The following is a 56,878-nucleotide window of genomic DNA, read 5'->3' as shown; positions in this document are numbered from 1 at the left end:
AAATAGTACTGATGGCACATTGACAACGGCTGTAAAAGATACTTAACCCTTAAGTATCCAGCCAGACTTTAGTCCGATAACAACATAGGAGTGAAGTCCGGTTATCGTGTATTCGACAGTAGGCGACTCATGCGGCTCAGGGGGTAGCTTCAAGCGCCGGGAGCCTTAATGTGGACAATTCAACACTCCGCCGCACGGGACTTGTGTTTCCCCCGCACGAGCATGCCTGGCCGCTCCTGCATGGCCCTCCATTCCCATGACCAGCAGCGCCACCCCCTGGCGCGGTCATCGCAGGCGTAACCGCCCCTCCTTGACCACTGAGTAAGCGCCAGCCATTCAGCTGCGCTCAGCAGGTGGCATTCACCTAGTTAGCTTTCATTCAGGCTTCTGCGCTTATACCCGCAAGGGTGTTGAGCGGCGGTGAGCTATGGATGTGCGCAACCTCTATTGATGAGTTTTCAACAACCACGCAACGAGGAGAACAGCCGCCATGCTCTTATGGAAAAGCAAACTGTCCGCCGCTAGCGGTGAAAAACCCATTCCAGCGAGTAGCCGGAAACCCATGCCACCCCAAGGTTTACCCGAGGACGGCGCACGCCGCACCTTCCTCAAGTTATCCACCACGGCAATGGCGGCGCCGCTTCTGCTGCTGAGTGGGCGTGACAGTGCAGCCAAGAACGGTGGTGACAAGGGCTCGCAACCGGAGTCCTCAGGTAAGCAAGGCAACTCCAGCAGCCCGGCCACCACGCCGTGGCTGGATGTACTGCCGAGAAAGATAGTCGCGCTGAATAAGGTGGACGCGCTGTTTCCAGTTTCCGAATTGGAACCCAAGAGCCAAGATCCAGATCCGCTGAAACGCGAAGCCGGGCGTCCTCCGCACCAGCATTTCGAAATCCTGAACAGGCTGGGCGGAGCGGACCTGTATGAAATAAATGCCCAAGCGCTTCCTTGGCAATTCCATCACGACTACCCCAAAACCAAGCAGATCATCTGGACTTACCAAGGCATCGATCAGTCAGCAGACCCGAAGCCGACCTTCCCCACCACAATCCTCGCCCGCTACGGTCGACCGGCTATTTGCCGCTTCCACAGCCAACTGGCCGGCTCGACGGAGAAACTGGTTGAACAGGGCTTCGCCCGTCCGAGGGTTGGCAGCCCGGAGATCTCCACCCATCTACACAATCTGCACGCGTCCTCCGGATGCGATGGCTTCCCGGCCGACTTCTATAGCGCGGCAGAACTGCGCGATGCTTCGCAGATCACCCCCGGTGAATTCAAAGATCACCTCTATCACAACCTTTATGCGGGCTACTTGGAGAACCTGGAAAATCCCGGCCCGTTCACCGGCTATTCCGCTAATGGTCAGCCAATCGGCGATTATCGCGAGGGCTTGGGTACGCTGTGGTTTCACGACCACACTAAGGATTTCACCGCACCGAACACCTACCTCGGGTTGGCCGGCTTTTACCTGCTATTCGATGAATTCGACTCGGGCAACGAGCTCGATCCAAACCCTAAAGCCTTGCGCCTGCCCAGCGGCGCCTATGACTACCCACTGGCCTTTGGCGACAAGCGCTTCGACGCGAACGGCATGCTGTTCTGGAACCAATTCGATCCGGAAGGCGTGCTGGGCGACAAGGTCACGGTCAACGGCAAGATCGAACCGGTGTTGCCGGTGGATGCCCGCAAGTACCGTCTGCGCCTGCTCAACACCGGCCCCAGCCGGTTCTACGAATTCTATCTAGTAGATGCCGCAGGCAAGGAACAGCGCTTCGACTACATCGCCAACGACGGCAATTTGCTGCCCGAAACGCTGCGCGATCAGACCCGGGTGCACCTCGCTGTGGCCGAGCGCGCCGACATAGTGGTGGACTTTTCCCAGTACCCTATCGGCACCGAGCTCTACCTGGTCAACCGCCTGCGTCAGGACAGTACCCGCAAGGCCAAGGATGTGCGAGGGCCAGGCAGCCGAGTGCTGAAGATCATTGTCGATCGTTATCCAGATAAACAAGACCTCAGCCAGGTACCCAACCAGTTGCGCGAAATACGCGAGCTACCGACGGCGCAGGAGCTCGCCGGGCTACCGAAACGCCGCTGGGAGTTTGACCGCAAGAACGGCATGTGGACGATTAACGGCAAACTGTTCGACGCCGATGATGACAAGAGCAACGTGATACCGCTGGGTGCCGCCGAAGTCTGGGAACTGTCGGGCAAGGGTGGCTGGGACCACCCCATCCATATTCATCTGGAGGAGGGCCGCATGCTCAGCAAGAGCTCGGATGGCAGGCAGCTGCCCGTACCGCCTCACGAGCAAGGGCGCAAAGACATCTTCTTGCTCGAGGGGAGCATGACCATCCGGGTGCTCGTGCGCTTTCGCGACTTCACCGGCAAGTACGTCATGCACTGTCACAACGTGATCCACGAAGACCACGAGATGATGGTGCGCTTGAATATCGTAGATACACCCACTTGATCAGCAGAGGTGGATATCCCATGAACACACGCAGAGAACTAATGTTCGGCATGGGTACCCTGGGTACCGTCGCGCTGGGTCTGCACGCTTGGCCCAGCCTGGCCCAACCGCAATTGACGGACACCGGCACGACCCACGAGCAACGCATTCCCAATACACCGCTGTACACGCACGAGGGCAAGGCGGTCAGGTTCTACGACGATCTGGTGCGTGGCAAGGTAGTCACCATCAACATGATGTATGTCAGCTGTGCCGGCATCTGCCCGACCGCCACGGCCAACCTGAGGCAGGTGCAGAAGCTGTTAGGCGACCGTGTGGGCCGCGACGTGTTTATGTACTCGATCAGCCTGCAGCCGCTGCTGGATAGCCCGGAGATTCTCAAGGCCTACGCCGAGCTGCATGGCATTGGACCTGGCTGGCAGTTCCTCACCGGCGACCCCGCCGATATCGAGCAATTGCGCTATGCCCTTGGCTTCTACGATCCCGAGCCGCTGATCGACGCCAACGACAGCGAACACACAGGCATGGTGCGCATCGGCAGCGACGCGGACCAGCGTTGGACCATGTCGGCCGCCCTGGCCACGCCCCGACAGATCTGGCGGGTGATCAATCATGTGGACCGAACCCGCGTGAGTGCGGCGTAGCGAGGTAGCCTGGGTGACCATGGCTGGAAAACGCTTGGCGGTATTCCACCCTACGTGGAGTTTCGGGGGGCATTCGTGACCAGTATTCGAGCCAATATGCTCGATCCTCGAAAGCGGAAAACACCAGCAAGCTGAGAGCCCCAAGGGCGAAACTGACCCACCGATACAGGGCAGCCTCGAGTCGCCGGGGAGCGCCACCTTCAGCACAGCCAGGTGGCGCTCCTCCGTTGCCGAGGATTCCCAGTGCGGATCTACAGCCTTAGCTTGCCTGTTCGGCTCCAGGCCAGCCTGCCTGGTGCAAGGCCTTCAGCAGTGTGGCGGCGTCCAGCCCAGGCACCGTATGACCATTCACTTCGGTGGTGACGGCGGCCAACAGCGCGTTGACTATGGCTTCTTCCACTGCTTCGCTGGCGGCGAGGAACAAATCGCCGATATGGTCGTTGCTGACCATGCGCAGCCCGTCACAGGTGAAGGCGCCCTTGAGGCTGTAGTCCGCCGCCGGCATCTGGTTGCCGGTGGCGAAGGCGACGAAGATGTCGCCGCTGCAGTCCTCATTGCCGCCGCCGGTGCGGGCGATGCCGATGCTGGCGCGCTGGGCCAGGCGGGTGCACTGGTGCGGCAGCAGCGGCGCATCGGTGGCCAGGCAGACGACGATCGAGCCCATGCCCGGATGCGGCAGCTCGGCGCGGAGGAATGGCGAGGTGGCTTTTTCCAGATAGCGCCCCACCGGGTAACCATCCACGCGCAGCTCGCGGCGCGTGCCGTGGTTGGCCTGGACGATGGCGCCCACGGTCCAGCCGCCCTGCGCCGCACTCAGGCGCCGCGAGGCGGTGCCGATGCCGCCCTTGTACTCGTGACAGATCATGCCGCTGCCGCCGCCGACCGCGCCTTCGGCCACCGGACCGCCCTTGGCGCGGTCCAGGGCTTCGGCGACATGTTCAGGCCGCACGTGGAAGCCGTTGATGTCGTTGAGCAGGCCGTCGAAGGTTTCCAGCACCACCGGCATGTTCCAGTACAGGCGCCCGTCGGCGGGCTGGTTTTGGCGGTCCAGGGCGATCAGCGCATCGCGCACCACACCGAGGCTGTGGGTATTGGTGAAGGCGATCGGGCTGGTCAGCAGGCCGGCCTCGCGAATCCACTCCAGGCCGGTGGCGTCGCCATTGCCGTTGAGGATGTGCACGCCGGCGAAGCACGGCTGCTGGGTGGTGGAGCCCGCGCGCGGTTCGATCAGGGTGACCCCGGTGTTGATGTCGCGACCGCTGGCGCTACGCCCGCGCACGTCGCTATGGCCGACGCGCACGCCGGGCACATCGGTGATGGCGTTGAGGGGACCGGGTTGCAGTTGGCCGAACTGGATTTGCAGATCACGGGCACGTGGTTTCATGGTTTCTCTCATGGCTAGGTTACTTCAGGAAATATTCGGGGGGAGTCACTGACCGCTCTTCACCGTGCTCCAGACGCGAGTGCGGATGCGCTCGGTCTTCAAGGGCAGGGGCGCCAGGGTGAACAGCCTGGCCATGGTCTCTGCCGATGGATAAACGGCCGGGTTGTTGCGGGTGGTGGCGCTGACCAGGGCTGTGGCGCTGCGGTTGCCGTTGGGGTAGCGCAGGTAGTCGGTAATCGGCGCGACAACTTCCGGGCGCATCAGGTAGTCGATAAACGCCAGGCCCTGGGTCGGATGAGGCGCCTGTTTGAGCAGCACCAGGGTGTCGAACCACAATGGCGCACCTTCCTTCGGCAGGCTGTATTCGATGTGCACGCCGTTACCGGCCTGCTCGGCGCTGGCCTTGGCGTCCAACATGCCGCCGGCCCAGCCCACCGCCACGCAGATATCGCCGTTGGCCAGGTCGCTGATGAACTTGGACGAATTGAAGTAGGCGATATGCGGACGCAGCTTGAGCAGCAGCGCCTCGGCCTTGCGGTAGTCGTCGGGGTTGCGACTGTTGGGTGGCAAGCCCAGGTAGTGCAGGACGATGGGCAGTATCTCGGCAGGCGAGTCGAGCAGGGCTACGCCGCACTGGCTGAGCTTGGCCAGGTTCTCCTCCTTGAACAGCAGGTCCCAGGAATCCACCGGAGCCTGCTCGCCGAGGGCGGCGCGGACTTTGTCGACGTTGTAGCCGATACCGTTGGTGCCCCACATATAAGGCACGGCATAGCGGTTGCCCGGATCGTTACCGGCCAGTTTGGCCAGTAGGTCGGGGTCCAGGTGCTTGAGGTTCGACAGTTTGCTCGGGTCCAAAGGTTCGAGGACGCCGGCCTTGATCAGGGTCGGCAGGCTGAAGTTGCTGGCCACCACCACGTCGTAACCGCTACCGCCGGTGAGCAGCTTGTTCTCCAGGACTTCGGCGCTGTCGAAGGTGTCGTAGATCGGGGTGATGCCCTTCTCGCGCTTGAAGTCGGCCAGGGTGGTCGGGCCGATGTAGTCGTACCAGTTGTACACATGCACCCTGGGGCCCTCGTCGCTAGCGGCGGCGGCGACAGATAGCCAGGCTGACAGACAGACTCCCAGTCCGGTATTGAGATAGCTGCGATGACGACGCATGATGCGGCACTCCTGGCCTGTTACAGACCCGTTGATTCAGGAGACCTCAGGCTAGTACTGCGCCAGGGGCAGACCAATTCCCACCATGGGTTACCCAAAAGGGGGTAGAGCGTGGACGCCTTGCTGAAGGAGCTACCCGTGCACCAAGGGCTGGCGCGGCTGTTCGCCAGCCTGGGCCAGGACAGTTTCTGGCGCAGCCTGGTGGACTGCCTGCGTCTGCTGGTGCCGCTGGACAATGCCCTGGTGGCCCTGATGCAGGCGGGGCGGGTACCCAGCCTGTTGGCCGATTTCGAGTTCCGCGCCGTGACCGGTGAGGGTGAGGACCTGGCCGACTACTGCGCCGGTATGTACCTGCTCGACCCCTTCTATCAGGCCGCCTGCGCCGGTATCGCCGATGGCCTGCACAGCCTGGAGTCGGTGGCGCCGGACCAGTTCCAGCAGAGTGAGTACTACCTGAGCTATTTCCGCCCGGTGGTCGGCGGTGGCGAGCTGCAATTCCTGATCAACCATGCGGGGGCCGTGCTCGGCCTGTCCCTGGGGCGGCAGACGTCCTTCAGCCATGCCGAGTTCGGTCGGCTGCTGTGCGTGCGCGACTGGGTGTTGGCCGCCATGCGCCGCCACCTGCAACTCTGCGCGCTGGAGGTGCCCGCCGCCCAGCCCGCGGCTGGCGATTTCACCCTGATGCTGGAAGGACTGGGCGCGCGTCTGACCGAGCGCGAGGGCGAAACCGCGCAGCTGATTCTGCAGGGTTTCTCCAGCAAGGCGATCGCCCAGCGCCTGGGCATCTCCCCGGAAACGGTGAAGGTGCACCGGCGCAACCTCTATCACAAGCTCAACGTCAGCGGCCACGCCGAGCTGTTCGCCCTGTTGCTGCAGCCGCGGTGAACGGCCAGGTCGTTTGGGCGCGTCGAGCGACCCGCGACCCAGTGGCTGTGGGCAGCACACGGGCCACACCAAGCAGCGAATCGACACACTGCCATGAGGTTGTTGTTCTGCCTGGCGTCATGCAGCATTACGGCGAGACGTGATCTGTCCTCTGTACCGGAGCTGGAGAGTTTTTCGATGGAGATATCGACCCTGCTGCTTTACGTCGTCGCGGTCAGCGCGGTGATGATGGTCCCCGGCCCATCCATGCTGTTGGCGCTCAACAACGGCGCCACGCACGGCATGCGCGTGGCGGCGTTCGGCATGGCCGGTGCGGCCCTCTCGGACCTGATCCTGATTGGCGCGGTGGGCTGCGGCCTGGGGGCATTGCTACAGGCCTCCGAGCAGCTGTTCAGCCTGGTCAAGTGGCTGGGGGCGGGCTATCTGCTGTATCTGGCCTGGGCCCTCTGGCGGGCGCCGACGCAGGCATTGCAGCGCACGACCGGCGCAGCCACGGCCAGCGGTCGAGCCGCCTTCCTGCGCGCGCTGCTGGTCGGGCTGTCGAACCCCAAGGGCCTGCTGTTCTTCTCGGCGTTCCTGCCGCAGTTCATCCGCCCCGGCGAGCCGGTCGCCCAGCAATACCTGGTGCTGGCGCTGACCAGCGCGGCGATCGACTGCGTGATGATGGCCCTCTACGCCTTCGGCGGGCGCCACGCGATGCGCAGTTTTTCCGCCCGGGTGATGGCGTGGGTCAATCGCAGCTGCGCCGGCATGCTCGCGCTGCTGGCGCTGGGCCTGAGCCTGTACCGGCGCAGCGATCTGCGCTGAGCGATGGCGAACGGTCAGCCTTGCGCCTGGAGAAACAGCGAGAACAACTCCGACTGCGACTTGATCCCGAGTTTGCCGTACAGGTGCTTGCGGTGGACCTTCACGGTCTCGGCCGAGATCGCCAGGCGTCGGGCGATCTCCTTGCTCGAGTAGCCGCTGAGCATCAGCCGGCTGACTTCCAGCTCGCGGGCGGTGAGCGGCGCCTCCATCTGCTGCACTGTGGCTTCCAGCTGGCTCTGCCAACGCGGCGCAGGAAGCGCACGCTCTAGGGCTTCCCGTTCGAAGGCCATGCGCTGGCGCATCAGTCCGGCGACCCAGGGCTGCAGCAGGCCGAGCAGGGTGATCTGCTCGGGGCTGAACGGCACCTCGCTGCCCAGCGACAGGCACAGGGTGCGTTCGCCGTCGAGCTGCACGTTGATCTGCACTTCATCGGCGACCACGTTGAAGCGGAAATAACGCTGGTAGTAATTGGTCTGCTCGAAGCACTCCGGCGCCACGTCGCTCAGGCGCAACAACCCGCTCTGCGGCATTTCGCGGCTGGCGATGTAGAAGGGATCGAGCAGATACAGACCCTTGAGGTAATCCTGGAACAGCGGATCAGGCCCACCGTCCTCGCCAGGGCATTCGGCGAATACCCGGGGCCTGCCATCGCTGAACAGCAGCGCCACCCAGCTGTCCAGCTCCATGTACTGCCCGAGCAGACGCGTCAGCGCCGTCCAGAAAGTGGGCCGGTCCAGCGTTTCGATCAACTTGCCAAGCGCTTGATGCCAGGCCAGATCCTGCAATGTCAGGCTCATGCTGCTACCCCTATGGGGTTACCCCTTCGACGTAATTACTCGCGCCAGCGCCGCGGCCCATACTCTGCCTCACCCCTGGCGGGTGGCGGTCATTCTGACCGCTGTGAGCCTACTGACAAGTACAAGGAACACCCATGAAGCTTGAACTCGTGCAACTGGCCGGTCGCGATGGCGACACCACCTATAACCTCGAGCGCACCCTGCAGGCCATCGCCAGCTGTGCGCCCGACACCGACCTGCTGCTGTTCCCGGAAACCCAGTTGACCGGCTTCGCCGATGCCCGCCGGCTCGCCGAGGCGTTGCACGGGCCCAGCCTGCAGGCCGTCCAGCGCGCGGCGCGCGAGCGCGATGTCGCGGTGGTCGTCGGCCTGGTGGAAAACGACGCGGGAACCTTCTACAACACCTCGGTGTTGGTGACCCCCGAAGGCGTCGCCCTGAGCTACCGCAAGACCCACCTGTGGCCCTCGGAACGCGGCCTGGTCGAACCCGGCGACCGTTTCAGCACGGTGCTCTGGAAGGGTATCCGCGTTGGCCTGCTGATCTGTTACGACATCGAGTTTCCGGAAAGCGCCCGTGCCCTGGCCCAGCTCGGCGCCGAACTGATCCTGGTCAGCAACGGCAACATGGACCCCTATGGCCCCGTCCATCGCACCGCGATCATGGCGCGCGCGCAAGAAAACCAGGCGTTCGCGGTGATGGTCAATCGCGTCGGCCAGGGCGATGGCGACCTGATTTTTGCCGGCGGCAGTGCGGCGGTCGATCCGTTCGGCCGGCTGCTGTTCGAGGCCGGGCGCGAGGAGTGCCAACACGCCATCGAGCTGGATCTCGGCCTGCTGCAGGCCGCACGCCGCGACTACGACTACCTCGGCGACCGGCGCCTGCGCCTGCCCGGCACGCAGATCGAGCACGCCGACGGTCGCCGCGAGCTGCTGATCCCCTGATACCGCGTGAGGCGTTCCGCACGGAGACGCGCCTTCAGTCTGCTGATTGCGAGGCTACGCCGCCGCCAGTTCGTTTGTTGCTGCGCGCCAACGGGGAACGAGCCGCGCTCTGGCCACGACCAACCGGAGTCGACTCAACCCCTCGCGTCTTTCGGCTTGCACACCCTAGTGCAAACCTATAGCGGTGCGTTGGTAGCACTTCGCTACTGAATAAGCTAAACAGCCCCCTGCCCCTAGGGTCTGTTGCCGTTTCATTCGCGGCCGCGCCGTAGCTTGTTTTTGCGCGAGGCAAGGCACGAGGAGCGCGATTTGGTTGTTCCAAATGAGCGACGAGAAACGCCGCATCGCGCAAAAACAGGCCCGGCCCTTCGGGTGGCGCGGGAAATGGCCCCAGCTGTTGTTGCAGGACTTGGCAAGGGAATGACCATTACCTGCGTCCTGCGCCTAATCGGGGGCCATTTCTCGCGGCAACGCGGCTCGCAATGAAACGGCAACAGACCCTAGGAATGAGCCTCGATCGCTCGGGGCGCGGTGGACTAGCCCCGCTACCCTAGGTTTCCCAGGCCTATGCATCTGGCCGATCCCTGCCAGCGGGCGCCGGCCGCTTCGGGTTGGCTCCTGCCGTTCGTGACTGACGGCTCGCTCCCCACAACCGCCGGTGACGAGCGGCAGAAAGCGACCCTGGCTATGGACTTGCACCTATAGGAGTCTAGCTAAGCGAGACGGAGGATTTGCCTTTTGCTTTTCTGCCCGATGCGAGCGTTATCCGGCGCTGGGATTTGCTCAGCCAAGGGGATCAATCGGTAGCTCGATTACCGTTTTCCCTTGGCCGCGGCCTTCAGCCACCTGCCGAAAGGCTTCATTGACGTCGGCAAGACCGTAGTGGCGTTGATCCACATTGACCCGTAATAGTCCGGCATCGACCAAGGCCGCCGCTTCGCGCAGGATCATGCCGTGGTGCTCCCGTCCCTTGCCAGTGAGCAATGGCATCAGGGTGAAAACCCCGGAATAGCTCGCCCCACGGAACGACAGGGGCGCCAAGCTGTGCTGCCCCCAGCCCAGGCAGCTGAGCACATGCCCGGTGTAGACCTTCACGGCGTTGAACGAAGCATCCAGGGTGGCACCCCCCACGGTGTCATAGACGATGTCGAAGCCCTCGCCCCCGGTATAGCGGTTGAGGCAGTCCTCCACGCCCTGGGTCCGATAGTCGATCGGGGTCGCCCCCAACGCCCGAATCAAATCCCGGCTAGCCGCCGAACCTGTGGCATAAACGCCAGCCCCGCGAGCCTTGGCGATCTGCACAGCCACATGGCCGACGCCGCCAGCGCCGCCCTGGATCAGCACCTGTTGGCCGGCCCGAACGTTGGCGCGATCCACCAGACCCTCCCAGGCGGTAATGAACACCAGCGGCAATGCCGCCGCTTCACGCATGCTCAACGATCGAGGTTTCGCCGCGATCAGGCGCGCATCCACGACGATGTATTCGGCCAGAGCACCCTGGGCGCCGCCGATGCCTCCCGCCATGCCGAAGACCTCATCGCCAGGAGCGAAACCCGCTACGCCCGTGCCCAATTCAGCGACCGTACCGGCCAAGTCCATCCCCAGCACCGCCGGCAGTGGTTGCCGGGCATGAGCCCCCTGCCCCGCGGCGATCTTCGTATCAAGGGGATTGACGGCCGCGGCGTGGACCTTGACTAACACTTGTCCGGTGCTCGGAACGGGGCGGGCAATGGTGCGCACTGCAAGCGGAGCCTGGGCGCTTTCGACGATGGCGGCGAGCATGGTGTGATTCATGGTGGTAAACCTCCGGTCAGTGGATGGGTTCATCTTGCCGCTGCCGTGGTATTCCGATAAGAAAGTAAAAATGGATAATATTTATTCCATAGAGAGGACAAATAGCTCAATGGAGCTCTTCGAGAGCATGCGCATTTTCATGCGAGTGGTCGAACGCGGTTCGTTTTCGGCCGTCGCCAGGGAGTTGAACCTGGGCCAGCCAGCGGTGAGCAAGCAGATCCGTGCTTTGGAGCAGCATCTCGGCGGCGCGCTCTTCGCACGCAGCACTCGACATCTTGCCCTGACCGATCAGGGGCAGCGCTTCTATGCCGACTGCAGGAGCATTCTCGCCAGCCTGGAAGCAGCCACGCTCAGTTTCGCCAGCGGGCAGGAACAGATCGCCGGCCCCCTGCGCGTGGCGGCGCCGGTAAGCTACGGACGGTTGTGCATCGCGCCGTTGGTTGGTGCGTTTCTAGAACGTCATCCGCACGTTCAGCTGGACCTGAGACTGAGCGATCAGAATGAAGACCTGCTCAGGGAAAGCATTGATCTCGCCATTCGCATTGGCGTGGTCAAGAGCGAAGGCTTGGTGGCGGTGCCCCTCGGCACTAGCCAGCGCCGACTGTATGCCGCGCCAGCCTACCTGCGCCGCCATGGTACGCCTGGCAAACCCACTGACCTCGTGCACCACAACTGCCTTGGTTTCACCCTGCTGGAACACTACGATGTTTGGCGCTTGAACCGTGACGGCGAGGCACACAGCGTCAGCATCAAGGGCAACGTCACCAGCAATAGCAGCGAGGCCATCCGAGAAATGGTCCTCGCCGGTCTAGGGATTTCCCTTTCCCCCGAGTGGTTGTTCGCCGCCGATGTGGGTCACGGGGCGGTGACCACCCTCCTTGCCGAATATCAACCCGCCGCACTCCCGGTAAGCGCAGTGTTCAGCCAGGACCGGCGCCGCTCTGCGCGGACTCGGGCGTTCGTGGACTTTATTCGAGAGCGACTGTAGAGCAATCGAGCCAAGCTCGGCACAGGCGACCGTGGTCAAACGGGCGCTCGCGATACGTTCAGGCGCGGCCTACGCATCACCACGGGCTGAAGCGCCTGCACTCCAGACGCAAACAGCCACGCCATGCTGTTCACTTAAGCGAAGCGGCATGGCGATCCACTGGTTAGCGGGTCTTGACCATCTTCACCGCCCTGGGCCTCGATGGCCTGGAGCCTATGGCTATGAACAGCGTGCCGATACGGCCGCGCAACTCCTCCAACCGTCGTCGCGTATGCGCGGGCGATAGCGCTGCCGCCATGACGACCCGTTGACTGACTAATGAACTGACAAACGAACTGACAAACGAACTTGAAGCTTATCTGCAAGCTGTCCGCAGCTCGGCAACTGCGGCCTGACTGGCCTCCATGTGCTGACCCGCGAGCACAAGCTCGAACGGGGCGCAGCGCTGCACGCCGAAGACGCATTCAAGGGCAAGAACGCCGCCAACCATGTGGCCAACGTGCTGAACATGGGTCGGCCGACGGTGCACAAGCACCTCAAACAGATCAGGGCGAGGGTTGAGCGCGGGGCGGAGGCGGGAAGCGCATGCGGTCAGTGCTACGGCGAACCAATTGCATGGCAAAAGGCGCTCATCGCAGCGGCTCGCGCGTCGACTGCCTGCGGCGCCAGGCCGCCGGCGGTGAACCGAACTCGCGGCGAAAGGCCCGGCTGAACGCCGTATCAGTCTGGTAACCGACCTCCTCGGCGATGTGCGCCAACGGGGCATTGCTGCGCCGCAACAGACTGGCGGCAAGCAGCATGCGCCATTGCGTCAGGTACTGCATCGGCGAGCTCCCGACCAGCTGTTGGAAGCGCTCGGCCAGCACCGACCTCGAGGTGCCCGCCGTACGCGCCAGTTCCTCCAGGGTCCAGCCATGGGCGGGGCGCTTGTGCAGCGCGTTCAACGCCGCGCCGACGACCCGGTCGCCCACCCCCGCCAGCCAACCGGTACGCCCCTCGCCCTGCTCATTCATGTACAGGCGCAGGACCTCGATGAACAGCACCTCGGCCAGTTTCGCCAGCACGCCGGCGCCGCCGGGTCGCGGTGAGCGCGCCTCGGTCAGCGCGTAGCGCACCGAGGTTTCCAGCCAGATACCGGCGCTCGATCCGCGCACGTTGACCCTGACCAGCGCAGGCAATCCCGCCAGCAACATCCCCGCCAGGCGCGCATCGCACGCCAGGTAGCCACACACCAGGCGCGTGCTCGGGCCGCCACCGCCGTAGGACAGCTGGCGCGGTCGGCGCGACAGTACTGCATCCAGACGCGCGCCTGAGGCGGGTGCAAGCCCGGGTTGAGAGCTCATGCGATGCGCGTCGCCCTGCGGAAAAAGCACCACGTCGCCTGCCACCAGACGCAGCGGCGGCTCATTGTCGAGTTCGACGTAACACTCGCCATCGGTGATCAGGTGGAAGATCACCACGCGCTCGGCACCTGGCTCCAGTAGCGCCGCCACCGAGTCGGCGCGCGGTGACTGATAGCACCAGGGCGCAGTGAAGCGGGCATTGATGAAAATCGCACCGACCATGCGCACCACGCGCAGGGTCTCCGACAAGGCGTCCATCAGCCGCCGTCGCAGCGCGCCGTGGCCGCTACGGCGCCGTGAATGCAGGTCTGAGGACGCCGCCCTAGCATCGACGCCGCAATGTCTGCTGTTGCCATGCTTGCTCCCCACGCCGGCTGGATGCCTCTGATTTTGAGCGTGTCTGGGCACCGCGCCTAGGGGTGCGCGGGTCCGATGCCAGTTGGCCGGATGAATGGGCAGCCGCTACCCACGTTCAGCCGCAGGCGCGGGCGACAACCGACCAGCGGCGGACGATTGGACAGGCATGGCCGACGCGCGGACAGGACGCCGACGCCTCTGAGCGCGATAGTTGTGCGGCACGCAGCCCATGCCCCCCACTGAGTATTGCGTGTTTCCGTCATCCACAAAATGGAGGTTGCCATGCCGAAGTTCATCATTGAGCGTGAGATTCCAGACGCTGGAAAGCTTTCAGAGCGGGACCTGAAAGCGATCTCGCAAAAGTCCTGTCGGGCGCTCGGCGAGTTAGGGTCACAGGTGCAGTGGCTGCAAAGCTATGTCACCGGCGACAAGATCTACTGCGTGTATATCGCCCCGAGCGAGGAACTTATCAGGGAGCACGCCAAGCTCGGCGGCTTTCCGGCAAACCGCGTTTCCCAGGTCACCGCCATCATCGATCCGACCACTGCGGAGTAGTCCGCCCGGGCCGACGGTCGATCGGCGGCCACCGGCCTGGACAGCCAGTTTGTCCGCGTATACCGGACACCGATTGCAGCACACCAGGAGTCAGGCAGCATGAACAACCCCATCGATTTCAGCGCCCTGAAAAACCGCCAAATGGCTTCGTGGGCCAGCGGCGACTATGCCGTGATCGGCACCACCTTGCAGCTCGTTGGAGAACTCGTGGCCGAGGCATGCGACCTGCGTTGCGATGAACGCGTACTCGACGTGGCCGCCGGCAACGGCAATGCCACGCTCGCCGCCGCGCGCCGAGGATGCCGAGTGACCTCGACCGACTACGTGGCCGACCTGCTCGAACGCGGTAAAGAGCGCGCGCGGGCAGAGCGCCTCGAAGCGAGTTTTCAGGTGGCCGACGCCGAGGCACTGCCCTTCGTGGACGCCAGCTTCGATGCCGTGCTTTCCACCTTTGGCGTAATGTTCACCCCCGACCAGGCAAAGGCGGCCGACGAACTGGCGCGGGTGTGCCGCCCTGGGGGGCGAATCGGTCTAGCCAACTGGACTCCCGAAGGCTTTATCGGCCAGCTGTTCAAGACGCTGGGCCGCCATTTGCCACCAGCGGCGGGCGCGCAACCGCCTTCGCTGTGGGGCGTCGAAGCGCACCTGCAGACACTCTTCGGCAAGCGCGCCACTGCGATCGCGGTTACGCGACGACTGTTCAACTTCCGCTACCGCTCGGCTGCGCACTTCATCGAGGTCTTCCGCACCTGGTACGGACCGATTCACAAGGCGTTCGCCGCCCTGCCCGCCGACGGCGCCGGGGCCCTGGAGCGCGACCTGACAGAACTGCTGAACCGCATGAATCGGGCGGGTGCAGGATCGCTGGTGGTGCCGAGTGAATACCTCGAAGTGGTCATCAGCCGGCGTTGAACCGGGCGCCAGACCACGCGAGTCGGCCTGGAGCAAAAGGGGCAGGCTTGTTGCTGCAGCCTGAGCGGTTACAACCAATAGCCTTCAGCCAGTCGCCACTAACTGCAGCACTTCCACGCCAAACGCAAAAAGCCGCGCAGTGCGCGGCTTTATGCGTGCCCGGCGCCGTCAGTCGCCGTAGATATCGAAGTCGAAGTATTTGGCCTGAATCTTCTGGTACTCACCGTTGTCACGGATCGCCTTGATCGCCGCATTAAACTTGCCCAGCAGCTCGCTGTCGCCCTTGCGCACGGCGATGCCGGCGCCTTCACCGAAGTACTTGGGATCGGTGAAGGACGGGCCGACGAAGGCGAAGCCCTTGCCGTTATCGGTTTTCAGGAAGCCCTCATTCACCGGGATGGCATCGGCCAGGGTGCCATCCAGGCGGCCGGAAATCAGGTCCAGGTAGATTTCGTTCTGCGAGCTGTAGCGCACCACTTCCACGCCCTTGGCCGCCAGTACCGCGCTGGCGAAACGGTCGGTGGTGCTCGAGCGCTGAACGCCGATGCGCTTGCCCTTGAGGTTACTGAAGTCGGCATCGACCTCGCTGCCGGCCTTCATCACCAGACGCGCCGGGCTGTAGTAATACTTGTTGGTGAAGTCGACCGAATTGCGGCGCTCGGCGGTGATGGTCATGGACGACAGGATGGCGTCGACCTTCTTCACTTTCAGCGAGGGGATCAGGCCGTCGAACTCCTGCTCGACCCAGGTGCACTCGACCTTCATCTCGGCGCACAGGGCGATACCGATGTCGTGGTCGAAGCCGTCGATCTGACCGTCGGCGGTCTTGAACGCGAAGGGCGGATAGGCCGCCTCGATACCCAGACGCAGCGGCCTTTCGGCGGCAAACAGATTGGCGGCAATCAAGCTCAGGGCAAGGCCGCCCAATATGGCGAGTTTCTTCATTGTGATGATTCCTGCTGAGTGAGTGACGTACCCCACGCCCCCGGCAAGACGCCGCGGACGAACAAGGTACTGGGGGTTACTGCAAGACAGAAGAAAGGCGCATCAGGTCTGCGCCTGAGCGAAAAGTTGTCGCGGGGTAACGCATGAGGACAGGTCATTTGCCGGTCTCGACTTATACTTTAAAGTCCATACTGGACTTATATGTACACATCGTCAACAGGCCATGTGCAACCGATTGTCGTAGGCCGTGCGACGCAGCCGAGGAGCGGAACATCGCGCGGGCCTTGCTGCACTTACTTGTGCCAACGCTCGGCGGCGCTCTGATCGCTGCTGCGGCCTTCGACCCAGCGCGGGCCCTCGGCGGTGTCTTCCTTCTTCCAGAACGGTGCGCGGGTTTTCAGGTAGTCCATGACGAAGGCGCAGGCGTCGAATGCGGCCTGGCGATGGGCGCTGGCGGTGCCGACGAAGACAATGGGCTCGCCCGGCTCCAGGCGGCCGATGCGGTGGATGATCTGGATATTCAGCAGCGGCCAGCGTTGCCCGGCCTCCTGGGCAATCTTGCCCAGGGCCTTCTCGGTCATGCCGGGGAAGTGTTCGAGGAACATGCCACCGACTTCGCGCCCGTCGTTGAAGTCGCGGACATAGCCGACGAAGCTGACCACCGCGCCGACCCCGACGTTCGCCGCATGCAGGGCATTGGTTTCGACCCCGGGATCGAAGGGTTCTGGCTGAACGCGAATGCTCATCTTCAGCCTCCGGTCACGGTGGGGAAGAAGGCCACTTCGTCGCCTTCGCTCAACGGCTCATCGAGGCTGCACAACTCCTGATTGCGCGCGCACATCAGGTTCTGCTCGGCCAGCACCTGCCACACCCCGCCACGGGCCAGCAGGTGTTGGCGCAGGTCGTCAAGCGTGGCGAAGCCCTGGCTGTCGCTCAGCTGCTCGCCGTCCAGGCCCAGGGCCTCGCGGTAACGGGCGAAATACTGCACGCGAATCATGGTGCATCCTCGACAGTGGGTTCTTCCACCTTGAAATGGCCACTCTTGCCGCCGACTTTCTCCAGCAGGCGCACGTTCTCGATGACCATGCCGCGATCCACCGCCTTGCACATGTCGTAGATAGTCAACGCGGCGATGCTGGCGGCGGTCAGTGCCTCCATTTCCACCCCGGTCTGACCGCTCAGTTTGCAGCGCGCTTGAATGCGCACCGCGTCGCTGCCACAGGCTTGCAGCTCGACCTTGATGCTGGACAGCATCAGCGGATGACAGAGCGGGATCAGGTCGGCGGTTTTCTTCGCCGCCTGAATACCGGCGATGCGCGCCACGGCGAATACGTCGCCCTTGGGGTGATCGCCCTCGACGATCATCTGCAAGGTTTGCGGGCGCATGCGCACCAGTGCTTCGGCCACGGCTTCACGGACGGTCAGGGCTTTATCACTGACATCGACCATATTGGCGCGACCTTGGGAATCGAGATGGGTTAACACGGGCTAGCTCCAGGCGGGTATCGGCCGATTGTAAACCCGCGAGTCAGTTTCCGGCACCCGTGAATGCCTGCTCAGTTATCCGCTTGAGTATGGATAAGCGCCGCGCGACCCAAGCAGAGAGCTGCCGAGCCAGCGAACGCCCGACGCATGATGGACCGTCCCGTCCTCCAGGCTGAAGACTTGGAGGACGGTGGTCGAGAGAGGAGTTACATATGGCTTTCGGCGTATTCCGCCAGGATCGAGCGCGGTACACCTTGCAGGGTGATATGCACGCCGTGGGAGAAATCCTTGAAGCGCTCCGTCAAGTAGGTCAGGCCCGAGCTGGGCGCCGACAGGTAGGGCGTATCAATCTGCGCCAGGTTACCCAGACAAACCACCTTGGAGCCGCTGCCGGCACGGGTGATGATGGTCTTCATCTGGTGCGGGGTGAGGTTCTGGCACTCGTCGATGAGGATCAGGCTCTGCTGGAAACTGCGTCCGCGGATGTAGTTCAGCGATTTGAACTGCAACGGCACCTTCTGCAGGATGTAGTCGACGCTGCCGTGGGTGTTCTCGTCATCCATGTGCAGTGCTTCGAGGTTGTCGGTGATGGCGCCGAGCCAGGGTTCCATCTTCTCCGCCTCGGTACCGGGCAGGAAACCGATCTCCTGGTCCAGGCCCTGCACGCTGCGGGTGGCGATGATGCGCCGGTAGCGCTTGCTGACCATGGTCTGCTCGATGGCCGCGGCCAGGGCCAGGATGGTCTTGCCCGAACCGGCCGCGCCGGACAGGTTGACCAGGTGGATGTCCGGGTCGAGCAAGGCGTACAGCGCCAGGGCCTGGTAGATATCCCGTGGCCGCAGGCCCCAGGCCTCCTGGTGCAGCAGCGGCTCCTGGTGCAGGTCGAGGATCAGCAGCTGGCCCTGCTCGATGCCCTTGATCCAGCCGACGAAGCCCTGTTCGTCGATGATGAACTCATTGACGTGCACCGCCGGCAGATTGTCGGTGAGCTGCACCCGGTGCCAGGTGCGAGCATGCTCCTGACGGGTCTCGACGGTGCTCACCCGGTCCCAGAACGAGCCAGCCATGTTGTGATAACCCTGCGACAGCAGCGACACGTCATCGACCAGCTGGTCGGTGTGGTAGTCCTCCGAGTCGATACCACAGGCGCGCGCCTTGAGGCGCATGTTGATGTCCTTGGTCACCAGAACCACGGACATGCCCGGTCGACGCGATTTCAGCTCGACCAGCTGGTTGATGATCTTGTTGTCGTTGAGGTCTTCCGGCAGCCAGGTAATCGGTGAAGCACTTTTGCTCATGAGGATCGACAGGAAACCACAAGGCCCGCTCTTCTCGCGTTGAATCGGTACACCCAGTTCCACTTCCTCGGGTGTTGCGCCACCAAGGATCTTGTCGATCAGGCGAATGGCCTGACGGCATTCGGCGGCCACACCTTGCTTACCGGTTTTCAGCTTGTCCAGTTCCTCCAGCACGGTCATGGGGATGGCGACGTGGTGTTCCTGGAAATTCAGCAATGCGTTTGGATCGTGGATCAGGACGTTGGTGTCGAGGGCGTAGAGGGTTGGAGCGGTGGGCTTTGAGCGTCCGTGGTCATCCATACTCGGTCACCTTCTGGTAGGAGCCAAGCGACGGAATGCCAGAACAGCGCTCCGCCGCGGGGAACCGTCGAACTCTCAAACGCAGCTGAGAAGGTGCAAAACAGGTGATAGCAAATTGACGCCACCTGTCTGCAGGATTCGGCGGTCTGTCTTTTAGATACTCCAAAACCGGTGACAGGCAAACGAGTTTTTCAGATTTTTGACCTTTATTTTTCACTTGGACGAATAGCCCTTGGCACCTCGCCAATGCCCCGCTAAAGTCAAAAGTTCTATCGGCGACGTTGCCGCAGAATTTCCGCGTCTAGCCTGCCTGCAGCGGCCCGGCCTGGCCGCAGCGATTGACCTCCACGGTCACATGCACCAGCTCGCGAATCCCGGTCAAGCGGGCCTTATAGCGATCGGCCGAACTGCCCCCATGGGTCACCACACTGACGATGCAGGCAAATTGCGCCCGGCCGACACGCCATAGGTGCAGGTCCGCCAATTCGGTATCCGGTTCCTGGGCCAAGGCCGCACGCACGCGCGCCACCACCGGGCTGTCCATCTCGCGATCGAGCAACACCTTGGCGGTCTCGATCAGCAAGCCCTTGGCCCATAGCGCGATGATCAGCGCACCCACCACACCCATCAGCGGGTCCAACCAGCTCCAGCCGTACAGCAGGCCACCGAGCAGCGCGATAATCGCCGCCACCGAGGTCAACGCATCGGCCAGCACATGCAGGAAGGCCGCATGTCGGTTGAGGTCACGTCCCGCTGCAGCATGCTTGTGGTCGTGGTCGTGTTCGTGAGCGTGGCCATGGCTGTGCTGGTGCTGATCGCGCAGCAGCCAGGCCGACGCCAGGTTGACCAGCAGACCAATCACCGCCACCGCCAAGGCCAGATCGAAGGCGATCACCTGCGGTTGCCACAGGCGCCAGAGCGACTCGAGCGCCAGCATGATGATCACCACCCACAGCAGGATCGCGCTGGCGAAACCGGCGAGCACCTCCACCTTCCAGGTGCCAAAGGCGAAACGCCGGTCATCGGCATAGCGCCGCGCCAGCAGGTAGGCCAAGGCCGTCAGACCGATGGCGAGCATGTGCGAGGCCATGTGCCAGCCATCGGCGAGCAGGGCCATGGAATTGAAGGCATAACCCGCGGCGATCTCCACCAGCATGGTCGCGCCGGTCAGGGCAGCCACCCGCCAGGCCTGACGTTCGGCGGTGCTTTCCAGTGGCCGGTAATCGTGGGAGGGCTCCCAGCGGGAGTGATTGCAGGGGCTCATGACGGCTCCTTGAAGGATTCGACCCGGGTAGACTACAACCCCAGGGCAGCACCCAGGTCAACCCATAGCCTTAATAGGTAGAGCCACGACCGCCACTCGGCCTAGGGTCTGTTGCCGTTTCATTCGCGGCCGCGCCGTAGCTTGTTTTTGCGCGAGGCAAGGCACGAGGAGCGCGGTTTGGTTGTTCCAAATGAGCGACGAGAAACGCCGCATCGCGCAAAAAACAGGCCCGGCCCTTCGGGTTGCGCGGGAAATGGCCCCCGCTGTTGTTGCAGGACTTGGCAAGGGAATGACCATTACCTGCGTCCTGCGCCTAATCGGGGGCCATTTCTCACGGCAACGCGGCTCGCAATGAAACGGCAACAGACCCTAGAATCACGCCCAGACTTTTAGGAGCAACGCTGTATGTTGATGGTGATTTCCCCGGCCAAGACCCTCGATTACCAGACCGCGCCGGTGACCCAACGCTTCACCCTGCCCGAACACCTCGATCACGCCCAGGACCTGATCGCCCTGCTGCGCGACTTCAGCCCGGCGCAGATCGCCGAGCTGATGCACCTCTCGGACAAGCTCGCCGGGCTCAATGCGGCGCGTTTCGGCAGCTGGACCCCGACCTTCACCCCGGACAATGCCAAGCAGGCGCTGCTGGCCTTCAAGGGCGATGTGTATACCGGCCTGAACGCCGAAGACTTCAGCGAAGACGACTTCACCTTCGCCCAGCAGCACCTGCGCATGCTCTCCGGCCTGTACGGCGTGCTGCGCCCGCTGGACCTGATGCAACCCTACCGCCTGGAAATGGGCAGCAAACTGGCCAACCCACGCGGCAAGGACCTATATGCCTTCTGGGGCGAGCGCATCAGCGACTGGCTCAACCAGGCACTGGCCGCTCAGGGCGACGAGGTGCTGCTCAATCTCGCCTCCACTGAGTATTTCGGCGCGGTGAAGCGCAAAGCCCTGAACGGGCGGATCATCGACACCGAATTCAGGGACCTGAAAAACGGCCAATACAAGATCATCAGCTTCTACGCCAAGAAGGCCCGTGGCCTGATGAGTCGTTACGTGATCAAGGAACGCCTGAGCAACCCCGAAGGCCTCAAGGACTTCAACTACCAGGGCTACCGTTATTCGGCCGAGCAGTCCAAGGCCGACAAGCTGGTGTTCCTGCGCGACCAGCCACAAGACTGACTCCCCCTCCCTCGCGCGCACGGGCCGCCCTGGCCCGTTCCCGTTCGGCTGCGCTGCCAGCACCCTGCATGGCCAGTTCGATTAGTCAGTCTCGGCGCCTGAGCCGTTGATGGCAACTTGCCGTTCTTCGCCATCCGCAGCTGAGTTAATCAACTTACCGTGCCGGCCATTAGCCAGCGCAACTCCGCCACTCATTAAACGTTAAATACATTGAACTTTTAAGTTTCATTGCATTTTGCAATACCCAACTTCGAGTTGCCATCACAGTGCAATCACTGCAGAACCGACCGAAACTCATAACCTGAAAAAAACAGGATGAGTGGTAGGAACTATCCGCAGAGAGTCATGCTCTTACCCTCGTAACACATCTGGCCACGTAACTTTCCACGTGATCAAGACTGAAACTTTCAACCTCAACTGGCATGCGCCGACGGAGGTTTTAATCGCAATAAAGTTGCGGCGAGATGAAAGGAGACACCTCAGCACTTACATGACCGGTTAAGACTAACGAGCCAGCGCCTAATGGCACTCTGCTCAAGACCTAGAGGGCGCGCCATATCTCTAAAGCCCCGTTCAGGCTCCACTAACCGGAGTCATGTACTGCTTGTGCCTGAATTAATTAAAACGCGTCATCAACGCAAGTTTAACCCATGGACATGGCCAACTTGGCCACTGTTAATTTCGCAATAAACGGACGAGGTAAGTGCGATGCGCATCAGCATTTTTGGTTTGGGTTACGTGGGTGCAGTCTGTGCCGGCTGCTTATCTTCCCGCGGTCATGAAGTAATTGGCGTGGACATCTCCGCCGCCAAGATCGACCTAATTAATAAGGGCAAATCGCCTATCGTCGAACCCGGCTTAGAGGCGTTGCTAAAGAAGGGGATTAACTCCGGCCTGCTGCGCGGCACCACCGACTTTGCCGACGCGGTGCGCGACAGCGAAATGTCGTTCATCTGCGTCGGTACGCCGAGCAAGAAGAACGGCGATCTTGAACTCAACTATATCGAATCGGTGTGCCGCGAAATCGGTCGCGTCCTGCGCGACAAGACTGAACGCCATACCATCGTGGTGCGCAGCACGGTACTGCCGGGCACGGTGAAAAACGTGGTGATTCCGCTCCTCGAAGACTGCTCCGGGAAAAAAGCCGGGGTCGACTTCGGCGTGGCGGTCAACCCCGAGTTCCTCCGCGAAAGCACCGCGATCAAGGACTACGATCAGCCGCCGATGACCGTGATCGGTCAGCTGGACACTCAGTCCGGCGATATTCTCGAAGAGCTCTACCGTGAACTCGACGCACCGATCATCCGCAAGGACATCGAAGTCGCCGAGATGATCAAGTACACCTGCAACGTCTGGCATGCGGCCAAGGTGACCTTCGCCAACGAGATCGGCAACATCGCCAAGGCGGTCGGCGTCGATGGTCGCGAGGTGATGGACGTGGTCTGCCAGGACAAGACCCTGAACCTGTCGCAGTACTACATGCGCCCCGGCTTCGCCTTCGGCGGTTCCTGCCTGCCCAAGGACGTGCGCGCCCTCACCTACCGCGCCAGCCAGCTGGACGTGGAACACCCGATGCTCGGCTCGATCATGCGCAGCAACGTGGCGCAGGTGCAGAACGCCTTCAACATCATCGCCAGCCACGACAAGCGCAAGGTCGCCTTGCTCGGCCTGAGCTTCAAGGCCGGCACCGACGACCTGCGTGAAAGCCCCCTGGTCGAACTGGCCGAGATGCTGATCGGCAAGGGCTTCGACCTGAGCATCTACGACAGCAACGTCGAATATGCGCGGGTCTACGGGGCCAACAAGGACTACATCGAGTCGAAGATTCCGCATGTGTCGTCGCTGCTCAACAGCGACCTGGCGCAGGTGATCGCCAACTCCGAGATCATCGTCCTGGGCAACCGTGATGAGCAGTTCAGAGTCTTGGCCCAGCAGGCCCCCGAGGGCAAGCGGGTGGTCGATCTGGTGGGCTTCATGGCCCACGCCAGCAGTGGCGCCAGCGAAGGCATCTGCTGGTAACGACTCGCGCTGCTGACGATTAGGTCCATGCCGCCATGTGCCAGTCACTCCCAGTAGCCGCTCACCCACCAGCCTCAACCCACTGCGGCCTGCGTCTCGCGGGTGGGCGCGGACAACCGCGCCCACCCGCCGTAGGCATGCCCGAAACACAGGATGAATACACAGATGGATAGGCTCAAGCAGGGTCTCGCTGAAGCCGCCGGCTGGCTGTTCTACCTCAGCTTATTGATGGGGATTGCCCTGGCGTTGCCCAGAACAGTCTTCGACCCGGAGTCGAAGGACTTCCTGTTCCTGATCGGTGCCGTGGGTATCTGGCGCTATTCGATGGGGGCCATGCATTTCTTGCGCGGCATCCTGTTCCTCTACGTGGTGTTTCCACGCCACCGGCGTAAAGCCAAACAACTGGGTCAGGCGGCCGATCCGTCGCACGTGTTCCTGATGGTCACCAGTTTCCGCATCGACGCCTTGACCACCGCGCAGGTGTATCAATCGGTGATCCTCGAAGCCATCGCCTGCGGCTACCCGACCACCGTGGTCTGCTCGATCGTCGAGTTGTCCGATGAGTTCCTGGTCAAGAGCCTGTGGGAGAAATACAACCCGCCGGCGCATGTCACCCTGGACTTCGTACGGATTGCCGGCACCGGCAAGCGCGATGGCCTGGCCCACGGCTTCCGCGCGATCTCCCGGCACCTGCCGGACCAGGACGCGGTGGTCGCGGTGATCGACGGCGACAGTGTCCTGCAGCCCGGTATCGTCCGGGCCACCGCGCCCTACTTCAAGCTGTTCGCCAACGTTGGCGGGCTGACCACCAACGAGTTCTGCGAGGTTCGTGGCAGCTACATCATGAGTGAGTGGCACAAGCTGCGCTTCGCCCAGCGCCACCTCAACATGTGCTCGATGGGCCTGTCCAAGCGCGTGCTGACCCTGACCGGACGGATGTCGGTGTTCCGCGCCCAGGTGATCACCGACCCGGAGTTCATCGCCGACGTCGAAAGCGACTCGCTGGACCATTGGCGCCTCGGCCGTTTCAAGTTCCTCACCGGCGATGACAAGTCCAGTTGGTACAGCTTGATGCGTCTGGGCTACGACACCTTTTACGTGCCGGACACGGCGATCCACACGGTCGAGCACCCGCCGGAAAAGAGCTTCATCAAGGCCAGTCGCAAACTGATGTTCCGCTGGTATGGCAACAACCTGCGGCAGAACTCGCGGGCCATGAAGCTGGGCAGCAAGCGCCTGGGCCTGTTCACCAGTCTGGTGCTGTTCGACCAGCGTGTGTCGATGTGGACCTGCCTGCTCGGCCTCGCCGTGGCGATCATCGCCAGCATCAAATACAGCATCGCCTTCCTGCTGATCTACCTGCTGTGGATCGGCACCACGCGGCTGATCCTGACCCTGTTGTTGTCGGTCAGCGGGCACCGCATCGGCCCGGCTTACCCGGTGATTCTGTATTACAACCAGATCGTCGGGGCACTGGTGAAGATCTACGTGTTCTTCCGCCTCGACCAGCAATCCTGGACCCGTCAGCCGACCAAACTGAACCGTGACCTGGCCAGCTTTCAGCGCTGGTTCAACACCTGGTCGTCCCGAACCATGACCTTCTCCGCCGCCAGCGTATTCATTGCCGCGCTGCTGCTGGTGGTGTGAGCGGACATGAATGGAATTAGTGACTTTTGAGTAGGAATATCGCCATGAATACCGCCGTCAACCTCAATGTGGTGCATGAGTCGGAAGCCCAGCGCCAGCATGCGCGGGTCAAGCTCCCAGCCAAGATCCGCTTTATCGGCAAAAACCGTGAAGTAGTCGAACAGAACCTGCTGGATATCTCGGCCGGCGGCTTCAGCTATGACGCCAGCAAGATCCCGGTGCAGGTCGGTGATCACCATAAAGGCAAACTGCTGTTTGTCATCGACAACCTCAGCCTGGCCATCGACGTCGAGTTTCAGCTGCGTTCGGTCGACAACGGCCGGGTCGGTTGCCAGTTTCACAACATGAAACCGCGCGAGATCACCACCCTGCGCCACCTGATCACCGCCCACCTGAGTGGCGAGCTGGTCAGCGTCGGCGAACTGCTGACCACCTTGCAGCGGGACAACTTCACCAAGGCGCGCAAGGACAAAACCGGCGCGGCCGGCATGGGCGCTTTGCGGCGTCTGCGCGCGGTGACGTTCAGCCTGGCGCTGTTCCTGGTCGGCCTGGCCGCCTTCGGCTTTATCTTCAAGTCGGTGTACGCCCTGTACTTCGTCACCCATGCCCAGTCCGGCATGGTCAGCGTGCCCGCCATGCAGGTCACCATGCCCCGTGAAGGCACGGTGCAGAGCCTGGTCGGGGCCGACGGCCGGATCGACAAGGGCGCGCCCATCGCCACCTTCAGTGCGTCCATGCTGGAGATGCTCAAGGGCCATCTGGACCAGGAGCAGATCAACCCGGCCAACGTCGAAAGCCTGTTCGGCAAGCAGATGAAAGGCACCCTGACCAGCCCCTGCGATTGCAGCGTGGCCAGCCAGCTGGTGGCCGACGGCCAGTTCGCCAGCAAGGGCCAGGCGATCTTCCAGCTGGTGCCGCGTGACAGCCAGGCAACCATCGAGGCGCGCTTCCCCTACAGCAAGTTCAACGAAATCAAACCCGGCCTGCGGGTCAGCTTCCAGGTCGCCGGCGAGACTGAGTTGCGCCGCGGCAAGATCATCAGCAGCCGCCTGAGTGACGGCGACAACCTGTCGTCCGACATTCGCGTGCAGATCCAGCCGGACCAGGCGCTGGACAGCGCCCTCGCCGGCCGCCCGGTGGAAGTCAGCAGCGATCGCGGCCCCTCGCTCGACTGGCTGCTCGACAAAGCCACGGCCGCGGGGCTCTGAGGAGGACATGCGCGTGGCTCACACTCAACCGCAACACCTGCTGCTGGTCGCTGCGCTGAGCCTGGCAGGCTGCGCCGGTCTGCCCGATCAACGCCTGGCCAATCAGGCCCTGCAGAACGGCGATACTGCGACGGCCGAACAGAACTATCGGCAACTCGCCGCGCTGGGCTACGCCGATGCGCAAGTCGGCCTGGCCGATATCCAGCAGAGCAGTGGCGACCCCGAGTTGCTGCGCCAGGCCGAAGCCACCTACCGGCAGGCGGCGGATAGCTCGCCGCGCGCCGCCGCGCGACTGGGCAAGTTGCTGGTGCAGAAAGCCAACGCCAGCGATAGCCAACGTCAGGAGGCCGAGCGGTTGCTCGAGCAGGCCCTCAGCGGTGGTCAAGACAGTGCCTTGCTGGCCCTGACCATGCTCTACCTGCAGTACCCCCAGAGCTTCCCCTCGGTCAGCGTGCAGCAGCGGATTAACCAGTGGCGTGCCGCCGGCTACCCGCAAGCAGAGCTGGCCCAGCTGATGCTCTATCGCGCCCAGGGCAACTACGACCAGCATCTGGAGGATGTCGAGCGCATCTGCAAACAGGCGCTGAGCAGCGCGGATGCGTGCTACGTGGAACTGGCCACCGTGTACCAGAAGCGCGGCCAGGGCGAGCGGCAGGCCGCGTTGTTGGAGCAATTGCAAAGCGCCTATCGCAGCGGCGCGGTACCGGCCCAGCGGGTCGACGACGTGGCCCTGGTACTGGCCGACCCGGCGCTGGGTACGCCGGACCATAAAACCGCGCAACAGCTGCTCGAGCAGATAGCTCCGAGCTACCCCGCCGCCTGGGTCAGCCTGGCCCAGCTGCTCTACGACTTCCCCGCTCTGGGTGACATCGAGCAACTGCTCGGCTACCTCGAACAGGGTCGCAATGCCGCACTGCCGCGTGCGGAACTGCTGCTGGGCAAGCTGTATTACGAGGGCAAGTTACTGCCGAGGGACCCGCAAAAAGCCGAGCAACACCTGCTCAAGGCGGCCGCCAGCGAAGTCAGCGCCCACTATTACCTCGGCCAGCTGTATCGCCGCGGCTACCTCGGCCATGTCGACCCCGAGCAAGCCCTGCAACACCTGCTCACTGCCGCGCGCGGCGGCCAGAACAGCGCCGATTTCGCCCTCGCCCAGCTGTTCAGCCAAGGTCGCGGGATCAAACCCAACCTGGTCAACGCCTATGTGTTCAGCCAGCTGGCCGTGCTCCGCGAAAAACCCGAAGCGCCGCTGCTGGCCGCGGAAATCGAAGCGCAGTTATCCGCCGCCGCGCGCGCCGAAGCGCAACGCCTGTTAGGCGAAGAACAGCAACTGCGCGGCACATTCCAGCAGGACGCACTCGCCCGCCAAGCCGGGCTCAGACAAACAGGAGAGGACACGCCATGAAACTCAAGCACTGGATGAACGCCAGTCTCGGCCTGAGCGCCACCCTGCTCTCCAGCCAGATAGTCTGGGCCGCGCCGAGTAACGAAAAGCACTTCGGCCTCGACGTGAAGATCACCGCGCAATCGGAGGATGACCGCGACCTCGGCACCCGTGATGGCGGCGACGTCGAGGGCCTCGGTCTCGACCTGCGCCCCTGGGTCTATGGCCAACGCGGCAACTGGAGCGCCTATGCCATGGGCCAGGCCGTGAGCGCCAGCGACATCATCGAAACCGACACCCTGCAGCCCAATACCCTCGACGGCGATTCCGCCAGCAGCGACGACGGCCGGCAACCCGACAAGAGCTACCTGGCCCTGCGCGAATTCTGGCTCGGCTACTCCGGCCTCACCGCCTACCCCGGCGAGCAACTGCGTTTCGGTCGCCAGCGCCTGCGCAACGACGACAGCCAGTGGCGCGACACTAACATCGAGGCGCTGAACTGGACCTTCGACACCACCCTGCTGCGGGCCAACCTCGGCGTGGCCGAGCGCTTCAGCGAATACCGCACCGACCTCGACGAGCTGGCCGCCGAAGACGAGGATCGCCTGCACCTGTTCGCCGATGCGGCCACGCAATGGACCCCCGGCCATTGGTTCGGGGTGAACGCCCACCACAGCCGCGGCGATGGCCAGTTGCGCAGCCCCGGTGAAGCGGTCGACGAGCTGGACAAGCGAAGCACCGGCGACCTCACCTGGCTGGGTCTCTCCGCCAACAGCGATGCCTACAACTTCCGCAACCAGAACCCAGTCAATTACTGGGCCAGCCTCGCCTGGCTGAGCGGTGATCGCGAACGCCTGAGCACCACCGGTAGCGGCGATCAGCGCATTGCCGTCGGCAAACAGAGCGGCGACGTCAACGCCTGGGGCAGCGACCTGGGCATCCGCCTGCGTCTGGACCCCAGCTGGCAAGTCGGTGCGGCCTACGCCCGGGGCAGCGGCGGCGGTGGCGACGACGGTTCGAGCAACTATCAACAGACCGGGCTGCAGAGTAACCGCTCCAGCTTCACCGGCACCCGCTCGCGCGTGCATCGCTTCGGCGAGGCCTTTCGCGGCGAGCTGAGCAACCTGCAGGCCGCCACCCTGTTCGGTTCCTGGCAGGTACGCGAGGACTACGACGCCAGCCTGGTGTACCACCGCTTGTGGCGGGTCGACGGCGAGCAGCCGATCGGCGACAGCGGCATCAATGCCAGCCTGGTCAATGGCGACAAAGACCTCGGTCAGGAGGTCGACCTGGTGGTCACCAAGTACTTCAAGCAGGGCCTGCTACCGGCCTCGCTGAGCCAGACGATCGACGAGCCCTCGGCGCTGCTGCGCTTTCGCGGTGGCGCCTTCAAACCGGGCGACGCCTACGGCAGCGAGGCCGACTCGCTGATGCACCGCGCCTTCGTCGACGTCATCTGGCGCTACTGATGCAAACCGGGAATGCACGACCTATGAAACTCAAGTACCGCATGCCCCAGACGCGCGCACGCGCCCTGCCCTGGCTGGCCGGCGCCCTGCTGCTGGTCAGCGGCTGGACCCTGGCCGAGTCACGGACCGAATTACGGACTGAGTCACAGACCGATCAACGGGATCAGTCACGACATGAGTCACGGGCGCCGCAGACCACCCAGGAACTGCACACGGCCAAGACCTACACCGTGACCAGTCCGCCGGTCGAACCGCTGAACATCGACACGCCGCAACTGCCGGACCTCAGTGGCTACACCGCGGCGGCGGTGCAGGCGAAGATCGTGCGCAAGCCGGGCGGCCGCGTCACGCTGCGGCGCATGCTGCAGCAAACCGCGCTGAAAGACTTTATCGGCGGCGACAACCGCATGGCCGAATGGGTCAAGCGGCAACACGGCATTCCCCAGGCGATCTTCATCGAAGGCGGCTACGTCAACCTCCGCCAATTGGCCAGCCAGCTGCCGAAACAGTACTTCAGCAGCAGCGCGCCAGGGGTCTACCTGGCGCGCCTGCCGATAGTGGTGGCGGCAGGCGCGACCCTGCACATCGACAAGCAGACCGAGGAACTGCGCCTGTCCCAGGAGCGCGGCGCCTTCCTGGTCAACGATGGCCAGCTGTTCGTCACCGACAGCAAGATCAGCGCCTGGCGCGAGGCCGACAACGGCCCGGCGACCTTCCGTAAAGCCAGTGAATTCCGCCCCTTCCTGCTGGCCTGGGGCGGCACCGAGACCTACATAGTCAACAGCACCCTGACCAGCTTCGGCTACCAGACCAGCAAGTCCTACGGCGTGAGTATTTCCCAGTACACGCCGAACATGCACAAGCGCATGCAGCGCGCCAAGCCCACCGGCTGGCTGATCGACTCCAACTTCGTCGACATGTACTACGGCTTCTACTGCTACGAAGCCCGCGACGTGGTGATCAAGGGCAACACCTACCGCGACAACGTGGTCTACGGCATCGACCCGCATGACCGCTCACACGGCCTGATCATCGCCGACAACAGCGTATTCGGTACCCAGAAGAAGCACGGCATCATCATTTCCCGCGAGGTCAATGACAGCTGGATCTTCAATAACCGGGTCTACGACAACCAGCTCTCCGGCCTGGTGATCGACCGCAACAGCGTCAACAACCTGGTCGCCTACAACCAGATCTACCGCAACCACTCCGACGGCATCACGGTGTACGAGAGCCCGGATAACCTGCTGTGGGGCAACCGCATCATCGGCAACCGGCGCCACGGCATCCGCGTGCGCAACAGCGTCAACGTGCGCCTGTACGAAAACCTGTCGATCAGCAACGGCCTGACCGGCATCTACGGGCACATCAAGGATCTCAGCGACACCGACCGCAACATCGCCCTCGACCCCTTCGACACCCAAGTGTCGATGTTGGTGGTCGGCGGCCGTCTGGCCGGCAACGGCTCCGGCCCGCTGTCGATCGACTCGCCGCTGAGCGTCGAGCTGTATCGAGTCGACCTGATGGCCCCGAGCAAATCGACCGGCATCAGCTTCAACGGGGTCCTCGGCGAGCGCCAGGAAGAAATCCTCGACCTGTTGGTGCGCCAACAGAAAGCCGTGCTGATCGACCCCGTCGAACGCCAAGTCGAACTCCAGGACTGAGGAAGCCCCATGCAAGCTGCAAACCTGAAACGCACAGCCCTGACGCAACGCATCGTGCTCGGCACCCTCGGCATCGCGATCGGCGCCATCGCCGGCGGCCTGCAGGCGGCACCAGCGACCCCGGCCGGGGTGCCGGCTGCGGGCCCGAGCTTCAGCGCCGAGCCCATCGACAGCCTGTGCCCGGCGGCCCACGACGCCAGCCGCTACACCACCCGCTATCAGCAGAACTTCCTGACCCTGGTGCAAGCTCAGGAGGACTGGCTGTTCCGCACTCAGGAAGACCTGCGCACCGAGTTCGGCACCACGGCCGCCGGCTATCGCATGCTCAAAGAGCTGCGCGATGCCTTCAAGAGCAAAGGGGTCGAGCTGCTGGTGGTCTATCAACCGACTCGGGGCCTGGTCAATCGCCGCAAATTGAACCCGCAAGACTACGCGCGCTTCGACTACGCCAAAGCCCTGCAGAGCTACCGCGCCACCCTGCATAAATTCCAGCAGCTGGGCCTGTGGGTGCCCGACCTGACGCCGCTGACCGACGAGCAGCATGAGCAGCCGTTCTATTTCCGCGGCGACCAGCACTGGAGCCCCTATGGCGCGCAACGCACCGCGCGCCTGGTGGCCAAAGAGGTCAAGCGTATCCCGGCCTTTGCCGAGGTGCCGCGACGCGAGTTCGTCACCCGCAAGGAAGGCATCATGGGCAAGACCGGCACCCTGCATAACGTCGCCGGGCAACTGTGCGGCAGCAGCTACGCCACCCAGTACACCGACCACTTCAGCACCGAGCCGAAGGACGAGGCTAGCGGCGACGCCTTGTTCGGCGACGCCAGCACCCCGCAGATCACCCTGGTCGGCACCAGCCACAGTGGCAAGAACTACAATTTCGAGGGCTTTCTGCAGCAGTACATCGGCGCCGACGTGCTCAACGTCGCGGCCCCCGGCGGCGGCCTGGAAGGCGCCATGCTCGAGTACCTGGCCAGCGACGAGTTTCAGCAGAGTCCGCCGAAGGTGCTGATCTGGGAATTTTCCCCGCTGTACAGCCTGGACCAGGACAAGGTCTATCGGCAGATGATGGCCCTGCTGGATAACGGCTGCGAAGACAAGCCAGCCGTGCTGGCCAACAAGACCCGGCTGCGCCCCGGGCGCAACGAGGTGCTGGTCAATGGTCAGCAACAGCTGCTGGCCCTGCGCAGCGACGGCTACCAGCTGGACATCCGCTTCAGCGACCCCTCGGTAAAAATCCTCGAGGCCACCCTGTGGTACATGAACGGCCGCCGGGAAAAACTCAAGCTGGAAAAAACCGACACCGTCGAGACCAATGGGCGCTTCGCCTTCGAGCTGCGCGACCAGCAGGACTGGGCCGAGCAGAACCTGCTGGCGCTGGATATCCAGGGGCCTGCCGCCGGCAGCCAGGCGCTCACGGTGGACGCCAAGCTGTGCAAACGCAGCCACTTTGCCAGCGGCGGCAAGCTGACGGCCAAGAGTGAGGGCTGAGACTATGCGCATCGCTCGCTTCATCGCCCCCTGCCTGTTCAGCCTGAGCCTGTGCGGCCTGACCGTCGAGGCCGCGGCCCCGCTGAGCCCGCCGTCGGGCTACTACGCGCCGGTACCGCAGCAGCAGAAACAGGACCAGGCCGACGCCTGCCCGAGCACGCCTACGCCCTATACCGGCACATTGCTGTTTCGCAGCAAATACGAGGGCTCGGACCAGGCCAGAACCACCCTCAATCCTGAGGCCGAGCAGGCCTTTCGCGAGCAGACCGCGAGCATCACCGAGCTGGAGCGCGGGGTCAGCCAGCAAGTCATGCGTTACATGCGCGATGGCCGCCCGCAACACCTGAGCTGCGCCCTGGGCTGGCTGAACAGCTGGGCCGAGGCCGATGCACTGCTCTCCACCGAGTACACCCATACCGGCAAGTCGATGCGCAAATGGGCCCTGGGCAGCATGGCCGGCGCCTACCTGCGCCTGAAGTTCTCCAGCTCGCAGCCGTTGGCGCGCTACCCCGAGCAGACGCAACGGATCGAGGCCTGGTTTGTCCGCCTGGCCGAGCAGACCGTGGTCGACTGGAGCGACCTACCGCTGGAGAAGATCAACAACCACAGCTACTGGGCCGCCTGGTCGGTGATGGCCGCCGCTGTGATCAGTAACCGCCGCGACCTGTTCGACTGGTCCGTCGCCCAGTTCCGGGTCGCCGCCGGCCAGGTCGATGAGCAGGGCTACCTGCCCAACGAACTGAAACGCCGGCAACGCGCCCTGGCCTACCACAACTACAGCCTGCCGCCGCTGAGCATGATCGCCGCCTTCGCCCAGGCCAATTCACTCGACCTGCGCGAAGAGAACCACGGCGCCCTGCAGCGCCTGGCCGAACGGGTCATGGCCGGGGTCGAGAAGCAGGACGGCTTCGAGGAGCAGACCGATCACCAGCAGGACATGCAAGACCTGCGCAAGCCGGCCAAGTTCGCCTGGCTGGCGCCCTACTGCACGCTCTACACCTGTTCGGCAGCAGCGCGCCAACGCCAGCAGGAGATGGGCCCGTTCCGCACCTTCCGCCTCGGCGGCGACGTGAGCCAGGTGTTCACCCCACGGGCCAAGGACGATAGCTGAGCGGCCGACACCGGCAACACAAGCAACACCGGCAACACCTGTGCGGCGCACCTCGGCCCATAGCAAACCCGTCCATGGACGGCGCAACACCCTCCCGCGGTGCGGGGGGAAAGGGGGGGCTGTGAGCCCCAGACGAGTTGCCATTCAACGGAGAGAGACGGATGGTGTTTTCATCCAACGTGTTCCTGTTCTTGTTCCTGCCGATTTTTCTCGGCCTGTACTACTTGAGCAGCAACCGCTATCGCAACCTGCTGATTCTGATCGGCAGCTATCTGTTCTACGCCTGGTGGCGGGTGGATTTTCTCCTGCTATTCGTCGCAGTCACCCTGTGGAACTACGGCTTCGGCCTGCGTATTCATCGCGCCGGGGTTGGCAGCCAAGCCGCCCGCAGATGGGTGACCTGGGGCGTAATGGGCAACCTGGCGACCCTGGGCTACTTCAAGTACGCCAACTTCGGCATGGCCAACCTCAATAGCCTGATGGAAGCGGCGGGCTTGGAGCCCTTCCTGCTGACCCAGGTGATCCTGCCGATTGGTATTTCCTTCTATATCTTCCAGTCGCTCAGCTACCTGATCGACGTCTACCGGGGCGACACCGAACCGACCCGTAACCTGATCAATTTCGCCGCCTTCATCGCCCTGTTCCCCCAGCTGATCGCCGGCCCGGTGTTGCGCTACAAGGACCTGGCGGACCAGTTCACCGCGCGCAGCCACAGCCTCGACAAGTTCTCCGCAGGCGCCACGCGCTTCATGCAGGGCTTCATCAAGAAGGTGTTCATCGCCGACAGCCTGGCGCCGCTGGTCGATCACCTGTTCGGCCTGGCCAACCCCAGCAGCGGCGATGCCTGGTTGGGCATGCTCGCCTACACCGCGCAGCTGTACTTCGACTTCTCCGGCTACAGCGACATGGCCATCGGCCTCGGCCTGATGATGGGTTTCCGCTTCATGGAGAACTTCAACCAGCCCTACATCAGCCAGTCGATCACAGAGTTCTGGCGGCGCTGGCACATCAGCCTGTCGACCTGGCTGCGCGACTACCTCTACGTGCCGCTGGGCGGCAACCGTCACGGCACCCTCAACACCTACCGCAACCTGTTCCTGACCATGCTGCTCGGCGGTTTCTGGCATGGCGCCAACTGGACCTTCCTGATCTGGGGCGCCTGGCATGGCACCTGGCTGGCGATCGAACGCGCGCTGGGGTTGAACACCGCCGCGAGAACCTTCAACCCGTTGAAGTGGGCCGCGACCTTCCTCCTGGTGATGCTCGGCTGGGTGATCTTCCGTGCGGAAAACCTCGGCGTGGCCTGGCGTCTGTATGAGGCGATGTTCCGCTTCGACGGCTGGCAGCTCTCGGAGCTGGGCCGCGCCAGCGTCAGCGACCTGCAGGTCGTCACCCTGGTCATCGCCTACCTGTGCCTGGCGTTCTGTGGCCTGCGTGAGTTCTACCGCAACAGGCCACCAGCAGAGCGGCAGGCCGGCGGTCCCAGCGTCGGCGTCAGCCCCGCGGGCGTGCTGGTTGCGCAGCCCGGCTGGAGCGCCGCGCTGCCGCGTTACCTGCTGCGCAGCCTGATCCTGCTGCTGTTCTGCCTGTCGATCCTGAAGCTGTCGGCGCAGAGCTACTCACCCTTCCTGTATTTCCAGTTTTAAGTGAGAACCGGCATGTCGCTTACCTTGAGACGCCTGTATATCGGCCTGTTCATCGGCCTGCTGGTCGGCCTCGGCGCCTGGTCGCTGCGCAGTGTCGGCGAGTTCGACGCGCCGGCCGATGCCGAGCTGCTGCGCGGCCAATGGAGCAAGGCCTTCGAAGGCTTTTACGACGAGCAATTCCCCATCAAGCGCCTGGGCACCAACCTCTGGGCCGCGCTGGACTACAGCCTGTTCAACCAGGGTCGCCCGGGCGTGGTGCTGGGTCGCGAAGACTGGCTGTACAGCGATGAAGAGTTCAAGCCGGTGGCCAACGCCCAGGGCAATATCCAGGACAACTGGGAATTGATCCAGGGCGTGCGCCACCACCTGGCCGAACGCAACGTGCAACTGATCCTGGCCATAGTGCCGGCCAAAGCCCGCCTGTATCCCGAATACATCGGCGAAAGCAAGCCGGCCAGCCTGCACAGCGACCTGTACCAGCGCTTCCAGGCCCGCGCGCACCAGGCCAAGTTGCTCGCCCCGGACCTGCTGCAAGCGCTGCAACAGGCCAAACAGCAGGGCGCGGTGTTCCTGCGCGGCGACACCCACTGGACCCCACGCGGCGCCGAGGTGGTGGCGCAGCAGCTGAGCCGCAGCATGCGCCGCGCAGCGCCGTTGCAAGGCGAACCCCAGGCCTTCGTCACCGAAACGGAGGCCAGCAAGGCCTACACCGGCGACCTGACCCGCTTCCTGCCGCTGGACCCGTTGTTCGCCGAGCTGCTGCCGGCGCCCGACCGCCTGCAGTCGCGCAAGACCCGACCGGCCGAACCCACCGCCGCTGCCGGGGACGACGCCCTGTTCGGCGACAGCCAGGTGCCGGTCGCGCTGGTCGGCACCAGCTACAGCGCCAATCCCAACTGGAACTTCGCCGGCGCCCTGCGCCAGGCACTCGGCAGCGACCTGCTGAACTACGCCGAGGACGGTCGCGGGCCGATCCTGCCGATGCTCAAGTACCTGCAAAGCGAGGAACTCGAGAGCGCCCCGCCGCAATGGGTGATCTGGGAGTTCCCCGAGCGCTACCTGCCGATGCGCAACGACCTCAGCAGCTTCGATTCGGCCTGGATCAGCCAGCTCAAGCAGTCCGCCCGGCGCGGCGAACGCGTGGCCAGCCTGAGCCGCCCATCCGACAACGCATCAGCCACCCCCTCACGCCCGTCCGGGCTCATCACCAGAGAGCGTCAACCACGTCAATGGAGACTTACCCGATGAATCGCCCAACCCTGTCCCGTCGTTTCGTCCACACCGGCGCCCTGCTCGCCGGCCTGCTGGCGCTCAACACCAGCCAGGCCGGGGACGCCGCACTCTACGCGCCAATCGCACCGAAAGGCTCGGCCTTCGTGCGGCTCTACAACGCCGACAACCAGGAGGTCAGCGCCTCGCTCGGCAGCGCCAGAATCGACGCTGTCGCGCCACTCGGCAGCAGCGCGTTCAGCTACCTGGCCAAGGGCGACTACAGCGCCCAGGTCGGCGCCCAGAACCTGCCGGTCAAACTCGCCGGCGACCAGTACTACACCCTGGTCAACCTGCCCAGCGGCGCCCCCAAGCTGGTCGAGGAGCCGGTGTTCAAAAGCAAGCAGAAGGCGCTGATCCGCGTGCACAACCTCAGCGACAAGGCGCTGACCCTGAAGACCGCCGACGGCAAGACCGATGTGGTCGAGCGCGTCGCACCCGCGGGCCGTGGTGATCGCGAGATCAACCCGGTCAAGGTCAGCCTGGCGCTGTTCGACGGCTCGCGCAAAGTCAGCGACCTGAAACCGGTCAGCCTGCCCCGCGGGGAAATCGTCAGCCTGTTCATCACCGGCAGCGGCGACAACCTGGCCCCGGTCTGGGTCAAGCGCCCAGACGCGGAATGACCCGGCAACGGATAACCAGCGCCCAGGCCCTACGGCGTGAGCGCATAAAAAAAGCACACAAAGTGGCATACCTTCCGATCGTTCAAGGAGAGACAGCATGATTCCGGTAATTTTGTCAGGTGGTAGCGGCTCACGACTCTGGCCGCTTTCGCGCAAGCAATTTCCCAAGCAGTTCCTGGCCCTCACCGGCCAGCACAGCCTGTTTCAACAGACCCTGCAGCGCCTTGCGGTCGAAGGCATGCAGAAACCACTGGTGGTGTGCAACGAAGGCCATCGCTTTATCGTTCAGGAACAGCTCGCCGCCTGCCAGCTGGAAGTCGACGGCCTGATCATGGAGCCCTTCGGCCGCAACACCGCCCCGGCAGTCGCCATCGCCGCCCTGAAGCTGCAGGCCGAAGGCCGCGATGAACTGATGCTGGTGCTGCCTGCCGATCATGTGATCAAGGATCAACGCGCCTTCCAGCGCGTCCTGGCCATGGCCACCGTCGCCGCGGAGAGTGGCGAGATGGTGTTGTTCGGCGTGCCGGCCACCGCCCCGGAAACCGGCTACGGCTATATCCGCTGCGACCTGCAGGACCGCAGCAGCCTGCCCGACGGGATCAACCGGGTGCTGCAATTCGTCGAGAAACCGGACCAGCAGCGCGCCCGTGCCTTCGTCGAATCCGGCGATTACTTCTGGAACAGCGGGATGTTCCTGTTCCGCGCCAGTCGCTTCCTCGAAGAATTGAAGAAGCACGACCCGGATATCTACGACACCTGCCTGCTGGCGCTGGAGCGCAGCCAGGTCGACGGCGACCACCTGCTGATCGACGCCGACACCTTCGCCTGCTGCCCGGACAACTCGATCGACTACGCGGTGATGGAAAAAACCGCACAGGCCTGCGTGGTGCCGCTATCCGCTGGCTGGAGCGACGTCGGCTGCTGGGCCTCGCTGTGGGAGGTCAACGACAAGGACGAAAACCACAACGTGCTCAAGGGCGACGTGGTGATGCACGACAGCCACAACTGCATGGTCCACGCCAACAACGACAAGCTGGTCACCGTGCTGGGCATGGACAATATCGTCGTGGTGGAAACCAAGGACGCCCTGATGATTGCGCCCAAGGACCGCGTGCAGGAAGTCAAAACCCTGGTCAACTCCCTCAACGAACAGGGTCGCCAGGAAACCCAGAGCCACTGCGAAGTGTTCCGGCCCTGGGGCTCCTACGACTCGGTGGACATGGGCGGGCGTTTTCAGGTCAAGCACATCACGGTCAAGCCGGGTGCCCAGTTGTCCCTGCAGATGCACCACCACCGCGCCGAGCACTGGATCGTGGTGTCCGGCACCGCCGAGGTGACCTGCAACGACAAGACCTTCCTGCTCACGGAAAACCAGTCCACCTACATCCCGATCACCGCGGTGCACCGCCTGGCCAACCCCGGCAAGATCCCGCTGGAGATCATCGAGGTGCAATCGGGCAGCTACCTCGGCGAGGATGACATCGAGCGTCTGGAAGACGTCTACGGCCGGACCAAGGAACAGCAGCCGGACAAACTGCGCCTGGCCGGCTAACCCCGCGCCAACCTGGTTGTAGCCGACGCCCGCCCTCCCCCGAGGGCGGGCGTTTTTGCTGGACAAACCGCAGGCAACGGTCAGCAAGACACCTCGCTCACAGCTCGCCGCCCAAGCCGGGCACGATCCTGTAGGATAATTCATCCTCCCTGATCGATGACCTATCATGCCCTGCAGCCGCATTCCGACAGGAGTTCACCCATGCTGATCGGCGCACTGCTGGTCCTCACCTGGCTGGTCCTGCTTGTCCGCTACCCAGGCAAAGCCCTGCCGCTGTCCGCCGCGGCTTTTTTCGGCCTGCTGCTGGTCGCCAGCTGGGTGATCTGGCAGCAAAGCCGAGAAACCCAGCAACTGGCCCGCATACAGCTACGCCTCGATTACGCGCCGCAGCGCTGCCCGGCCAACCGCCCGCTGGGGCTGGTGTTACAGAACGCCAGCGATGCCAGCCTGCTGACCCTGCGCTGGCAGATTGCCGCCTACCGCCCCGGCGACAGCGTCAACCTGGTCGAATACACCTATGAATCGCCGCGTTACCGCGGCCCCGGCAAACTGCTGCCCGGCGCCACCTGGCAGGACTGCCTGCCGCTGCCTACCCTGCGTAGCGGCTACCGCGCCAGCACCCTGGAATTTCGTGTCGAACGCCTGCAAGGCACCTTCGCCGACTAGCACGCAGGTCCAACCTACGCCGCTCAACCTTGCTCCGATAATCCCTACAAGGAAGCCCACATGACCCAGCCCACCGCCCTGATCACCGGATGCTCCAGCGGTATCGGCCGCGCTCTCGCCGAGGTGTTCCAGGCCGCCGGTTACCAGGTCTGGGCCTGCGCCCGCAAAGCCGAGGACCTCGCCGAGCTGAGCGCCGCCGGCTTCATCGCCGTGCCGCTGGACGTCAATGATGGTGCCGCCGCCGAACGACTAGCGACGCGCCTGAACCAAGAGGTCGGCGGCCTCGATGTGCTGATCAACAACGCCGGCTACGGCGCCATGGGCCCACTGCTCGATGGTGGCGTCGAGGCCATGCGCCGGCAATTCGAAACCAACGTGTTCGCCATCGTCGGCATCACCCGGGCGCTGTTCCCCTTGTTGCGGCGCAGCAAGGGCCTGGTGGTCAACATCGGCAGCGTCTCCGGGGTGCTGGTGACCCCGTTCGCCGGCGCCTACTGCGCCTCGAAAGCCGCGGTGCATGCCTTGTCCGATGCGCTACGCCTGGAACTGGCGCCCTTCGCCATCGAGGTGATGGAGGTACAGCCCGGCGCCATTGCCTCCAGCTTCGGCGCCAACGCCAGTCGCGAGGCCGAACAACTGATCGATGAAGGCTCGCCCTGGTGGCCGATCCGCGAGGGCATCCGCGCCCGCGCCAACGCCTCGCAGGATCACCCCACCCCCGCCAATCACTTCGCCCGCAGCCTGCTGCACGCCGTACAGAGCGCTAAACGCCCGCGCCTGCTGCGCCTGGGCAACGGCAGCCGCACCCTGCCGCTGATCGCCGCGCTGGTGCCGAAAGCCCTGCTGGAGTGGTCGCTGAAGAAGCGCTTCGGCCTGCATCGGCAGCTGTCATGAGGGCTCTGGCTCCACCTCGGGCGGTGATGCATCGCTATGCCTTGTGGGGGGTAGGCGCAGTCATAGTGCTCAACCTGGTAGTCCGCTCGGCCCTCAAACTGGGCGGTTTGCCTGCCACCCTGCTGGTGGCGAGCAGCGTGGCACTTGGGCTGGTGCTGATGTTCCGCTGGCGGCAACGACGTTTGCCCGAACGGGGCGAGCGGCTGACCCTGGTGCTTATCTATGGCGGTCTGCTGGGCGTCCTCTATCTCGGCTTGTTTGCCCTGATGCTGTTAAAGGACGAGCCCGGCCTGCCTGGGCAATTGCTGTTCTTCGCCCACTATTTGAGCTATCCACTGCTGCTCGCGGTAAGCCTATCGCCGCGCTGGACAGGCCGGTTCAAGAAACCGACTTGAGCGTCTCGGGCGCTAATGCGGCACCAATAGCCAACGCCCACGATACCAACACCTAACCGAGCATCACCGGCAACAAGCCACATTCGCCAGCACGCCAAGCATTCCCCGGATCGGTTCACCGGCGCGGCTGACTCATCGGCTCGCCTCTCCGAGCACTGCACGGCCAACGCCTGCCGCGACCAGGGGCGCGTCGCAGCAGGCAACAAGGCCTATACTGAGCAATGGTCAACATCTGCTGGAGGCCAGCCATGCCCGCGCAATCGGCCGTCGCTCAAAGAGTGGAATGCCTTCATCGGGCACTGCGCACCCTCAGTGGCTGCAACCGCGCGTTGCTGCGCGCCGAAAACGAAGCCGTGCTGTTCCAGGAAATCTGTCGGGTGATCGTCGAAGAAGGCGGTTACAGCCTGGCCTGGGTCGGCCGCGCCGAACACGACGCGGCCAAGACCGTCACGCCCGTGGCGCATGCCGGGGTCGATCGAGCCTACGTCGACTCGCTCGGCATCAGCTGGGCGGACAATGAGCGCGGCCACGGCCCCAGCGGCACGGCCATTCGTACCGGCCAGCAGAGCCTGTCACGCAACCTGCTGACCGACCCGAATACCGCGCCCTGGCGCGAAGGCGCCATCGCCCACCGCATCGCCTCGGTACTGTCGTTGCCGCTGCGGGTCGAAGGGCAGATATTCGGCGCCCTCGGCATCGGTGCCCCGGAACCCGATGCCTTCGGCCCCCAGGAACTGGACCTGCTGACCGAGGCCGCCGAGGACCTGGCCTTCGGCATCCAGGCACTGCGCACCAAGGCCCGCCGCGCGCAGGCGGAACAGGAAATCCAGCGCCTCAACCGCGCCCTGTCGACCCGGGTAGCGGTCAACCATGCGCTGATCCATGCCACGCACGAAACCGCCCTGCTTGAGGAGATCTGCCGGGTGCTGGTGAAGGATTGCGGCTATCGCCTGGCCTGGGTCGGTTATCGCCAGGATGATCTGCCCCAGCTCTACCAGCCGATGGCCCACGAAGGCTTCGACGAAGGCTTTCTGGCGCTCGGTGTGACCTGGGGAGCGAGTGCCGAGGGCACGGCCTTTATCCACAAGCTCGAAGATCCACTCGCGAGCGGCCAACCGATGGTGATGCGCGACATACTCAACGACCCCGAGGCCCCGCTGCGCGAAGAAGCCCGCGAACGCGGCTATGCAGCGGCCCTGGTACTGCCGTTGCGAGTCGAAGGGGCGCTGATCGGCATGCTGAGCATCATGTCGGCTGAAGCCGAGGCCTTCGATGACAAGGAGGTCGAACTGTTGCTGGCCACCGCCAACGACCTCGGCTTCGGCATCGCCACCCTGCGCACCCGCGCCAGGGCCGTCGAAGCGGAAGCCACCATCAGACGCATGGCCTTTACCGACACCCTCACCGGCCTGTCCAACCGGGTACGCCTGCGCGAACAACTGGAACAGGCGATCGCCACCGCCAAGCAGGAACGCCGGGCGCTGGGCCTGCTGCAACTGGAGGTCGGGCGCAATCAGGAGATCAACGAAACCCTCGGCTACCGCGAGAGCGACCGCCTGCAACAGGCCATTGCCACTCGCCTGGTGCAAACCGTAGGGGCGAACCATACGGTCGCGCGCATGGGCGAATACGAATTCGCCGTATTGATGCCCAGCGGCGGCGCCGAACAGGCCACCCAACTGGCGCAGAAGATCCTCGTGGCGCTGTATGAGCCGATCGAGCTGTCCGGGTTGCGCCTCGATGCGCGGGCGAGCATCGGCATCGCCCTCTACCCCGGTCACGACACCGACCCGGATGGCCTGATCCGCCGCGCCAGCAGCGCCCGCGATCAGGCCAAGGCCACCAGCAGCGGCTATGCGCTGTTCCAGAGCAGCCTGGATCAGCAGTGCGCTCAGCACCTGATGCTGATGGGCGACTTGCGCCGGGCCATTGATCACAACGAGCTGCTGCTGCATTACCAGCCGAAACTGCAGATTGCCACCAACACCGTCTGCGGCACCGAGGCCCTGGTGCGCTGGCAGCACCCGCAGCACGGCCTGCTGCCGCCCGACGACTTCATCAAGCTGGCCGAGAACACCGGGCTGATCACGCCACTCACCTACTGGGTACTGGATGCCGCGCTGGGCCAGTGCTACGCCTGGCATGAGGAGGGCGACGAGCGGCCGATCTCGGTCAACCTGTCGGCCCGCGACCTGCGCGATCCCAAGCTGCTCGAGCGCATCCGCGGCGCCTTCGCCACCTGGGGCGCCCAACCGAACTGGATCGAATTCGAGCTGACCGAAAGCGCATTGATGGAAGATCCCGCGGCCGCACTGGACACCCTGAGGCAGCTGAAGAACCTCGACACCCACCTGAGCATCGACGACTTCGGCACCGGCTACTCCTCGCTGGCCTACCTGCAGAAATTGCCGGTGGACTCCCTGAAGATCGACCAGTCCTTCGTCACCCGTATGCTCACGGACGACGATGATTCGGCGAAGATCGTGCGCTCCATCGTCGAACTGGCACACAACCTGGACCTCACGGTCGTCGCCGAAGGCGTCGAGAATCGCGAGACCCTGACCCGCCTGGGCCACTTCGGCTGCGACATCGCCCAGGGCTACTCCATCAGCCGGCCCATTCCCGGCGACCAGTTCCGCTCCTGGGAGGCACTGTCGACCTGGCATTGAGCAGAAACACCCGCCGCCTGCGGCAAATCCGCGACCGCGCTGGCTAGGCGGCCGCACCATCCAGGCGCGGCGCGGGTTTCGCTTTGCGGAACACCAGCACGTTGCCGAGCATCACCAGCAGCAGACCGAGCAACGCCGGTGGCGTCCATTGATAGCCCTCGAGAAACACCGAAATATTCAGCGCCACCACCGGAAATAACACGGTGCAGTAGGCCGCCCGCTCCGGCCCCATGCGTCCGACCAGGGTCAGGTAGGCGGTGAAACCGATCACCGAGCCGGGAATCGCCAGGTACAGCAGCGAACCGACATAGCGGCCGTTCCACTCGAAGCCGAACGGCGTGCCGCTGACCAGACAGATCGCCACCAGCATCAGGGCGCCATACAGCATGCCCCAGGCATTGCTGGTCAGCGGCTTGAGGCCGGCCTTCTGCTGCAGGCTGGAGAGCATGTTGCCGGCGGAGAAAAACAGCGTGCCGAGCAGTGCCAGGCCGATGCCCAGCAGGGTTTCCCGACTGGCCGCATGCCCGGCCAGTTCCGGCCAGAACAGCAGAGCCAGGCCCAGCAACCCCAAGGCGCCGCCGGCCAGTACGTTGGCCGCGACCCGTTGTTTGAAGAACAGCCGCGCGTTCAAGGCATTCCACAGCGTCGCGGTGGAAAAAATCACCGCCACCAGACCACTGGGTATCCACTGGCTGGCAGTGTAGAAACACAGAAAATTCAGGCAGAACAGGCACCCCCCCTGGGCCAGGCAGATCAACTGGCCACGGCGGTCGAGCGTTTGCAGGCGGCCGCTGAGCAGCAGCACGGCGAACAGCACCGCGGCGGCCAGGGCGAAGCGGTAGGCAATCGAGGCGGCGATCGCCACCTCGCCCATCTGCAGTTTGATGGCGATCCAGGTGGTGCCCCAGATCAGGACGGTGAGCAAGTACAGCGACAGGTTCATCAGGTGACTCCCGGTAGATGCCCTGAAGTCTGCGCTGCGCCTGCCGACGGCGCTTGCATAAAGTTGCGGGTTTTGTGGGTGGGGGGCGACTCGGACGAGGCGCGTTAAGCACACATAAAAGGGGCCGAATCAAGGGAACGGAGCGATCAAAAACCAGTCACTCCGCCCTCGTCGATAGCCCCGCTCGCTTACTCCACCGCAGCGGCGGGCGCGCTGTTGGCTGGTGCCTGACGCTTGCCCGTCTGCAGGATGTACACCCCGCCTATGATTGCCACCACCGCCACTAGATCCACCGCGCTGACCGGTTCGTGCACGAGGAAGTAGCCGATCAACAAGGCGACCATCGGCGGGATGTAGGTCACGGCTGAAGCGGCCAGGGCACCGAGTCGCTGCACGATGAAGTAGTAAAGAATGTAAGCCAGGCCGGTGCCCAGCAGGCCGAGCCCCAGGGAGACGCCGGCGAAGGCACGCGCATCCTCGGCAATTCGCTCGATGCCCTGCAGGTCGGTCACCGCGGCGATGACGACCAAGGCAAAGCCGATCTGATAGGTGCACAGCGCCAAGGGCGACATCGCCAACCCGGTCAGGAAGCGCTTGGCATAGACGAACGAGCAGCCCACGCTGAGCGAACCCATGACCATGTACAGCACGCCCTCCAGGTTAATCCCCGCGGCTGCCGCCTCCCAGGGCCGAGCGATCAACAGCACGCCGAGAAAGCCAAAGAGCACCCCCAGGCTGGTTCTGCCGTTGAGCGGTTCCTGACGTAGGAACAGCAAGGAACAGACAAAGGTGAACAGCGGAATCGCGCCGCTCAACATCCCAGCCACGCTGGACAGCAGCAGCGATGTGCCCTTGGCGAACGCGTAGTAATAGATCGCCGTCGCGAGCAGAGCCATCACCAGAAAGTGCTGGGCATAACGCAGGTGACTCCAGCGCAGCGAGCGGCTCAACACGGCGAACAACAGAATCGGCAGAAAGCCGAAGAGCACCCGCAAGAACACGATCTGGCCCGGCGTGATCAAGTCCGCCGCCCACTTCATGAAGATGAAGTTGCTGCCCCAGATCAGACCGAGCAGGCCAAAAGCGAAATAAGCGGTATGTTTCATGACCGGGCCCAAGGTGATTCAAGTGTCGAACGATTGTGTCTGCCCCCACTAAGCGCTACAAACCATAATGCTTGTCTCTTGAGATAGAAAAACTACTCCATGAAACCGCTACCACCGATGAAGGCACTGACGTACTTCGACTCAGCCATGCAGCTGCGTAGTTTTTCTCTCGCAGCAGAGGAACTGAACGTCACCCCCGGGGCCGTCAGCCAACAGATCCGCAAGCTCGAAGACTGGCTGGGTGTCAGCCTGTTCATCCGTCAGGTACGGCAGATCGAACCGACCCCCGAAGGGACCTCGTACTGGGGGCGCATCCAGCCGGCGCTGGCGCAAATCATCAACGCCAGCCAGGCATTGCGCGCCAGCCGGAGCGCGGGTATCTGGGTGACCATGCCGCCGAGCCTGGCAGCCAAGTGGTTTGCGCGGAGAATGTCGTCCTTCGTCTCGAGCCACCCCAGTGTCGCCCTCCACCTCAGCACCTCGACCGTCATGGTGGACTTCGCCGGCGAACCGGTTGACCTGGCGATTCGCTATTTCGACGGCAACGACCCGCAGCTCGACGTGCACCTGCTCTTCAGCGATGAGGCCCGGGTTTACTGCACGCCCGCCTATGCCCAACAACTGAACTTGCAGCAGCCGAGCGACCTGGCCAGAGCCACCCTGCTGCACAACACGCTGCATCCCCATTGGGATCAGTGGCTGGCACGTTTCAGCGGCATGCCGACGGCACAAATTGCCGCGCTGCCTGCCCTGCACTTCGACCAGTCGCTGATGACCATCGACGCCGCCAAGCGCGGGCAAGGGGTGGTATTGACCAGTGCGCTGCTCACCGAGGAGGAGATGGCCGAAGGCAGCTTGATCGAGCCTTTTAGCCAACGCCTGCCGCTGGGCAAGGGGTTTTATCTGGTTCATCAACGCCAGGCCAAACTGCGCCCCGCGGTGCAAGCCTTCAAGGACTGGCTTATCCAGCAAGCCGCGAGCTAGCGGTCTGTACGCCTAGGGTCTGTTGCCGTTTCATTCGCGGCCGCGAATGAAACGGCAACAGACCCTAGCGGCCCAACTCAGAAACGCAATTGGCCAGACGCTAGCGGACTCCCAAAGCGCCAAGCTCGGCCCCCCGCACGATTGACGGTCATACGCCAGAACGGATACTTACCTAATCTGATTAATCTTCCACCGCAGATGTGTGGGCCACGCGGGCGCGTCGTCCGTCCAGGCCGAGAACAGCCACTGGCCAAATCAAGAGGAACTGAGCATGAGCAACCTGACGAAAAACCCGGAACAGGAATGTGACATCGCCCAGGGCTGTGACGCCGTGGAGCTGATCATTCGGCCACGGGACAAGGACCTCGGCGGCTTTTCGGTACGCCGCACGCTGCCCACTATCGGCCGCAAGATGGTCGGTCCCTGGGCCTTCTTCGATCACATGGGTCCGGCGGAATTTGCGCCCGGCCAGGGCATCAATGTCCGCCCGCACCCGCACGTGAATATCGCCACCGTGACCTACCTGTTCGAAGGCGAAATTCTGCACCGCGACTCGTTGGGCAGCCTGCAGGCGATTCGCCCCGGCGACCTCAACCTGATGGTCGCCGGCAGCGGCATCGTCCACTCGGAACGCGAGCGCCCGGAAGTACGCGACGTGGCGCACCGGCTGCACGGCCTGCAACTGTGGCTGGCTCTGCCGGAAACCGACGAGGAAATGCAGGCGGCGTTCTATCACTACCCGGCGGCCGACCTGCCCGCCGTCACGGTCGCCGGGGTTCCGCTGCGGGTGCTGATCGGCGCGGCCTATGGCGTTACCTCGCCGGTCAAGGAGTTTGCCGAGACGCTGTACGTGGAAGCGCATATGCAGGCGGGGCAGACGCTGATCTTGCCGGATGAGGAAGAACGCGCGGTGTATGTCGCCCAAGGTTCGCTGAAGGCGCGCGACACGCTGATTCCCGAGCATTCGATGGCGGTCTTCGCCCAGGAGCCGGGGATCATTCTGGAAGCAGTGGAGGAGTCGCGGATTGCGATTATCGGCGGCGAAAAAATGGGCCGCCGCTATATCGAGTGGAACTTCGTGTCCAGCCGCAAGGAACGCATCGAGCAAGCCAAGCAGGACTGGCAGGCCGGCCGTTTCCCCAAGGTGCCAGGCGACGAGGACGAGTTCATCCCCCTGCCCGAATAGCGCAGGGCCAGCGGACGTTCATCGTTTGAGCAACGACGAGTCCAGCTCGCCGAAGCAGTGGACGATCCGCTCACGCGAGACCTCCGGAAAGGCCTTCTGCGTCAGGTCCACCAGCACGGCCGGCTTGACCCGCCCGGACCTCAACTGACGCTGCATATAGGCGAATACCTCAGCATCGGTGGCCGGTTCCGATTGGTCCTGTGCGCTCATTGCGCCCTCCTCCCTTTTGCGGTTGCTAGCCAAAGAAGCCGGGGTGATGCACTCATCATTCCGGCCTCCTGGATTTTAACCAGCCTTGGCCCGCAGCGGAGCATCAGCAGCGCAAAACCCAGCGCCGCCGCCCAGGCGCCAAGCCCATCTATTCAAGCTTCCAGCGGTACGGAAAAAACCGCACTGGCACGCGCCACCGCCCGCTCGCCCACCCGTAGACTGGCCGTGGCAAAGGCCATTTGCCGACCGCGCTTGGAGTGCTCCAGATGGACCACGACCCACTCGCCGACCTGCACCGTGCCGAGATAGTCCAGGGTCATGCTGGCCGTCACCAGCGGCAGCGGCGGCTCGCTGGAAAAGGCCATGGCGTAGCCCATGCCGACATCCGCCAGGGTCGCCAGCACGCCACCGTGCAAGGTGCCACGACCATTGGCGTGGCGGGGTTCGGCACGCAGGCCGATCTCCAGTTGCAAGCCGCTGCCCCGGCAATAGACCGGGCCGAGCAGGTCGAGTAGCGGGCTGCTGCGGGGCAGCGGGATAAAGCCTTCGGGGATAGTGATATCGGTCATGTGGGCTGCCTCTTGCTGCTCATGTTGTCCAGGATGGCCAGGGCGTGCGGCCACAGGCTGTCGGCGAACTGGCGACGAAAGAAACCGCTGTGGCCGATCCACACGACTCGGCGCATTGCCATAGGCCGCCAAACTGAAGCGGTCGGCGGTGGTCAAGGCGATCACTCGACCACCACTCATTGCCAACCTCCAGTGTGCAATTTGAGCACCGCGCGCACGGTCTCGATGACCCGCTGCGGCACCCGGTAGTCGGGGTGAGCGCGGAACACCGCAGCGGCGTCACCCAGTTCGGTGAGGGCGATCAGTTCGGCCTCCGGCGCGCGGCTCGGGGGCTTGGCCAACCCCAGCCGCTGCGCCTGCTCGACGGCCAGCAGCTGCTTGTCGCAGGTGCAGCTGGCGCAGGCGTTGACCAACCCGCACTGGCGCTGCATGAACTCACCCAGGCGCTGGCGGGCACGCGACAACCGCTTGCGGTAGGCCTCGGGGCTTATCTCCAGCACTTCGGCCGCCGTTGCCGAGTCGAGGCCGAACGTCAGGTCCAGGACATAGGCGGCGCGATGCTCGCGATCCAGGCACATCAGCATGCCCTGGGTACAGGCCAACGCCATGCGTTGCGCGCTCAACTTATCCTCGGGGCCAAGCTGGCGCGCTTGGCCCTCCGCCTGCGCCCGTTCGGCCAGCTGCACTCCGAGGCCGAGCTTCTGCTCCAGGCCCTCCAGCGACAGCGCCGGCGACTCCTTGGCCCGCGAGCGCGCGCTGAGCAGGTAATTGCTGGCGATGCGGAACATCCAGGTGGCGAAGCGGCTGTCGCCACGAAAGCTGGCGAGATGGGTGGTGATGCGCAGGAGGATTTCCTGAGTCGCGTCCTGGGCATCCTCGCGCTGATTGAGCATGCGCATGGCCAGGTTGTAGACCGCCGGCTGAATCACCAGCAGCAGGCGATCCAGCGCCGCCAGCTCGCCCTGCTGAGCGCGCTGCACCCAGGCATGATCGATCTCGGGCAATCTCATAGGCGGCAAACTCCTCGGCTGTTGTCCCAGCGCATCAGGCGCTGCAAATGCTCCGTCCGGTAATCAACGCCCGGGGTCGCATGCTCCAGCTCGTGCGCCATCCGGTTCTGCAGCTCCATCAAGGTATACCCCGTGCCCGGCGAACCGGGAAGTCTGCGATTAGCGGCGCACTGATAGCGCAAGGTTCGCCGCAGCGAAGCGCGCCGTACGCCCCACGGCCAGGTCTGCGCAGCTGCACCGCGCGGGTCAAGGGAAACGGGCATAGCAAAGTCCTCGTCTGAACCGCCCGGTCTGGCGGCTGTTAACTCTTTAGACTCGGCGGCGGCGACATTTGTGACTGACGCAGTGCAACTGCCTGCCGCTGCGCTTGAGCTAATCGGCGCGAAGGCCAAGGGGCCGCTCCTGCTCACCTCTTGTTCCCCTCCCCGCTCACCTCACCCGGCAAGCCGCCGATCGCCCCGATCTGCCCAGCGCCAGCAACGCGAGAGCTGAACTTTACCCGGCAGAAAAAGATCAAATGCAGGTTGAGATTTAACCCAGGTGCACTCGTCGTTTTGACTACTCAGGAGATCGGCAATGACTCGCACATTTTCGCTTCACCCATTGATCGACGGCGGTATCCAGGCGGGTTCAAGCAGCTTTACCGGCGGCACCCTCGCCTGTCACTGCGCCAAGGACCCCGTGCGAGTGAAGGTCGACTCACAATCGGCGCACAACCATGCCTGCGGCTGCACCAAGTGCTGGAAGCCCAAGGGCGCGCTGTTCTCCCTGGTGGCGGTGGTGCCGCGTGACAAGCTGAAGGTCACCGAGCATGCGGAGAAGCTGGCAGTGGTTGATCCCAAAGCTACCATCCAGCGGCACGCCTGCAGCCAGTGCGGCGTGCATATGTACGGCCGCATCGAAAATAGCGGGCACCCCCTCTACGGGCTCGACTTCATTCACACCGAACTGTCGGCAGACAGGGGATGGTCCGAGCCGAAATTCGCAGCCTTTGTCTCCTCGATCATCGAGTCGGGCGCCGATCCACAGGCGATGGGCGCGGTGCGCGCCCGGCTGAGGGAACTCGGCCTGGAACCCTATGACTGCCTGTCGCCCGACCTGATGGACGCCATCGCCACGCACACCGCCAAGGCCTCCGGCGTACTCAAAAGTTGAGGTAGCGCGCTGCCAACTTGGTAGATAGCGCCGCCACCCAATGCCGACCTGGACGCAGCGTAAACGATCGTCGGCGCGGCGCTAGCGCCCAAGACCAGCGCCACGCCAAACAAGGCTCGCCGGGACGCTCGCGGGCAAGCCAGGCGTTGTGCGAGGGGCCGTCCTTCGGTTGTGCCAAGCACCGCCCTGACTGGCTCAGCGCTTGGCGTATTCGTCGTGACGGCGCCACCAGACGCCCGTCTCGTTGCGTCCTCTGGGGGCGCGGTCGAGCCACTGGTACATGGCCCAGAGGCCGTCCAGGCCGCGCGCATAGGTGGAATAGCTGTGGTAGACGACGCCGTCCTCGAGTACGAACGCGCTCATGCCCGGCCTATCGCGTTGGTAGGTGGCCGGGTCGGCTCCGTTCAGCGCCACGAACGCGGCCTCCGCCTCCTTGCTGCCAGCCTCCTGCCCGCCGCGCCACTCGAATGCCGCTTCGCGCCGGTAGTTGTAATCGATGCCCGTCTCGCGCTGTTGCTCCTCGCTGAATGAAACGCTGAAGTCGAAATTGAAGTCGCCGCGGAGCGAGGACGCCCAGGGAAAGCTCCAGCCCATTCGCCGCTTGTACGCCTGCAGCTTGGCGAGCGGCGCCCGCGACACCGCCGCAAGCGTGACGTCGTGGTGCGCCAGGTGGACGGCGACCCCGTCGAACCCGTCCGCAATCGCCGAGCAGGATGGGCACCCGGCCTGGTAGTCGGGGCCGAACATGAAGTGATAGACGAGGAGCTGCGAGCGCCCTCGGAACAGGTCTGCCAGCGAGGCGCTACCCTCATCGGTCGCGAATCGGTACGCCTTGTCGACGCGGACCCAGGGCAGTTCCTGGCGGCGCCGCGCCAGCTCGTCGCTGCGCCGCGTCAGTTCCTTCTCCGCCTCGAGCAACTCGAGCCGAGTTGCCAACCACTGTTCACGTGTCGCGGTCAGGTGCTGGGGCATTGTTCTTCTCCCGGTGAGTGCCCGGCGTGGTTCGCTGCGTTCGCGATACGCCGGGCTGGTTGCTGGTCGTGAGATAGACTAGGCAGCGGGCAGCGAACGGTGGGAGTGACAACTGTGGCGGGATTCAGATGGACTCGCTGATCACCGCAGCGGCGCGTGCGCTGGCGACGGGTGACCCCCTCGGCGCACTGAACCGGGTCGCCTTGCGCGACGACGCGCCTGCGCTCGCGCTGCGGGGCATCGCGATGGCGCAGCTCGGCGAGTTTGTGCGGGCGAAGGCGCTGGTGCGACGTGCGGCGCGTGCCTTCGGCACGAAAGAGGCGGTGGCCCGTGCCAGGTGTGTAGTCGCCGAGGCCGAGATCGCGTTCGTCTCGCGCGACCTGGGCTGGCCTGCGAAGGCGCTCGACGCCGCGCGGACGACGCTCGAAGCGCACGGCGACCGGGTCAACGCCGCGCATGCGCGGTTACTCGAGGTCCGCCGCCTGCTGCTGCTCGGGCGCCTCGACGAGGCCGAGCAGCGGCTCGCCGAACTCGACCCCGCGCCCCTCCCACCCGCCTCCAGGGCCGCCTTTGAGCTGGTCGTCGCGGGGATCGCGATGCGCCGCCTGCAGACCCAGACGGCGCGCGCTGCGCTGGCGCGGGCCGGGCGCGCCGCGCGCGACGCCGGCATCCCGGCGCTGGCGGCGGAAGTCGACAGTGCCTCCCGCGTCCTGGACATGCCCGCGGCGCGCCTGATCGCGCGGGGCGAAGAGCGACTCCTGCTGCTCGAAGAGGTTGAGGCACTACGGCTGTCCGGGGCGCTCGTGGTGGACGCCTGCCGTCACGCCGTGTTCGACGCGGCCATCCAGGTGTCACTCGCCCGGCGTCCGGTGTTGTTCGCCCTTGCCCGCGCGCTGGGCGAAGCCTGGCCCGCCGACGTGCCGAGGCACACGCTGATCTTGCAGGCATTTCGCACCCAGTTCGCCGATGAAACCCATCGGGTGCGGTTACGCGTCGAAATCGGACGACTGCGCGCGGTGCTGCGCACGCTGGCTGAGGTGACCGCGACGAAGCGCGGCTTTGCCCTGGCCCCACTCGGCGCCGGCGCGGTGGTGGTGCTGGCGCGGCCCGTCGAAGAGCGGCATGCGGCGGTGCTCGCCTTCCTCGCCGACGGTGAGTCGTGGTCGAGTTCGGCCCTGGCGCTTGCGTTGGGCGCCAGCCAGCGCAGCGTGCAGCGGGCGCTCGAGGCGCTGGCGGCCGCCGGCAAGGTGCAGGCGTTTGGGCGCGGACGAGCACGGCGTTGGCTGACCCCGCCCATGCCGGGATTCACGACGACCTTGTTACTCCCCGCGCCACTGCCCAGTGACTAGGATGCGCTTCACTACCGAGTGATCAGGAGGGCAACATGAAGCGATCAACAGCCAACATCATCCGTGAGTACGGGCCCTTTGCGGGTGTCGACGGCGTGCATGGCGTCACCTATGACGGCCACCACGTCTGGTTTGCCAGCGGAGACAAGCTGAACGCACTCGATCCGGCGAGCGGCAAGACGCTGCGCTCGATCGATGTCGCCGCGCATGCCGGCACGGCCTTCGACGGTCAGCACCTGTTTCAGATCGCCGAGGACCGCATCCAGAAGATCGACCCGCAGACCGGCCAGGTACTCGCCACGATCCCGGCGCCCGGCAGCGGCAACTCGGGGCTCGCGTGGGCCGAAGGGACGCTCTGGGTGGGGCAGTATCGGGACCGGAAGATCCATCAAGTCGATCCGCAAACCGGGGCGATTCTTCGCACCATCGAGTCCAACCGTTTCGTCACCGGGGTCACCTGGATCGACGGAGAACTCTGGCACGGCACCTGGGAAGGCGACGAGAGCGAGTTGCGGCGGCTTGACCCGCGCACCGGAGCGGTCCTGGAGAGCCTCGAGATGCCGCCCGGCGTCGGCGTGTCGGGACTGGAGTCCGATGGCGCCGAGCGGTTCTTCTGCGGCGGCGGTGGCAGCGGCAAGCTGAGAGCCGTCCACCGACCCAAGCGAGACGCCGTGGCCGGCAGCGACTCCTAGCCCCTCTTCGACGCCAGCCGCAGCTAATCGAGGTGGCCCTCACCGGCGGGGCTCGGCGCCGTGGCTTGAGCCCAGGCCTGACTGGCCCAGACCAGCAGGCCCAGCACAGTTACGCAGATGGCGCAGCGCTTATGCCGGGTCACGCCCAGCCTCCGGCTCAGGCGTTGGATGCTCGGCGCGCCGCGCAAGAGCCTGGCTGGCAAAGGCGATGGCGAGGGCGATGACCACGAGCAGCGCGGCGACGGCGAAGGTGATCCGCATGCCGGCCGCCACAGCCTCAGGTTGCGCGCTGGTAATGTCGGTGGTCGCCGCGCCGAAGGCGAACACGCTACCCATCACGGATGCGCCGGTGATCAGCCCGAGATTGCGCGACAGGCTGAGCAGGCCGGAGATGACGCCGCGCTGCTCCGCTCGAATATTGGTCATGACCGCCGTGTTGTTGGCCACCTGGAACAGCGCATAGCCGGCGGTAATGACAACCAGCGGGACGATGTAACCCGGTACGCCGAAGCTCGTCGGCAGCATGGGCAGGATGGATGCGCCGACCGCCATGCCGCTGAGCCCGACGCTGCTCATGCGCTGCGCGCCATAGCGGTCGACGAGGCGCCCGGCCGGCACGCCCATCACCGCGGCGACCAGCGGACCGCACGACATGACCAGCCCGACCCGGGCTGCGTCGAGCGCAAGCGCGCCGGTGAGGTAGAACGGCCCAACCACCAGGGTCGCCATCACCACGCTCGCGACCAGGGCGCTCATGGCGAAGCCCGCGCTCAGTAGCGGATCGCGCAACATCGCCAGGCGCACCAAAGGTGAGGCTGCTCTCGCCTCGGCGAACACGAACAGGCCGGCGCCGCAGACGGCAGCAAACAGCAACGCCAGGTTGAGCGCAGCGAAACTGCCGCGCCCGGTCGTCATGGCGAGCGCATAGGCCGCGAGCGTCAGGGTCAGCAGCAGCGTACCCACAAGGTCGAAGCCAGGCCGCTGGGCCTGCGTAACCCGGCGATCAGCGGGCAGGCAGCGATACGCCAGCAGTAGCGCCAGGATGCCCAGCGGTACAGCGATGAGGAAGATGGCTTGCCAACCGAAGCCGGCGATCAACACGCCACCGAGCGATGGACCGAGCGCGGTACCAATCGCCGACATGGTGCCGAGCAGCCCCATGGCGCTGCCGGTCTTTTCTTTTGCAACCGCCTCACCGACCAACGCCATGGTCAGGGCCATCATGCTGGCCGCACCGAGTCCCTGCAGCGCCCGGGCGGCAATCAGCAGCCAGAGCGTGGGTGCGACGGCGCATAGGCTTGATGCCACAGTGAATATGAAGATGCCGGCCAGCAGCAGTCGGCGGCGGCCGATGAGGTCACCGAGCCGTCCGACGCTGACGATCAGGGCGGTGATGGCAAGCAGGTAGGCGAGCACCACCCACTGGACTGCCTGGAAGGAGGCCCCGAACGCCTGCGCCAGGGTTGGCAAGCCGACATTGGCGATGCTGATGCCGAGCGAGGACAGCAGCATGGGCAGCGCCAGGCTGCCGAGCACCCAGCGAACCGAAGGGGTCCGTTGCGCACTCTCAGCGACTGCCTGCTCTGCTGTTGCAGCGCTTGGCTCTGACATGAACTTCATTGCTTCGACCTCAGACACTAGTGAGTGTCAGGATCGTATGCCTGCGCCTGATGCGGCGGAAGACGCACTGTTTGCAATTTATTCGTGCAGCAAACGCCATGTCACAGCCAGATATTGCTATGGTTGAGGCATGTCGATGCCCGATCTCAACTTACTTATCACCTTGGATGTACTGCTCGCCGAAGGCAGCGTCGCGCGCGCCGCCCAGCGCTTGCGGCTGAGCCCGTCGGCCATGAGCCGGGCGCTGGCGCGGTTGCGTGAAACGACGGGCGACCCGCTGCTGGTCAGGGCCGGACGCGGTCTGGTGCCGACGCCCCGAGCGCTGGAACTGCGCGAACGGGTCAGCCAACTCGTGCAGGACGCCGAAGCGGTGCTACGCCCCGCTGAGACGCCCGACCTCAAACGGCTGGTGCGCACCTTCACGCTGCGCACCCGCGAGGGCTTTGTGGAAAACTTCGGCCCGGACCTTATCGCCCGCATCGCCGAACAAGCCCCCGGCGTGCGGCTGCGCTTCGTGCAGAAGCTGGATAAGGACAGCGCCCAACTGCGCGACGGGAGCGTCGACCTGGAAACCGGTGTGGTGGGGACCAGCATGGGCCCGGAAGTGCGGGCGCAGGCGTTGTTCCGCGACCGCTTCATTGGCGTGGTGCGCAGCGGGCACCCACTGAGCCAGGGCGAGATCACCCCCGCCCGTTATGCGGCCGGCCGGCACATCAGCTTCTCGCGGCGAGGTCTCGACAAGGGACTGATCGATGAAGCCTTGAGTCCGCTTGGCCTGGAACGGCAGATCGTCACCATCGTCGGCGGCTTTTCCGCCGCGCTGGCCCTGGCCCGGGCCTCCGATCTGATCGCCAGCGTTCCCGAACGCCATACCGGGAATCTGCGTGCCGGCATGCATAGCTTCCCCCTTCCGCTGCCGCTACCGGAAATCACGATTTCCTTGCTCTGGCATCCGCGGATGCACGCCGATCCGGCCCATCGATGGCTGCGCGGTCTCGTGCGGGAGATCTGCACGGCGAGCCGCTGAGGACAGTGGATAAACCGCAACAGGTACCGCGCCGCCCCCCGGCGCTGGCATGAAGTTGCGATTATGCTGAGCAGAACCACCTGCGCTGCTGATTACCGGTCATGCCCCTGCTGGCAGTGGCTGCAGGTTGGCCAGTAGCCCAAGCAACGGCCCAAGCGCAAGTCGCAATAGAGGGTTGTACAGGAGCCCGACATGACACGCTCACGCACAGCGGCACCCGAGTGGCAGGTAGAGCGCTGGTTCAACACTCAGCAACCGCTGAGCCTGGCCAGCCTGCGCGGCAAGGTAGTGGTCCTGGAAGCCTTTCAGATGCTCTGTCCCGGCTGCGTGAGCGAGGGCTTGCCCCAGGCGCAGCGGGTGCACGCCACCTTCTCACCCGATCAGGTGGCGGTTATCGGCCTGCACACGGTCTTCGAACACCACCAGGCGATGACGCCGGTTTCCCTGGAAGCCTTCCTGCACGAGTACCGCATCCATTTCCCGGTCGCCGTCGACTTGCCCGACCCGCAGGGCTCGACCCCACGCACCATGCGGGATTACTCGATGCGCGGTACGCCCACGCTGATTCTGCTCGATGCCGAGGGCTGCATCCGTCAGCACTACTTCGGCAAAGTCAGCGACCTGGCACTGGGTGCGGAAATCGCCCTGTTGATCGCCGAGGCCGCAGAGCAAGCCTGATTGGCCAAGGCCTTGCGCTAGGGTCTGTTGCCGTTTCATTGCGAGCCGCGTTGCCGCGAGAACTGGCCCCCGATTAGGCGCAGGACGCAGGTAATGGTCATTCCCTTGCCAAGTCCTGCAACAACAGCGGGGGCCATTTCCCGCGCAACCCGAAGGGC

General features: G+C 64.1%; 50 protein-coding genes and 2 pseudogenes. 33 read left to right on the top strand and 19 right to left on the bottom strand.

The genetic code is table 11. From position 1 onward, the window contains the following. Positions 1 to 562 precede the first annotated feature (562 nt). On the top strand, positions 563 to 2,473 hold the full coding sequence (locus FBY03_RS09765) for a multicopper oxidase family protein (RefSeq protein ID WP_178090616.1): 1,911 nt from the start codon (positions 563 to 565) through the stop codon (positions 2,471 to 2,473). Between the two features lie 20 nt (positions 2,474 to 2,493). After that, positions 2,494 to 3,117, top strand: coding sequence for an SCO family protein (locus tag FBY03_RS09760; RefSeq protein WP_147171999.1), 624 nt, complete (start codon positions 2,494 to 2,496; stop codon positions 3,115 to 3,117). Between the two features lie 259 nt (positions 3,118 to 3,376). On the opposite strand, the gene FBY03_RS09755 is transcribed toward FBY03_RS09760, so the two are convergent. Continuing rightward, on the bottom strand, positions 3,377 to 4,501 hold the full coding sequence (locus FBY03_RS09755) for a P1 family peptidase (protein WP_147171998.1): 1,125 nt from the start codon (positions 4,499 to 4,501) through the stop codon (positions 3,377 to 3,379). Positions 4,502 to 4,546: 45 nt separating this feature from the next. Then, the gene (locus tag FBY03_RS09750; RefSeq protein WP_147171997.1) at positions 4,547 to 5,659 is read right to left on the bottom strand and encodes a polyamine ABC transporter substrate-binding protein; all 1,113 of its coding nucleotides are present in this window, start codon (positions 5,657 to 5,659) and stop codon (positions 4,547 to 4,549) included. A gap of 111 nt (positions 5,660 to 5,770) precedes the next feature. Between FBY03_RS09750 and FBY03_RS09745 the strand changes: the two genes are divergently transcribed. Continuing rightward, positions 5,771 to 6,544: a helix-turn-helix transcriptional regulator gene (locus FBY03_RS09745; protein WP_147171996.1), complete on the top strand. Its 774-nt coding sequence runs from the start codon at positions 5,771 to 5,773 to the stop codon at positions 6,542 to 6,544. 177 nt (positions 6,545 to 6,721) lie between these two features. Next, positions 6,722 to 7,351, top strand: coding sequence for a LysE family translocator (locus tag FBY03_RS09740; protein ID WP_147171995.1), 630 nt, complete (start codon positions 6,722 to 6,724; stop codon positions 7,349 to 7,351). Between the two features lie 14 nt (positions 7,352 to 7,365). On the opposite strand, the gene FBY03_RS09735 is transcribed toward FBY03_RS09740, so the two are convergent. Then, positions 7,366 to 8,148, bottom strand: a complete 783-nt coding sequence (locus FBY03_RS09735) for a helix-turn-helix transcriptional regulator (protein WP_147171994.1) — start codon at positions 8,146 to 8,148, stop codon at positions 7,366 to 7,368. Positions 8,149 to 8,282: 134 nt separating this feature from the next. Here FBY03_RS09735 and FBY03_RS09730 point away from each other — a divergent pair, with 134 nt between their 5' ends. Continuing rightward, positions 8,283 to 9,089: a carbon-nitrogen hydrolase family protein gene (locus FBY03_RS09730; protein ID WP_147171993.1), complete on the top strand. Its 807-nt coding sequence runs from the start codon at positions 8,283 to 8,285 to the stop codon at positions 9,087 to 9,089. 783 nt (positions 9,090 to 9,872) lie between these two features. Here FBY03_RS09730 and FBY03_RS09725 read toward each other — a convergent pair. Next, on the bottom strand, positions 9,873 to 10,883 hold the full coding sequence (locus tag FBY03_RS09725) for a zinc-dependent alcohol dehydrogenase family protein (protein ID WP_147171992.1): 1,011 nt from the start codon (positions 10,881 to 10,883) through the stop codon (positions 9,873 to 9,875). Positions 10,884 to 10,992: 109 nt separating this feature from the next. Here FBY03_RS09725 and FBY03_RS09720 point away from each other — a divergent pair, with 109 nt between their 5' ends. Next, positions 10,993 to 11,871, top strand: a complete 879-nt coding sequence (locus FBY03_RS09720; protein WP_147172107.1) for a LysR family transcriptional regulator — start codon at positions 10,993 to 10,995, stop codon at positions 11,869 to 11,871. A 163-nt stretch (positions 11,872 to 12,034) separates the two neighbouring features. Here FBY03_RS09720 and FBY03_RS23470 read toward each other — a convergent pair. Beyond that, positions 12,035 to 12,274 (bottom strand): annotated as a pseudogene (locus FBY03_RS23470) (IS4 family transposase); the annotation flags it as partial. Between FBY03_RS23470 and FBY03_RS23240 the strand changes: the two are divergent. After that, positions 12,269 to 12,421: pseudogene (locus FBY03_RS23240) on the top strand (helix-turn-helix domain-containing protein); the annotation flags it as partial. The pseudogenes FBY03_RS23470 and FBY03_RS23240 overlap by 6 nt on opposite strands. A 79-nt stretch (positions 12,422 to 12,500) precedes the next feature. Here FBY03_RS23240 and FBY03_RS09705 read toward each other — a convergent pair. Beyond that, the gene (locus tag FBY03_RS09705) at positions 12,501 to 13,472 is read right to left on the bottom strand and encodes an AraC family transcriptional regulator (protein ID WP_147171991.1); all 972 of its coding nucleotides are present in this window, start codon (positions 13,470 to 13,472) and stop codon (positions 12,501 to 12,503) included. A gap of 381 nt (positions 13,473 to 13,853) precedes the next feature. On the opposite strand from FBY03_RS09705, the gene FBY03_RS09700 reads away from it, so the two are divergent. Further along, positions 13,854 to 14,126, top strand: coding sequence for a DUF4242 domain-containing protein (locus FBY03_RS09700; RefSeq protein WP_147171990.1), 273 nt, complete (start codon positions 13,854 to 13,856; stop codon positions 14,124 to 14,126). A gap of 99 nt (positions 14,127 to 14,225) precedes the next feature. After that, positions 14,226 to 15,038, top strand: coding sequence for a class I SAM-dependent methyltransferase (locus FBY03_RS09695; protein ID WP_147171989.1), 813 nt, complete (start codon positions 14,226 to 14,228; stop codon positions 15,036 to 15,038). A 168-nt stretch (positions 15,039 to 15,206) separates the two neighbouring features. Here FBY03_RS09695 and FBY03_RS09690 read toward each other — a convergent pair whose 3' ends face one another. The 6 genes from FBY03_RS09690 to dmeF all read right to left on the bottom strand — a co-directional run bounded on the left by FBY03_RS09690 (position 15,207) and on the right by dmeF (position 20,330). Beyond that, complete coding sequence (locus tag FBY03_RS09690; protein WP_147171988.1) at positions 15,207 to 15,983, bottom strand: ABC transporter substrate-binding protein; 777 nt, start codon at positions 15,981 to 15,983, stop codon at positions 15,207 to 15,209. A 293-nt stretch (positions 15,984 to 16,276) separates the two neighbouring features. Next, positions 16,277 to 16,729 carry a molybdopterin synthase catalytic subunit MoaE gene (gene moaE / locus FBY03_RS09685; protein ID WP_147171987.1) on the bottom strand — a complete coding sequence of 151 codons (453 nt, stop codon included), beginning with the start codon at positions 16,727 to 16,729 and terminating at the stop codon, positions 16,277 to 16,279. A gap of 2 nt (positions 16,730 to 16,731) precedes the next feature. Next, the gene (moaD, locus tag FBY03_RS09680) at positions 16,732 to 16,980 is read right to left on the bottom strand and encodes a molybdopterin converting factor subunit 1 (protein WP_025164996.1); all 249 of its coding nucleotides are present in this window, start codon (positions 16,978 to 16,980) and stop codon (positions 16,732 to 16,734) included. Then, on the bottom strand, positions 16,977 to 17,468 hold the full coding sequence (gene moaC / locus FBY03_RS09675; RefSeq protein WP_147171986.1) for a cyclic pyranopterin monophosphate synthase MoaC: 492 nt from the start codon (positions 17,466 to 17,468) through the stop codon (positions 16,977 to 16,979). Before moaC ends, moaD begins: the two co-directional genes overlap by 4 nt. A 206-nt stretch (positions 17,469 to 17,674) precedes the next feature. Beyond that, complete coding sequence (locus FBY03_RS09670) at positions 17,675 to 19,066, bottom strand: PhoH family protein (protein WP_147171985.1); 1,392 nt, start codon at positions 19,064 to 19,066, stop codon at positions 17,675 to 17,677. A gap of 301 nt (positions 19,067 to 19,367) precedes the next feature. After that, positions 19,368 to 20,330 carry a CDF family Co(II)/Ni(II) efflux transporter DmeF gene (gene dmeF / locus FBY03_RS09665; RefSeq protein ID WP_147171984.1) on the bottom strand — a complete coding sequence of 321 codons (963 nt, stop codon included), beginning with the start codon at positions 20,328 to 20,330 and terminating at the stop codon, positions 19,368 to 19,370. 405 nt (positions 20,331 to 20,735) lie between these two features. On the opposite strand from dmeF, the gene yaaA reads away from it, so the two are divergent. From yaaA to FBY03_RS09580, 17 genes are all read left to right on the top strand, one after another. After that, positions 20,736 to 21,515, top strand: a complete 780-nt coding sequence (gene yaaA / locus FBY03_RS09660; protein WP_147171983.1) for a peroxide stress protein YaaA — start codon at positions 20,736 to 20,738, stop codon at positions 21,513 to 21,515. A 708-nt stretch (positions 21,516 to 22,223) separates the two neighbouring features. Next, the gene (gene algD / locus FBY03_RS09655) at positions 22,224 to 23,534 is read left to right on the top strand and encodes a GDP-mannose 6-dehydrogenase (RefSeq protein ID WP_147171982.1); all 1,311 of its coding nucleotides are present in this window, start codon (positions 22,224 to 22,226) and stop codon (positions 23,532 to 23,534) included. A 165-nt stretch (positions 23,535 to 23,699) separates the two neighbouring features. Beyond that, positions 23,700 to 25,181, top strand: a complete 1,482-nt coding sequence (gene alg8 / locus FBY03_RS09650) for a mannuronan synthase (protein ID WP_147171981.1) — start codon at positions 23,700 to 23,702, stop codon at positions 25,179 to 25,181. A gap of 44 nt (positions 25,182 to 25,225) precedes the next feature. Beyond that, positions 25,226 to 26,389 (top strand): alginate biosynthesis protein Alg44, encoded by a 1,164-nt coding sequence (locus tag FBY03_RS09645; protein WP_147171980.1) that lies wholly within the window; start codon positions 25,226 to 25,228, stop codon positions 26,387 to 26,389. A 7-nt stretch (positions 26,390 to 26,396) separates the two neighbouring features. After that, a complete protein-coding gene (gene algK, locus FBY03_RS09640; protein WP_147171979.1) occupies positions 26,397 to 27,794 on the top strand; it encodes an alginate biosynthesis TPR repeat lipoprotein AlgK in 1,398 nt (465 codons plus the stop codon). Next, positions 27,791 to 29,242 (top strand): alginate export family protein, encoded by a 1,452-nt coding sequence (locus FBY03_RS09635; protein WP_147171978.1) that lies wholly within the window; start codon positions 27,791 to 27,793, stop codon positions 29,240 to 29,242. Before algK ends, FBY03_RS09635 begins: the two co-directional genes overlap by 4 nt. 23 nt (positions 29,243 to 29,265) lie before the next feature. Next, entirely contained in the window at positions 29,266 to 30,906 is a 1,641-nt protein-coding gene (gene algG / locus FBY03_RS09630) for a mannuronan 5-epimerase AlgG (protein ID WP_256677902.1), read from the top strand. A gap of 9 nt (positions 30,907 to 30,915) precedes the next feature. Next, entirely contained in the window at positions 30,916 to 32,394 is a 1,479-nt protein-coding gene (locus FBY03_RS09625; RefSeq protein ID WP_147171977.1) for an alginate O-acetyltransferase, read from the top strand. Positions 32,395 to 32,398: 4 nt separating this feature from the next. Then, positions 32,399 to 33,505: a mannuronate-specific alginate lyase gene (locus tag FBY03_RS09620; RefSeq protein ID WP_147171976.1), complete on the top strand. Its 1,107-nt coding sequence runs from the start codon at positions 32,399 to 32,401 to the stop codon at positions 33,503 to 33,505. A 161-nt stretch (positions 33,506 to 33,666) separates the two neighbouring features. Next, positions 33,667 to 35,151: an MBOAT family protein gene (locus FBY03_RS09615; RefSeq protein WP_147171975.1), complete on the top strand. Its 1,485-nt coding sequence runs from the start codon at positions 33,667 to 33,669 to the stop codon at positions 35,149 to 35,151. A gap of 12 nt (positions 35,152 to 35,163) precedes the next feature. Beyond that, the gene (locus FBY03_RS09610; protein WP_147171974.1) at positions 35,164 to 36,399 is read left to right on the top strand and encodes an alginate O-acetyltransferase; all 1,236 of its coding nucleotides are present in this window, start codon (positions 35,164 to 35,166) and stop codon (positions 36,397 to 36,399) included. Next, positions 36,396 to 37,043: an alginate O-acetyltransferase AlgF gene (locus FBY03_RS09605; protein WP_147171973.1), complete on the top strand. Its 648-nt coding sequence runs from the start codon at positions 36,396 to 36,398 to the stop codon at positions 37,041 to 37,043. Before FBY03_RS09610 ends, FBY03_RS09605 begins: the two co-directional genes overlap by 4 nt. Before the next feature lie 97 nt (positions 37,044 to 37,140). Beyond that, entirely contained in the window at positions 37,141 to 38,595 is a 1,455-nt protein-coding gene (locus tag FBY03_RS09600) for a mannose-1-phosphate guanylyltransferase/mannose-6-phosphate isomerase (protein WP_147171972.1), read from the top strand. A 201-nt stretch (positions 38,596 to 38,796) separates the two neighbouring features. Continuing rightward, positions 38,797 to 39,261, top strand: coding sequence for a multidrug transporter (locus FBY03_RS09595; protein WP_147171971.1), 465 nt, complete (start codon positions 38,797 to 38,799; stop codon positions 39,259 to 39,261). A gap of 60 nt (positions 39,262 to 39,321) precedes the next feature. Next, a complete protein-coding gene (locus tag FBY03_RS09590; protein WP_147171970.1) occupies positions 39,322 to 40,155 on the top strand; it encodes an SDR family oxidoreductase in 834 nt (277 codons plus the stop codon). Further along, positions 40,152 to 40,550 (top strand): hypothetical protein, encoded by a 399-nt coding sequence (locus FBY03_RS09585; RefSeq protein WP_178090614.1) that lies wholly within the window; start codon positions 40,152 to 40,154, stop codon positions 40,548 to 40,550. Before FBY03_RS09590 ends, FBY03_RS09585 begins: the two co-directional genes overlap by 4 nt. A gap of 248 nt (positions 40,551 to 40,798) precedes the next feature. After that, on the top strand, positions 40,799 to 43,219 hold the full coding sequence (locus FBY03_RS09580) for an EAL domain-containing protein (RefSeq protein ID WP_147171969.1): 2,421 nt from the start codon (positions 40,799 to 40,801) through the stop codon (positions 43,217 to 43,219). Positions 43,220 to 43,262: 43 nt separating this feature from the next. Here FBY03_RS09580 and FBY03_RS09575 read toward each other — a convergent pair whose 3' ends face one another. Both FBY03_RS09575 and FBY03_RS09570 read right to left on the bottom strand, forming a co-directional pair. After that, positions 43,263 to 44,162: a DMT family transporter gene (locus FBY03_RS09575; RefSeq protein WP_147171968.1), complete on the bottom strand. Its 900-nt coding sequence runs from the start codon at positions 44,160 to 44,162 to the stop codon at positions 43,263 to 43,265. 188 nt (positions 44,163 to 44,350) lie between these two features. Further along, positions 44,351 to 45,268 carry a DMT family transporter gene (locus tag FBY03_RS09570; protein WP_147171967.1) on the bottom strand — a complete coding sequence of 306 codons (918 nt, stop codon included), beginning with the start codon at positions 45,266 to 45,268 and terminating at the stop codon, positions 44,351 to 44,353. Between the two features lie 99 nt (positions 45,269 to 45,367). Between FBY03_RS09570 and FBY03_RS09565 the strand changes: the two genes are divergently transcribed. Next, positions 45,368 to 46,252, top strand: coding sequence for a LysR substrate-binding domain-containing protein (locus tag FBY03_RS09565; RefSeq protein WP_147171966.1), 885 nt, complete (start codon positions 45,368 to 45,370; stop codon positions 46,250 to 46,252). Positions 46,253 to 46,523: 271 nt separating this feature from the next. Beyond that, a complete protein-coding gene (locus tag FBY03_RS09560) occupies positions 46,524 to 47,438 on the top strand; it encodes a pirin family protein (RefSeq protein WP_147171965.1) in 915 nt (304 codons plus the stop codon). Positions 47,439 to 47,456: 18 nt separating this feature from the next. Here FBY03_RS09560 and FBY03_RS09555 read toward each other — a convergent pair whose 3' ends face one another. The 3 genes from FBY03_RS09555 to FBY03_RS09545 form a co-directional block, all read right to left on the bottom strand. Next, a complete protein-coding gene (locus FBY03_RS09555; protein ID WP_147171964.1) occupies positions 47,457 to 47,648 on the bottom strand; it encodes a hypothetical protein in 192 nt (63 codons plus the stop codon). A 152-nt stretch (positions 47,649 to 47,800) separates the two neighbouring features. After that, the gene (locus tag FBY03_RS09550; protein ID WP_147171963.1) at positions 47,801 to 48,217 is read right to left on the bottom strand and encodes a PaaI family thioesterase; all 417 of its coding nucleotides are present in this window, start codon (positions 48,215 to 48,217) and stop codon (positions 47,801 to 47,803) included. 176 nt (positions 48,218 to 48,393) lie between these two features. Further along, positions 48,394 to 49,227, bottom strand: a complete 834-nt coding sequence (locus tag FBY03_RS09545) for an RNA polymerase sigma factor (protein ID WP_147171962.1) — start codon at positions 49,225 to 49,227, stop codon at positions 48,394 to 48,396. Positions 49,228 to 49,803: 576 nt separating this feature from the next. Between FBY03_RS09545 and gfa the strand changes: the two genes are divergently transcribed. Beyond that, positions 49,804 to 50,382, top strand: coding sequence for an S-(hydroxymethyl)glutathione synthase (gene gfa / locus FBY03_RS09540; RefSeq protein WP_147171961.1), 579 nt, complete (start codon positions 49,804 to 49,806; stop codon positions 50,380 to 50,382). Between the two features lie 195 nt (positions 50,383 to 50,577). On the opposite strand, the gene FBY03_RS09535 is transcribed toward gfa, so the two are convergent. Further along, positions 50,578 to 51,354: a DUF899 domain-containing protein gene (locus tag FBY03_RS09535; RefSeq protein WP_147171960.1), complete on the bottom strand. Its 777-nt coding sequence runs from the start codon at positions 51,352 to 51,354 to the stop codon at positions 50,578 to 50,580. Positions 51,355 to 51,482: 128 nt separating this feature from the next. Here FBY03_RS09535 and FBY03_RS09530 point away from each other — a divergent pair, with 128 nt between their 5' ends. After that, complete coding sequence (locus FBY03_RS09530) at positions 51,483 to 52,703, top strand: helix-turn-helix domain-containing protein (RefSeq protein ID WP_147171959.1); 1,221 nt, start codon at positions 51,483 to 51,485, stop codon at positions 52,701 to 52,703. A 35-nt stretch (positions 52,704 to 52,738) separates the two neighbouring features. Next, on the top strand, positions 52,739 to 53,395 hold the full coding sequence (locus FBY03_RS09525) for a PQQ-binding-like beta-propeller repeat protein (RefSeq protein WP_147171958.1): 657 nt from the start codon (positions 52,739 to 52,741) through the stop codon (positions 53,393 to 53,395). Between the two features lie 129 nt (positions 53,396 to 53,524). Here the strand turns inward: FBY03_RS09525 and FBY03_RS09520 are convergent, their stop codons facing one another. Then, the gene (locus FBY03_RS09520; protein ID WP_371920764.1) at positions 53,525 to 54,907 is read right to left on the bottom strand and encodes an MFS transporter; all 1,383 of its coding nucleotides are present in this window, start codon (positions 54,905 to 54,907) and stop codon (positions 53,525 to 53,527) included. A gap of 238 nt (positions 54,908 to 55,145) precedes the next feature. Here FBY03_RS09520 and FBY03_RS09515 point away from each other — a divergent pair, with 238 nt between their 5' ends. After that, positions 55,146 to 56,042 carry a LysR family transcriptional regulator gene (locus FBY03_RS09515; RefSeq protein WP_147171956.1) on the top strand — a complete coding sequence of 299 codons (897 nt, stop codon included), beginning with the start codon at positions 55,146 to 55,148 and terminating at the stop codon, positions 56,040 to 56,042. A 192-nt stretch (positions 56,043 to 56,234) separates the two neighbouring features. Then, positions 56,235 to 56,720, top strand: coding sequence for a redoxin domain-containing protein (locus tag FBY03_RS09510; protein ID WP_147171955.1), 486 nt, complete (start codon positions 56,235 to 56,237; stop codon positions 56,718 to 56,720). The last annotated feature ends 158 nt before the right edge of the window (positions 56,721 to 56,878 follow it).

Origin of the sequence: Pseudomonas sp. SJZ079 (genome assembly GCF_007993865.1) — a bacterium.
Classification (GTDB): domain Bacteria; phylum Pseudomonadota; class Gammaproteobacteria; order Pseudomonadales; family Pseudomonadaceae; genus Aquipseudomonas.
Note: the sequence above shows the minus strand (reverse complement) of the source record. Positions and strands in the feature narration are given on the sequence as shown.

Coding starts and splice junctions, on each gene's coding strand:
- FBY03_RS09765 (WP_178090616.1), top strand. CDS start 563: ATGCCACCCCAAGGTTTACCCGAGGACGGCGCACGCCGCACCTTCCTC.
- FBY03_RS09760 (WP_147171999.1), top strand. CDS start 2,494: ATGAACACACGCAGAGAACTAATGTTCGGCATGGGTACCCTGGGTACC.
- FBY03_RS09755 (WP_147171998.1), bottom strand. CDS start 4,501: ATGAAACCACGTGCCCGTGATCTGCAAATCCAGTTCGGCCAACTGCAA.
- FBY03_RS09750 (WP_147171997.1), bottom strand. CDS start 5,659: ATGCGTCGTCATCGCAGCTATCTCAATACCGGACTGGGAGTCTGTCTG.
- FBY03_RS09740 (WP_147171995.1), top strand. CDS start 6,722: ATGGAGATATCGACCCTGCTGCTTTACGTCGTCGCGGTCAGCGCGGTG.
- FBY03_RS09735 (WP_147171994.1), bottom strand. CDS start 8,148: ATGAGCCTGACATTGCAGGATCTGGCCTGGCATCAAGCGCTTGGCAAG.
- FBY03_RS09730 (WP_147171993.1), top strand. CDS start 8,283: ATGAAGCTTGAACTCGTGCAACTGGCCGGTCGCGATGGCGACACCACC.
- FBY03_RS09725 (WP_147171992.1), bottom strand. CDS start 10,883: ATGAATCACACCATGCTCGCCGCCATCGTCGAAAGCGCCCAGGCTCCG.
- FBY03_RS09720 (WP_147172107.1), top strand. CDS start 10,993: ATGGAGCTCTTCGAGAGCATGCGCATTTTCATGCGAGTGGTCGAACGC.
- FBY03_RS09705 (WP_147171991.1), bottom strand. CDS start 13,472: ATGGACGCCTTGTCGGAGACCCTGCGCGTGGTGCGCATGGTCGGTGCG.
- FBY03_RS09700 (WP_147171990.1), top strand. CDS start 13,854: ATGCCGAAGTTCATCATTGAGCGTGAGATTCCAGACGCTGGAAAGCTT.
- FBY03_RS09695 (WP_147171989.1), top strand. CDS start 14,226: ATGAACAACCCCATCGATTTCAGCGCCCTGAAAAACCGCCAAATGGCT.
- FBY03_RS09690 (WP_147171988.1), bottom strand. CDS start 15,983: ATGAAGAAACTCGCCATATTGGGCGGCCTTGCCCTGAGCTTGATTGCC.
- moaE (WP_147171987.1), bottom strand. CDS start 16,729: ATGAGCATTCGCGTTCAGCCAGAACCCTTCGATCCCGGGGTCGAAACC.
- moaD (WP_025164996.1), bottom strand. CDS start 16,980: ATGATTCGCGTGCAGTATTTCGCCCGTTACCGCGAGGCCCTGGGCCTG.
- FBY03_RS09670 (WP_147171985.1), bottom strand. CDS start 19,066: ATGGATGACCACGGACGCTCAAAGCCCACCGCTCCAACCCTCTACGCC.
- dmeF (WP_147171984.1), bottom strand. CDS start 20,330: ATGAGCCCCTGCAATCACTCCCGCTGGGAGCCCTCCCACGATTACCGG.
- yaaA (WP_147171983.1), top strand. CDS start 20,736: ATGTTGATGGTGATTTCCCCGGCCAAGACCCTCGATTACCAGACCGCG.
- algD (WP_147171982.1), top strand. CDS start 22,224: ATGCGCATCAGCATTTTTGGTTTGGGTTACGTGGGTGCAGTCTGTGCC.
- alg8 (WP_147171981.1), top strand. CDS start 23,700: ATGGATAGGCTCAAGCAGGGTCTCGCTGAAGCCGCCGGCTGGCTGTTC.
- FBY03_RS09645 (WP_147171980.1), top strand. CDS start 25,226: ATGAATACCGCCGTCAACCTCAATGTGGTGCATGAGTCGGAAGCCCAG.
- algK (WP_147171979.1), top strand. CDS start 26,397: ATGCGCGTGGCTCACACTCAACCGCAACACCTGCTGCTGGTCGCTGCG.
- FBY03_RS09635 (WP_147171978.1), top strand. CDS start 27,791: ATGAAACTCAAGCACTGGATGAACGCCAGTCTCGGCCTGAGCGCCACC.
- algG (WP_256677902.1), top strand. CDS start 29,266: ATGAAACTCAAGTACCGCATGCCCCAGACGCGCGCACGCGCCCTGCCC.
- FBY03_RS09625 (WP_147171977.1), top strand. CDS start 30,916: ATGCAAGCTGCAAACCTGAAACGCACAGCCCTGACGCAACGCATCGTG.
- FBY03_RS09620 (WP_147171976.1), top strand. CDS start 32,399: ATGCGCATCGCTCGCTTCATCGCCCCCTGCCTGTTCAGCCTGAGCCTG.
- FBY03_RS09615 (WP_147171975.1), top strand. CDS start 33,667: ATGGTGTTTTCATCCAACGTGTTCCTGTTCTTGTTCCTGCCGATTTTT.
- FBY03_RS09610 (WP_147171974.1), top strand. CDS start 35,164: ATGTCGCTTACCTTGAGACGCCTGTATATCGGCCTGTTCATCGGCCTG.
- FBY03_RS09605 (WP_147171973.1), top strand. CDS start 36,396: ATGAATCGCCCAACCCTGTCCCGTCGTTTCGTCCACACCGGCGCCCTG.
- FBY03_RS09600 (WP_147171972.1), top strand. CDS start 37,141: ATGATTCCGGTAATTTTGTCAGGTGGTAGCGGCTCACGACTCTGGCCG.
- FBY03_RS09595 (WP_147171971.1), top strand. CDS start 38,797: ATGCTGATCGGCGCACTGCTGGTCCTCACCTGGCTGGTCCTGCTTGTC.
- FBY03_RS09590 (WP_147171970.1), top strand. CDS start 39,322: ATGACCCAGCCCACCGCCCTGATCACCGGATGCTCCAGCGGTATCGGC.
- FBY03_RS09585 (WP_178090614.1), top strand. CDS start 40,152: ATGAGGGCTCTGGCTCCACCTCGGGCGGTGATGCATCGCTATGCCTTG.
- FBY03_RS09580 (WP_147171969.1), top strand. CDS start 40,799: ATGCCCGCGCAATCGGCCGTCGCTCAAAGAGTGGAATGCCTTCATCGG.
- FBY03_RS09575 (WP_147171968.1), bottom strand. CDS start 44,162: ATGAACCTGTCGCTGTACTTGCTCACCGTCCTGATCTGGGGCACCACC.
- FBY03_RS09570 (WP_147171967.1), bottom strand. CDS start 45,268: ATGAAACATACCGCTTATTTCGCTTTTGGCCTGCTCGGTCTGATCTGG.
- FBY03_RS09565 (WP_147171966.1), top strand. CDS start 45,368: ATGAAACCGCTACCACCGATGAAGGCACTGACGTACTTCGACTCAGCC.
- FBY03_RS09560 (WP_147171965.1), top strand. CDS start 46,524: ATGAGCAACCTGACGAAAAACCCGGAACAGGAATGTGACATCGCCCAG.
- FBY03_RS09555 (WP_147171964.1), bottom strand. CDS start 47,648: ATGAGCGCACAGGACCAATCGGAACCGGCCACCGATGCTGAGGTATTC.
- FBY03_RS09550 (WP_147171963.1), bottom strand. CDS start 48,217: ATGACCGATATCACTATCCCCGAAGGCTTTATCCCGCTGCCCCGCAGC.
- FBY03_RS09545 (WP_147171962.1), bottom strand. CDS start 49,227: ATGAGATTGCCCGAGATCGATCATGCCTGGGTGCAGCGCGCTCAGCAG.
- gfa (WP_147171961.1), top strand. CDS start 49,804: ATGACTCGCACATTTTCGCTTCACCCATTGATCGACGGCGGTATCCAG.
- FBY03_RS09535 (WP_147171960.1), bottom strand. CDS start 51,354: ATGCCCCAGCACCTGACCGCGACACGTGAACAGTGGTTGGCAACTCGG.
- FBY03_RS09530 (WP_147171959.1), top strand. CDS start 51,483: ATGGACTCGCTGATCACCGCAGCGGCGCGTGCGCTGGCGACGGGTGAC.
- FBY03_RS09525 (WP_147171958.1), top strand. CDS start 52,739: ATGAAGCGATCAACAGCCAACATCATCCGTGAGTACGGGCCCTTTGCG.
- FBY03_RS09520 (WP_371920764.1), bottom strand. CDS start 54,907: ATGCTGCTGTCCTCGCTCGGCATCAGCATCGCCAATGTCGGCTTGCCA.
- FBY03_RS09515 (WP_147171956.1), top strand. CDS start 55,146: ATGTCGATGCCCGATCTCAACTTACTTATCACCTTGGATGTACTGCTC.
- FBY03_RS09510 (WP_147171955.1), top strand. CDS start 56,235: ATGACACGCTCACGCACAGCGGCACCCGAGTGGCAGGTAGAGCGCTGG.